This window comes from Sphingobacterium alimentarium (assembly GCF_004342685.1).
In the GTDB taxonomy this organism is placed as follows: Bacteria; Bacteroidota; Bacteroidia; order Sphingobacteriales; family Sphingobacteriaceae; genus Sphingobacterium; species Sphingobacterium alimentarium.
In genome coordinates, this window is record NZ_SMBZ01000015.1 from 1 (window position 1) to 57,671 (window position 57,671).

Here is a 57,671-nt window from a genome sequence, read left to right on the forward strand (position 1 = left end):
TATAGTATAAAAAAGCTCCATTTGAATTTTTCAAATGGAGCTTTTTTATTTTATTTCATCTCATGTTTTAAGAATCGAGCGGTTTCCGAATTTTTGACTTTTAACAGTTCTTCCGGAGGTCCTGCAAATAATAGTTGTCCACCGCCACGACCGCCCTCTGGTCCCATATCAATGATCCAATCGGCAGTTTTGACTACATCCAAATTGTGTTCGATAATCAATACTGTATTGCCTCGGTCGACCAGACGATTAATTACACCCAATAATACATTGACGTCCTCAAAATGCAAGCCTGTCGTTGGCTCGTCCAAAATGTAAAACGTATTTCCTGTGTCTTTTTTCGAAAGTTCTGTAGCTAATTTCACGCGTTGCGCTTCACCTCCCGATAGAGTCGTAGAAGATTGTCCTAGTGTTAAATAACCTAAACCAACATCTTGTAAAGTCTTTATTTTACGGTAAATCGAAGGAATATGTTCGAAGAAATCTACCGCTTCATTTATACTCATGTCCAACACATCCGAAATGGATTTACCTTTATAACGCACCTCTAGAGTTTCGCGGTTGTAGCGCTTTCCATTACAGGATTCACATGGTACTTGCACATCGGGCAAGAAGTTCATTTCAATGATTTTCATCCCAGCACCCTGACAGGTTTCGCATCTTCCGCCTTTCACATTAAAAGAGAATTGTCCGGGTTTATAACCACGGATTTTTGCTTCCGGGAGCTGTACATACAATGTACGGATGTCCGAAAATACGCCAGTATAGGTCGAAGGATTTGAGCGTGGTGTTCTACCGATGGGACTTTGATCAATTTCGATCACTTTGTCAATGTGCTTCAAACCTTCTATGCTTTTGTAAGGCATAGGAGCAGCTTTGGCGCGAAAAAAGTATTTATTAAGAATCGGATACAGCGTACCTGTGATCAAGCTGGATTTACCAGAACCTGAAACCCCTGTCACCAATATGAGCTTCCCGAGTGGGAAGTCTACCGACACATTTTGAAGGTTGTTGCCCGTAGCCCCTTGCAGAGACAACACATGACCGTTACCTTTTCTTCTTTCTTTTGGAATGGCAACTTCTTTTTTACCATTCATATAAGTAGCCGTCAGTGAATTGGCTTTGAGAATATCTTTCGGTGTGCCTTGTGCTACTACAGTACCACCGTGGATTCCTGCTGCAGGGCCCATATCTATGACATAGTCTGCATTGAGGATCATGTCTTTGTCATGTTCGACCACGAGAACAGAGTTTCCAATGTCGCGTAGATTCTTCAAGGAATTAATCAGGCGCTCATTGTCCCGTTGGTGCAGACCTATACTTGGTTCGTCTAAGATGTACAATACATTGACCAGCTGTGAACCGATCTGTGTCGCAAGTCGAATGCGTTGCGCTTCACCACCCGACAAGGTTTTGGATGAACGATTTAAAGTAAGGTAATTCAATCCCACATCAAGGAGAAAGCCAAGGCGTGTTCGGATCTCTTTTAAGATCTCAATGGCTATCGTTTTTTGCCTTTCATCCATTTTGTCCTCTACATTCGCTAGCCAGTCGGCTAATACCGAAATATCCATTGTTGCTAATTGCGCAATATTTTTGTCGGCAATTTTGAAGTGCAAAGATTCTTGCCGAAGTCTATCGCCTTGACATGTGGGACATACAACCTGCGTACGAAATTCTTCGAGTGCAGGAGCATCATCCGAATACTTGCCGTTTTGCTCTTCGAGCATCTTGAAAATTCCCGAAAAGGTCACCTTATATTCTCGAGCACCGTAGGAGCCATAGGATACGTTCAACGTTATAGCTTCTTCGCCACCGAATAAGAGTGTATCAATCTGTTCTTCGGTTAGTTTTTCCACAGGATTCGTCAGCGAAATTTCGAATCGTTTCGCCGCAGCTCGGATTATCGCGCTATTCCAGCTTTCCTTCAATGCGCCTAATGGTACAATCGCACCTTTTTGGATGCTCAGCTTTTTGTCGGGAATAACAATATTCTTGTCAATTTCGAATATATATCCCAACCCATCGCATTTTGGACATGCGCCATATGGTGAATTGAATGAAAAAGTATTGGGTTGTGGTTCATCATAGGAAATACCCGATTCGGCATCCATGAGATACTTGCTAAAAAACTGTTCCTTGGTGTTATCACGGTCTACAATTTTGATAATGCCTTTGGATGCTTTCATCGCTTGGAGTACCGATGTGTAGAGTCGCTTTTTGTCGTCTTGAGACGCTCTAAGTCTATCGATTACAATTTCGATGTCGTGGATTTTGTATCGATCGACCTGCATCTTGGGCACTAAATCCAAAACTTCGCCATCGACACGCACTTTGGAATAGCCTTGCTTGCGGATTTGTTCAAACAATTCGCGGTAATGTCCTTTACGACCTTTTACTACGGGAGCTAAAATATTAATGCCTTCGTCTTTGAAATCCGAAAGTATGCGGTCTACAATTTGTTCTTCGGACATGCGTTGCATGCGTTTTCCAGTGACATACGAGTAGGCGTCGCTGGCGCGAGCATATAGAAGGCGGAGAAAGTCGTAAATTTCAGTGATAGTGCCGACGGTCGAACGAGGGTTTTTATTTGTAGTTTTTTGTTCGATCGAAATTACAGGGCTCAACCCCGCAATTTTGTCCACATCTGGTCTTTCTAAGCCACCTAAAAACTGACGGCTGTACGCCGAAAATGTCTCCATGTAGCGACGTTGCCCTTCAGCATAGATGGTATCAAAAGCTAACGAAGATTTGCCTGAGCCACTCAGTCCTGTAATGACAACCAGTTCATTACGAGGAAAGGAAACATCAATGTTTTTTAGGTTATGAACACGAGCACCAAATACTTCTACTTCACTTTGATCCCCTAAATCTACTACTTTTGATTTTGACATATTGGCATTTAAAAATTTTAGAACTTGCAAAGTTACTGATTATTAAGCGGAATTGCTACAGATGGCTTGGTTGTTGTTACGGAATATTATATTAATATGATGAATATTTATTAATCCTACTTAAAAAAACAGACTTTGAAAAAGTTAGATTTGAACCGTCAAGAGAAGGAAATCGTTGAGCATGCGCTTGATTTTTGGCGTGAAAACCAGTTATTAGAAAATGAAAAAGCTACTGAGCTAAAATCAACTATTGATGAGCGAAGTTTTGAATGGAAAGTATTGGCTCGCTATGCATTTTGGGTGGCGTTGGTGTCCTTGATTTTTTCTGTGGTATCCTTGTTTGCGGACAATACTTTAGAAAAGTTTGTGCAGCAATTTTACGCGACTCCGAATGTGGTGTTTTGTTTGTTTTTCGCAGGCATAGCCGTATTGTTTTACTATTGGGGCTTTCGCAATAAAAAACTTTATCCGGAGAAGGCTTTTTCCAACGAGACCTTAATGTTGGCCGGATCTTTCGCTACTGCAGCCTGCATCGGATTCTTAGGTCAGATATTAGATCGGGATAATTATTTCTTTTCTCTGCTGTTTTTTCTTTCCATTGTCATATATGGACTGTTGTCGGTCAAATTGCAATCCAAGCTAATCTGGGTTTTTACGTTGGTGGCCCTGGCTATTTGGTTTGCTACAGAAACCGCTTATCGCAGTGATTGGGGCTGGAAATTTTGGGGCATGAATTATCCATTGCGATTTACAATTTTTGGGATAATATTGACCCTGTGTGCGGTTTTCGTACAGCCTAAGTTTAATTCGCTTAAACCTTTTAAGTCGACCAGTGTTGTCATCGGCTTACTGTATAGCATGATTGCATTATGGTGCTTGTCCATTTTTGGAAATTACAGTGACTTTGACGCTTGGACACAAATCCGGCAGTATGAGATATTGTATTGGGGTATTTTGGCTATACTATTATCGTTGGGTCTAGCTATCTATGGATTGAAGCGTAAGGATAATGTGCTGCGCGATATCGGCTTTGTGTTCTTTCTGCTCAATTTATATACCCGGTTTGTGGAATATTTATGGGATAATATTAATCGGACAATCTTTTTCCTGATACTGGCTGTATCATTTTGGGTGGTCGGCAGATGGTCCGAAAAAATATGGAAGAACAAGGCTAGAGTCTGAATGCCTCAGGTATTCTTTAATAATTAATAAAGCCATCCAATCGGTATAGATTGGATGGCTTTGTTTTGAGTCAACTTACTCAGCAGTTTTTAGTTGATCTTAATGCTGTAGGTAATATCAATACCACCTGCAGCTAACATATCGTGGACCGAACAGTATTTTTTTACAGCCAACTCAGCTGCTTTTTGAGCTTTAATCTCGTCAATATTACCTTTTAATGAGAAGCTAATGTGAATCTTGGTGAAAACATTAGGTATCTCGTCTCTTCTTTCTCCGGCCACTTCAACCTGTATGTCTTGAATGTCTTGACGCTGCTTTTGAAGTATTGTGGTCAGATCGAAAACGCTGCATGAGCCCAATGCCATAAGCACCAATTCCATAGGTCTTACCCCTTTACCTTCTCCGCCGATAGCTTCAGAGCCATCGATATTAACTTTTACGTCGGATAGTTCACTTGATGCCTCAAAGTGAACGGCGTTATTTATGCGTTGTAATGAAACTTTCATATCGTATATCTAAATATGTACTAAAATAAGAAAAGGTCGCATGTATACGCGACCTTTTCTTATTTTTTGATGCAAAAATGATTAAGGCATTTTTACACCTCTATAATTCGAAATGTCAACTTTTTCTAGTTTTGTGCCATATTTTGCGTTGATTGAATCAATCACTAAATTAGCCATGATTGCATTTCCCATAGGAGTCAAGTGGATACCATCCAATGAAAATGCATTACCTGAAATAAATGCCGACGAAACACCGATACCATTAAAGATCATCCCTGTCTTCAATCTTGTCAATAAGCTATTCGCATCTGCGACCGCTAAATTCTTTTGGTTCGCAATATCCTTTATCACATTATTCAAATCAGTAATGTGTGTTTTGATTGCAGAAGCTTCTTGAATATCTAATACATACTTATCTTCAATTGGATTTAAGGGGTGGAAACCGTAAGGTATCATTCCTGCATTAGGTTTGCCTAACAAGGTAGATGCTAATGAAGAGAACGGCAACACGAACATATCGTTATCCGTAGCAGCGCGCGGACCTGTTTTAGTAGCAATGTATAGATCATTAATCGTGGTCCCTGCAGCTGCAGATGCCGCATCTAATAATGCTCTACGGGTTACTGTCGTGAAAAAAGGAATAGCCGTTACATCAGGTATTGTTGCTACCACACCTTTTTGTCCTTTTGCAGTCAATTGAGTGATAAATTGTGTATAAACCGCGCGGAATGTATTCACTGCTGTCAATACTGTTGTTCCAGTTGGGCTATCATTTACTGCGCCATTTGTCGCATACCCCAATACATCATTGTTACCTAACCAAAATGAAAAGAATGTATGGTCTCTGTTACCTACGAATTCCTGGTAGCTTTTTCGGCCTACCTCTCCATCAGGCAATAAGCGTGAGAAATACATGTTTCCAGCACTTACTAATCCTACTCCAGAGTGATCTAAACGCATACCCGGAATACCGAAATTATTGATTTCTCCAGTGTATTTAGCCAAAACGCCTGCGGCGGTATAAGCTAGTTTATCTGTTACAGATTCCGTTACAGGTCTGCCATTTTCTAAAGCTTTCAGACGTATATAGCCCGAGCCATTTGATTGTGCTTCACTGAAAAATGGTGTTGCAAATTCTCCACCTCCATGTGTTTTCATTTTCTCAGCAATAAGATTTGGAAAAGCCACTTGCTGACCTTCCAGGTATAATCCACCATCCGCAAATCCAGCTGTCAATGAATTGCCGACAGCGATGTATTTAGAAAAATCCACATTTTGGGTGGCAGGTGCGAATTCTCGAGATATCTCTGGTTTACATGAAGCAGCAAATACTGCCATTGTAGCTATACCTAGATATAATTTTATATTTTTTTGAAAAGTTTTCATCGTAATTACCATTTATAGGTTAAAGAAATGCCTGGAGCATGAATATTTGTCTTATAAGTACCGCTCATGCGGGTCTCTACGTTTGTTGTAGTTCTTTCCATGATGCGTTGGAAGGTGTAAGCTCCCGATAAGTCAAATTTGTCAGATAGGGTGTAAGTGAAACCGACAGAGCCCATTATACGATTATTATCTGGTGTTTCGGCATATACATATTGACTGCGTACAGGTGTGTATACATAACCAATACCAGTACGTAAAGCTAATTTATCGTTGGCCGTGTAGTTTAATCCTACTTTACCTGATAAAGCATTTTCATATTTTTTAGTTTGCTCCGTGTCCGCAAGTACAGGAGTATTGTCTTCGTAATCAAAAACTAATTTTTTGTAAATACTATAGCCTATAAATGTCGCGTCACCCGCTAAGTCTAACTTTTCATTCAGCGGCAATGAAATTCCGATGTTAAATGACGAAGGAAGTGGTAATTCTGCAGAAAACTTGGTCGAAGGGAATGAAGCAGCTACGGCAGCAGGCACTGTGAATTCAGCGTCTCCATCTTCAAGCTTCGTGCGTACATGCGAACGGTAGCTTAATGAGATTGCAAACTCGTCTTCTAGATGATAGTGAGCACCTATATTGAACCCCATTCCTGTACCCATACCACTTAATTCCGCTCTTCCTGGATTACCATTTTGATCAAATACTGGAATCGAACGCGATAGGTCTACTGTACCGATGTTGTACACAAAACCACCACCAATACCAAAGTTTTCGGTCAGTTTGAAACTTAATGTAGGCTGAATATAGATGGCACGTAATGCTAAATGGTTCAGTTCGAATCTACCTGGCCATTCTGTACCCCAATCTACCGCACCCCCGAAAGGTGTATAGACACCAATACCAGCTTTCCACCAGCTGTTTTTTGGTCCGAAAGAAGCAAAAATAGAAAAGGGTGGAGAGATTTGAAATTTGGTGTTGTGCTGCACATTGCTGTTGATTTCTTGGAATGCAGATCTATACATTACCGCCGAAGCGCCTACAGATATCGCATTATTAGCTGATTTCACTAGGGCACCAGGGTTGTAAAATATACTGGTCTCATCGACAAATAATGCTGATCCTGCACCAGACATACCTAGCGCTCTAATGCCTTGGGTGTTCACTTGTGAACCTTGGGCAAATGTTAGTGTGGGACTTGCCAGCAAGAGGGCAAAAAGTAGTTTTCTCATATGACGTGAGGTTAGCTTTGATAAAAATAATATGCTAACATAGTATTTTTTTTATAAATAAAATAATATTTTGACTTTTTTTGATTAATGTAAATGATTAACTTAACAATCAAAATATATTATTATTATGAGTCAAGTAACATTTAAAGGAACACCTGTTAGTACAAATGGTTCACTTCCGATAGTAGGAGAACAGGCTCCGGATTTTTCGTTGACAGCAAGTGATTTGTCGCAAAAGTCTATAAAAGATTTTAAAGGAAAAAGAATAATCCTTAATATTTTCCCTAGTGTGGATACAGGTACATGTGCAGCTTCTGTACGTACATTCAATGAAATTGCTTCATCTTTGGACAATACCGTCGTATTATGTATTTCTAGAGATTTACCTTTTGCGCAAAGCAGATTCTGTTCAGCTAATGGAATTGAGAATGTGCATTCTTTGTCGGAATATAAAGATTCTTCATTTTCAGAAGCTTATGGAGTTCGATTTGCCGATGGTCCTTTGGAAGGATTATTAAGTCGTGCTGTGATCGTGATAGATGATGCGGGAAAAGTTGTCTATACGGAGCAAGTTAAAGAAGTTACCGAAGAGCCTAATTATGAGGCTGCTTTAGAGATGTTATAATACCAAAGGTGCTAAGCTATGGTGGATTTGTCACCATTCTTAGCACTTTTTTGTGTAATTAATTATAATATTGCAGCATGCAATTCTCAGACGCCCAACCTTCCGTTTTAGTTTATGATTCAGGCACATCTATCGGATTATTTTTGACACAGGAACTCATCGGCAAAGGTCTAAAAGTACATTTACTTTTAAGCGAACCATCTGCCAATTCATCCCTTTATGGATCTATTGTCAAGGATAAAAATCTATTCGAAATACATGAATTTTCTGGCGATTGTTTAAGCAACTATAACGCTATTATTTTTCCTCATCAACCTCAAAAAATTTTTATTCCCCCTCCAAAATTAGTATTGAATAAGTTGTTTTCATCGGAGTTGGATAAAAGCCCAATTCAAGGTGTGGATGATGGACGGGTATCTTTAATTGGCTATGCGCAGAATCAGGGAATCGAAGTGATTCAAACTCCCGGATATTATTGTACCGATATAGAAATGGAGCATATTATTGACGCAATAATAGCCTATTTAAAATCATCAAACCGCTATCTTCTCGTTAATTCTTTAGATGTGCCCTTGTGGATATCCTCACAGGATAATCTTCCGCTATCAAGCAATTTTGAAGATATGGAGTTTGAAAAACTCCAACAATATTACAGCTTGCAACTCCGCGACGTAATCAAAGTAGTCTTTGAGGTCGTCGGAGCAGAACTCGAATTCTGTGGACGTGGACCGCAAGAGCGAGGTATAATTGTTGATTACGAAAATGAATTGCTGGTCGAAAGCACCCATATTCGCTTAGGCAATACTGTTGTCAAAATTAATGACACTTTGCACGAACAGTTATCTGATAATTTTACCTCTCCTGTCAAAACATCAGATTCATATGAAATTAATGATTCGTTAATAGATTGGCTAAAAAGATTAACCCATAAGAAAGTGCTTAAGTAATTGATATTTAATTTATTGAATGGTGTGGTGGGGTAGTTGAGTTAATTGCGGTGAAAATATAAAGGCTTAAGTTACTTTGGAATAGTTTTTGATGTAGTTGTTCATCTATGAAATACAAAATAGTACGAGTAACTAGGGAGCAGGATTATGGCAGAAAAAGTAGCTGAAGTAATTAATAAGTCTGAAAACGAAATAAAGACGAATAAAGACAGATCTAAGATTTATTTCTTTATGGTAGCTATTATTGCCTTGCTAGCCACGAATGTCTATTTCTATGTGAAATATAAATCGTCCGGCGAGAAGCTATATACCCTAACCCTTCAGAAGGAAAAGCTGCAAATTGAGATTGATAGAATAGAAGCGGAACTTGACAATATAGACCGTCAGAATATTCAAGATTTACCTGCAGAAGTCGTGCAGCAGCAACAGAATGCGCGTCAAATAATTGCTGATTTGCGGTCCGCATTAGAAGAAAATAATGTTTCTGATAGCCAAATCCAAATAGCGAATACACAGGTTGAGACATTGAAAAACAACGTCTCTAAGTTGTTGAATGAAGTGAACGATCTCAAGATTCAGAACGAAATGCTGAAACGAGAGAATGTCGAACTCCAAGGAACAGTACGTGAAAAAATTACGACCGTAGAAAAATTGACTAATGATAATTCGGCACTAAATGAAAAAGTGATGATCGCAGCGTCGCTCAAAGTGTCCAATATCGTCATAAATGGTGTAGAACAGAAAAAGAATGGCAATTTGGAAATAGAAACCAGAGCCAAACGCGCCGATAAATTACAGATCAAGTTTACCATTGTAGATAATCCACTTGCCAAAAAAGGCAGAAAAGAAATATATGCACGTGTGATAGATCCACAAGGTAATCTTATCGCGGCAAGTAACGATGTATTCTATGTACATGGCGATAAATTACAGTATACATTCAAAGAGAATATAAATTTCACCAATAATGGTGAAGAGTATCAACTGTTATGGAGTGATAACCATAAGCTTAAGAAAGGCGCTTATACCGTATTATTATATGCTGATAATGCGATCATGGGACGGTCTAGCGTAGTACTGAAATAGAAAAGTTATTAAGATAAATAAGCACACTTTATACGTTTTATTAAGAGAGCCTTCTAATCACTAGAAGGCTCTCTTACTTTTTTGAGATTTATATGTGATACTAAGTCCTACAATATCATATGTTAAGCGAACCTATCTGTTGTAATTCTCCCAGGAGGAATAGATTAATCATAGGTGGAGTAAAATAAATTTCCCTAGGTCTTTTGTAAGAAAGTACGATTAATACCAATAGAGGAGAGGGATTTTATAATTCTGACCTTGTAGATAATGTACCGAATCGATAATATACCGGGTAAAAGAAAAGGGATATGAATTCATCATATCCCTTTTGGTACTATTTATAATATTTTGTTTCTACGTGGTATAATCTTTCTTTTTCGGAAACATAAGTGAGGCAATGACACTTATTGCTAATATACCAACGATAATAATTAGAGAATGAGAAGTGGTGAATCCCCATTCTTTAAGGTAGCTATGTAAAAGCATTTTCGCTCCGATAAATACCAATAGGAAGGCCAGTCCGACTTTCAAATAGTGGAATTTGTCGATAATATTTACCAATAAGAAGAACATCGATCTTAAGCCTAATACCGCGAAAATATTTGAGAAAAATACAATGTATGGATCTTTAGTCACCGAAAATATTGCTGGAATAGAATCTACAGCAAAGATTAAATCTGTAAACTCAATAACTAATAATACTAAGAATAATGGTGTTACATATTTTACGCCATTTTCTACAACGAAAAATTTACCGCTATCTAGTTTATGTGTTACTTTGAAATACTTCGAAGCGAACTTCACGACCGGATGATTTTGTGGATCTACTTCTTCCTCTTGGTTGCGGTTGATATACATCATTACACCGGTATACACCAAGAATGCACCGAAAACGTACAATATCCATCCGAACTTAGCGATCAACGCTGCACCGATAAAAATAAATATACAACGCATTAGGATAGCACCGATGATACCCCATACCAATACCTTATGGTAATACTTTTCTGGAATACCAAACGAAGTAAATAGCAATACCATGACGAAGATATTGTCAATAGATAAGGCATACTCAACGACATAACCCGTCAAATATTCCAATGTAAGGGCTTTATTATAGGCTTGTATACTGGCAGCCAAGTCGTTCTCTACTATTTTTACATCATGTAGATGCTTGCTGATGATCTCGCGAAGGTGGCCGAAATCATGTACATTATGAAGCTCATTACCCCAAAAATAAAGAATGGCCCCAAAGCCCAAGGCGAAGGACACCCAAATTACTGACATAATCGCAGCAACCTTTAAGCTGACAGGCTTATCACTTTTGCTAAACAACCCTAAATCGATAGCAAGCATGAGGATTATGAATATTATAAATCCTCCAAAAAACATTAGTTCGTGACTCATCTTATTTATTACGTTCTGTTGTAAATTTTACTAGTGCTAGAAGCCCATTTTTGTATTCGTTGTCCGGAAATTCAGCGAGGATGTCAAATGCCTCTTGCTGATATTGCAGCATCTTATTGGTAGCATACGCTAAGCCGCCGCTGCTTCGTACGAATTCTATTACTTCAGCTACCTTTTCAGGGTTTTCATTATGGTTTTTTACCAATTTGATCATATTCCTTTTTTGAGAACTTGTCGTTTCATTAAGGGCATATATCAAAGGCAAAGTCATTTTTTTCTCTTTGATGTCATTGCCTACCGGCTTACCGACATCATCCAAGCCAAAGTCAAATAAATCATCTTTAATCTGAAAGGCTAGACCTATTTTTTCGCCAAACAAACGCATTTTTTCCACGATTTCATCACTTGCACCCGCCGAACATGCGCCAGAAGCGCAACATGAAGCTATCAAGGAAGCCGTTTTTTTGCGAATGATCTCATAGTAGATATCTTCTTTAATATCCAGCTTTCGTGCTTTTTCAATCTGCAGTAATTCGCCTTCACTCATCTGCTCCACTGCATGAGATACTATCTTCAAAAGCTTGTGCTCATTGTTGTTTACAGATAGCAGCAATCCTTTTGCGAGCAAAAAATCGCCCACCAGGACTGCAACTTTGTTTTTCCATAGCGCATTCACCGAAAATAATCCTCTACGCTCATTGGCATTGTCTACTACATCATCATGCACCAGGGATGCAGTATGTAGCAATTCTACCAAAGAGGCGCCGCGATATGTCGATTCATTTATTGAACCACAAAGACCTGCTGAGAAAAAAACAAACATAGGGCGCATTTGTTTACCCTTTTGTTTGTATAGATATTGAGTTATTATATCCAGTAATGGAACTGAACTTTGCATGGATTGCTTAAACTTTCGTTCGAAAGCAGCGATTTCTGTGGCTATGGGTTTTTGTATTTCTTTTAAACTTCGCATGAAAAATGGACGTACCAATAAGCATCAATTATAAGGAATAAATATAGTAAAAATACATCAGATAGCGTCTACCGATCTTTCCAGTTCAGCATACCATTCTGCCCCATATTCACGTATTAGAGGGTCTTTTAGGAATTTATACACAGGAACCTTCAATTCTTTGCCAAAGGTACATGCGTCATGGCAGATATGCCAACGGTCGTAATGCAAGACGTCAAACTCAGGGTAGTGAGTCGTACGTATCGGGTAGAGGTGACATGATATCGGTTTTTTCCAATCTACTTCACCTAGTTCGTAAGCTTTCTCAATCGCACACTTCGTAATGCCATTCTCCCAGGTCACGTAGGCACATTCTTTATTGCCATCTACACAGGTCGTGGTCAGGTCGCCATCCGCATCAATGACACTTGTGCCGTAGTTTTCTACAGCTTCTATTCCTTTTTCTGTCATCAGATGTTTCACCTTTGGATATATTTCTTCCAATATAGCTTTTTCTGATTGTCTTAGCGGTGCACCTGCATCCCCTTCTACACAACAGATACCTTTACATTTTGTAAGATTACACACGAAATCATTAGTGATTAAATCTTCATGCACGAGCACATTGCCAACCTCGATCATTGCCTATTATTTTGAATAACTTACTTTTTTTCCTAAATCGTATTTCAGTCCTTCGGCTTTAGTTAATTCCATAGTTACTGAACCAATTATGATATCCACTTGAGCTTTCACGGGGATACGATTCCCATCATTGGTGACCCAAAGATATAACTTACTATCCTTTTTAAAAATTCGTCCAGGTTTAATTTCTGGATTTAACTTAATACATTCCAATGTGCCTAGGGAAGTTTTAATCTTTTCGGTACCCACATAGGTTACTTTTAGCTCGGCAACTTCGTCATTCAGGAAATAAGGAATCTTGAATGAATCGCCGGATTTGAGTGAGGCTAAATCTAGGTTGCGGGAGAAGTAATAAGCTGACACTAAATCAAATAGCTGCGAAGTAGGGCTCTTGAATGTGCCCTTAGCTCCCTTTACTGAATGATTTCTATGATCAAACGTCGCATATTCTTTGCGGGTATAATTATTCTCACGGATATCTTCTGTGTACAGATACGGTTGATAAGTCGTGCCGTCGATGTACGAATCGTATTTATTTTTTACGGTATAAAAAATCGAGAAACCGGACGAGGTCTGACCAAACGCACTTAAATGAAATACATTTTTATTGCTGAATTGTAGTTTAGACTTGTTGACAGACAGTACCCCGTTCGCCGCAGACAAAATACCATACTTCAGGCGGTAAGATAATTTTTCACCTTCTTTGAATGTCGGTTCTTTCAGATAGGGTAGGGTCTGTGCCATGTTGGGAACAATCCCAATGAATAACAGGACTAAAGCTATATAAAATTTTTTCATATAAATATGACGTGTTGCAAAGTGAATAGTTTAACTTTTGCGCTTAAATACAGGTACTGTGGAGCATGGCTCACCATACATAATGCTTTTGGCGAATTGCGAAAGTTTGGAGGTGAAGGTGACAAAGGCACTTTCAGGAATGTAAATATCACCACAGCCTTTGACTACGATGCGCTGATCTTGATAAGCCGAATAGTCAATTGCGTGTATAGCCAGGGTGAATTGTTCACGGACTACATCGTCTTGAATTCCAAAAGTAACCGACTTGGCAACCATAGAAAATTTATTTGCCAATAGCATATATGCCCATGTGGGTACTATGGCGTCAGCGGAACATGTAATTCCAATATGTTTGTCTTGATATGCGGACCAATCGTGTTCTTTGATAAAATCACGAAAGTCTTTCTCTCTCAAAATAAGTCCATGAAAAAGATTGTCCTTGATATCATATATAATAATGTCTTCCTGATTGATTGCATATTTGGCTAAATCAATGGTAATAAGACCGCTTTGCGCTACTTTGTTGACTATGTTTTCTTGAATTTCCATATCGTATTAAAACAAAAAAAGCCGAACAGCTAGTGTTCGGCTATAAAAATAATTATAATATCTTAATAAAATCTAATACGATTGTCATCTATATCAGCGATATCCATTAAGGCTTTGAATACAGCACCCCAGGTACGTTGTTGTTTTGCGGACAACATTTGCTTTTGTTGGGCTTTGCGCTCTGATTCTACCATTTCTTTAGGATTGACAAAGCTTGTAACTTGGACTGCATATACCCCTTGCGCACCTTCGATAGATTTAGAAGGTTTGTTCAATGGTAAACCAAACACCGAACCGATAACCGAGCTTTCAAATGCTACACCAGGGATTACTGGATTAGCAAGTACAATGTTCTCTACGTTGATTGCTTGTTTGCCTAGTTTTTGTGCTACCTGATCAATTGAAGAAGCACCGTTAAGTGCATTATTCATTTTCTCTTTCAACATACGCGCTTTTACCATATTCTTCACACCCAATTCGATGTCAGACTTGATAGCCTCTAATGGTTGTGGGCCTTTTGGATTGACGCCTGTTACCTTAGCTATGATAAAATAATCGTTGGTCTCAAAAGCTGATTCAGAAACATCACCAGCTTTCGCGTCGAATGCCCATCTTACTAATTCTCTCGGGATTTCAACGCCATTTAATGTGTTGTCCATTGGACGTAAGCTCGCTGCTTTTTCTGCATTCAAATTGTTCTTTTTAGCGACCTCTGCAAAGTTTTTGCTGTCGATCTCAGAAAGAATGTTGTTTGCTTTTGTATAAGCTGCATCAGTCGTTTCTTTACCTGCTGTGATAGCTTTGTCTACAATAGCAAGTTTAACAATTTTGGAGTTACCGATATGTTTTTCAATATTCAATACGTGTACACCAAATTGTGATTCTACCACCAGTACATCTCCTGGTTTACCATTGAAAGCAGCCTCTTCAAACGGACCTACCATTTGACCTCTTGTGAAGGTACCCAGGTCACCACCGTTAACTTTGCTTGCTTGATCTTGGCTGAATTCAATCGCTAATGTTTCGAATTTTTCGCCTTTGGCAATTAATCCTTTAATAGAATCTGCTTTTACTTTCGCTTTTTCAATTCCACCTTCAGCTGCTGCATTCAATAAGATGTGTCTCGCTTTAACAGAATCGGCACTGAATTTCGCATCCAATACTTTTGCTATTTCGTAATGTCCTTCAGATGCAAATGGTCCAACTGTAGTACCAGTAGGCACATTGAAAACTACTGAATCTAACGCAGGGCTTAGTTGACCTTTTTTGTAATAAGTCACTGGCGCTTTATTGTCTGAGTGAATAGCCACGAATGATGAATCATTTGTCGATGCTATAAGTTCAGTTTTTAAAGTTTGAATCGCCGCTAATGTCGCTGCTGAATCTTGTTTCGTTGGTTTTGCATTGACCAAGATATATTCAACAGAACGTGTTTCTTCTTCGTTTTTGAATAAGTTTTTGTTTTTATCGTAATATTCTTTGTAGTCTGCATCTGTAAGTTTGATGTCTGCATCGTTTACAGAAGAATAGTCTAACAAGACATATTTGAAGTTTGCTAATTTGTTTTTAGCAGTGTATTCATCTTGTGCTTCTAATGCTGTAACATATACGGACGATCCAACAAGATTAGAGTATTTTTCAGCTAATCTTTGCGAACGCAATTGCTCCAACATGCTTTCCCATTGTTGAGCAAGTTGTGGATTAGACTTAGCTTCAGTGATTACTTGTGCCAAGTATGCTCTATCAAATTGTCCGGTTTGAGGATTTGTAAAGGCTTGAATAATTTGTTGCGCAGGATTAGGTCCTGAGATCAAATCGTTTAATTCTTTTTTACCAATAGTAATACCTAATTTTTCAATTTCTGCATTCAAGAGTTCTTGCGATACCAATTGGTTCCATACTTGTTGCACTGCAAAATTCTTGATCTGAGGAGTTTCGGCTCCACCCATTTGTTGTTGGTAGTTATTAGATGTTTGATCCACTAACGCATTGAAGTACTGATAGTCAATAGATGTACCATTGATATTACCTACTTCATTTTGTTTCTTTAACCAGAAAGGAGTTCCTGATTGAATAATGTCTCCTAATAAGAATGCAACAATTGCTAAACCGATAACGAAGATTACTAATCCCGCACGATTACGCAAATTACCCATTAATCCCATATTCCGTAATTTGTATTTATGTGTTCTTTAGTTATTTAATTGAGTTTCTTTTAAAACAAGGCGCAAGATACAATTTTTATAAAAAAAAAGCATATAAATAATATGCTAATTCAAAACATCTTTTTAAGTTTTTTGTTATACCAAGCTTTATTGACCAAAAGATGGTATCTGACTCTCGCCAGACGGTATGATAAAGCCTGTCATATTCTCGCCTTGAATATTTCTAAAATCCGTGTCGGACTTGAATGAGGTGGCTTGCAGGCTTCCGCGCGCATCTTTGAAATCCATCGTGATAGGCACCGTATTGTAATAGATTTTTTGATTTTCATCGTAAAAAATCTCTTCGGATTTGATCACGGAGCCGTCCGCCATATTTATAACCACATTTTTCCGAAACTCCGTAATTCCTTCTTTCGCGCGTTGTAGACCATAGTCCGAACGTATACGTTGGGTTTCCTTGCCATCCGCATCGTAGAAGATAATCTGCAATCCTTTTTCGAATTCGTAATTGTTATTTCTTCCTGCGGTAGTGTCGTGGTAGATTTTCAATTCCGGCCCTGTGAGTTGCGCTTTGACGATGGCCGAGTCGCTATATATGATTTTTACATCTTTGTAGATATCCACGGCCTCTTCTTGTTGGATATTTTCAATCGCATTGATATCCTTCATCTCATTTTCGCAGGCCGTAAATAGCAAAATCCCTATTATGCTATAGGCTAATAGGGATGCTAAATTCTTAGTGATCAGTTTATTAATCATAACTTCTTCTTTGGAACCAAAGGTCATTGATATTGAAGCCTATATTAATATTGATATATCTTTCTCGCACAAGATTGTTCTGTAAAGTACCTTGTTGACCAATCTCTGCCGAAATATTAATGCGCGAAGATGTACGTCCGAAATTCGTTTCCGGAAGAGGTAAGCCTAGACCTACCGTTACCGCCATATCATTGATACGTGTATTATTCGTATAGATATGTCCTTGATTGTATCTAAATCCTAGTCTATAGTCAATGATGTCCAGATACTTGTTGGATGTAGCATCAGGTTTGAATTGTCCACCGACTGCTATGCCATAGTTTTTACCCAATGACGGTTCGCCTGCACGAGTTTGGAAACCCGACCAATCTGCATATTTGAAGTCAGCACCGACCATCCAGTCATATCCTTGAGAGATTGTCACGCCGACATTATGCTTCATCGGAAGATTGAGATGGCGTGTACCAGCAGCAATTTGAGGAAGAGAATCCAGTGCTACGTTTTCCAAATCAGGATCTAGCGAAGGTTGGCTTCTTGTGATCAGCTGCGAGGTTCTCTCTTTGACCGTATTATTCAATGCTCCCGAATATCCAATCGTCATATTGTGCTTTCTGCTTAGTGCGAAAGAATATTGAGCCCCGTAATCTACATTAACGCCTCTAATTAGTCGCGTCACTTGACTTTTTGCATTCAACGCGCTCATATCATAAGGGAAAGTAACCGTTTGATTGTCTTTTAGTTCACCAAAAAGAAAGCCTGCGTTAGCTCCGATACTAAATCCTTTGAAAGGAGAGAAGCCGTAGCCTACAAAAGCTTTATTAACACCGCCTTCACCGGTAATCGATTGGCGTGTGGTAATATTCCCCATAGTACGCATTTCGGAACTGTTGTATCCTAAATCCGAATAAGGCATTAATCCAAAAGCTATACCGTGATTGCGCGCTACCGAAAATCCAAATCCGAAATGTGAAAATGCAAAGTCAGCGGTATTGTCCTGAGCAGCACCTTTTGCCAATTGGGATATATTTCCATATAGACCTGCTTCGAGGATAGTGCGGTTTAACCCCGAATAACTAGCAGGGTTGGCAATATTTAGAATAGGCAATCCAGCTTGATACCTCACACCTGTGGATATTCCGCCCATTGATCGTGTCTGTGGTAATAAATCTTCACGTATCTGTCCTATTCCGAATTTGGAATAAGGCGAATGTGAAGTGGTCTCTTGAGCGGTAGCCATGGTAGCAGATAGTATTAACACTGCTCCAAACATTATTTTTATCGCTTTGTGGGCACTCAATATATTCGACTGTCTATACATACATTTTATAATATCCCCTAAGAAGGATTGTTCTTTTTATACTGTAGGTCAATAATAATATTAACTTTTATCAGATACAAAACTATTTATTTTTAAATGAATACCTTATTCTATTTTGTTAAAAAAGGTTAATCATTTGTCTCTTAATGTTTTAAGTGAACTGAAAATATATAATTGTTCCAATAATAATGATATAAATACTTTCGTACAACCATTTTACCTTTGCATAAGCAAAATAATAGGCCAAATAAATGGCTAATGGTGGTGCACAAAGTAAAAAATGATTGATCGTAATCTTCGTATTCAGGTAAAAGGATCCGATAATCAATAGCAACATGTAAAATAGCAACTGAAAGGACTTGCGTAAGTGGACAATACTCCTAAAATATTGATCTTTCAACACCAATAGGAATAACAGCAGCGCAACCAGAATCGGGATTACTACGAAGTAATCATGATAATCTACGTGCAGACCCGTCGGTAAGGGATTCGCAAAGGGTTTGAATATTTCCAAAAACTCATCCCATCGGTCTCTCCAATAATATATTACGCCCAATAAGAAATAGACCAAGCTAAAACCCAATACTGGCGTCACCCATTCTCTCCAGATGAACGGTCGAAAAATGATAAGGGCTATCCACAGCAAAAGTAGCATAACGATAAACGGAAAGTATATCAAACTACCCAACGCCACGATCATTCCCAGATCAAACATCAATATTTTGACATCAGCTTGTTTATAAATATTGAACAGCTTGTCGATCATCCATATCGTAATGAAATTGCATATCAATGTGGGCGATAGTACCAAGAAAGGTAAAAACACACTGACCAAACTCATAAACAGCAATGCTGTAAGAAAGGTCGGCTTCCCCAAAAAGTTGAAGTGATTGATGATTCTGTTCAAAAAGAAAGCTTGGAGCAGCGTCAGAATCAAGGTAATCAAGACATTGGAATGCGGTTGTAGATCCGTTCCGAAATTGATGTTAAAAAGATTATTAACAGCAGGCTCTAAGAAGAGCGGTGTAAGCTCTTCGGGCAAATGCAGAAAAGCTCCTGAACACAATAGAGTGCCAATCAAGCATACCCAAAAGATGTTTATAGGAGTGAATTTTCTGTGCTGATTAATAATCATAGTGCAATATTGTGCAGACTAAGTTTTAACGATCTTCTAATTTCTTTACTCTTTTGTCAATCGTAAATAAATAGATATACATCCCAATTACGATAGTCAATATAACACCTACTACTACCCATATTTTGCCAGAGCTTCTTAAGGCTGTTGCCATCTCGACAGTATTATCTTGAGCAAATGCAGTACAAACAGCGATTAGTAGGAATGCTAATGCAAGGCTGATTTTTTTCATCACCAAATAATTATTGAATTTTGTTTGATTTGTTTTCTAATAGACGTAGTCTGTAGCGTATGGTACACACCCAGGCTCCAGTAAGTATCCAACCCACTACAGCGGAGTAAAAGACCGGACGCATATAATTATCCATATCTAACTCTCCAAAAGTAGAGTTACCACCACTTCCAGGATGTAAAGAGTCGGTCAATTTTGGTAATATATAAAGCAATACCACCATAATAGGGAAAGCAAAAATATTGTATACCGCGGATATTTTTGCACGTTTTTGTTCTTCATCTAGCGCATTACGGAGTACCAAATAAGCGAGATACATTAACGTTGCTATAGCCGAGCCATTCAGTTTAGGGTCATTGGGCCATGGTTCTCCCCATGTAATATTGGCCCATTGCATGCCTGTCAATAATCCGAAAAAGCAGAATATAATACCCGTATTCACAGCTTCTACTGCCATAATATCGTGCTTGATATCGCCGCTATTTAGGTATTTGACACTATAGATTACCGAAATAAGGTATAAAATGAGCATCGAGAACCACATAGGTACATGAAAATAAACATTTCGAATGGACTCATTAAGAATATGAAGCTCGGGAACAGGACCGATAAAACCCGCGACTACAGACGCACTAACCAGACAGGCCGCTAGGATTTTCCACCAATTTTTTCTCATATTTTATGCAAAAATTTAATCCCTCCAAAGGTAAGGAAATAACAATAAAGAAATAGTAACAGTAATAACATTAATTGCGAGTAAAACAGCAATTTCGCCTATACTTATTCCTCTGTCTAAACCTTGCAGCGCATTGTTTGACAGCTTGATAAGGACGATTAACAAAGGTATGATTACAGGGAAAGCCAATATGGCCATGATCGTGCTATTATTACCTGTCTTGGAACTGATGCCGGACACCATAGTGAATACGGTCGCAAAGCTAATGCTTCCGAGTAGCACAGCAACGAAGTACAATAATAAATCGCCAACAGGGTTTTTGAAAATTACAGAATAGGTAAGGTAAGCAATCACTGACAAGAATACCATCAATATGGTATTGTAGATGATTTTGGAGAGTATAATAGCCTTTGGACCGGTAATGGAGTAGTAATACAATTGTCTGTATTGGCTCTCCTGTACAAATGAACGGCTGATTGCATTAATCGATGCAAAGAGAAGGATAATCCAAAATAGAGCATTCCACATTAATGTATCATCTACAGTTTTGAATGCTTGATAACAAACAAAAACTGTAGATATTACATATAGAAACATGCTATTGATAGCATGTTTGGACCGCCACTCTAAGATCAGATCTTTAAGGACTAAAGTCTTGACTTCTCTCAAAAGATTCATGTCCGACAAAGATACACATTTTTTGAGAGAAGCTAATTAGCTAAGCTGCTATCTAAGCTTTTGAAATATCTGATTTTGCTTGATCGAGAATGTCTTCCGCTTTATTGCCTACGCCTTGCGCTGCATCAGATGCTTTATCCGCCCAAGTAGACGCTTTGTCTGAAGTTCTGTCCAAGATATTTTTACCGGCATCTTTAGCTTTAGAAGTTAGTCTTTCTAATTCTTCTTTTGCTCTTTCTGCAAATTTGGAAGCCTTTTTAGATTCTTTTTTTGAAAGATCCTTAATTGATTTTGTTAAGTCTTTTATACCGCAATTCGCTCTATCTAAAGTTTTTTTGCCATCTTCTGTTGCTAACAAATAATAAGCAGCTGTACCTACCGCAAGACCTAATAATGCAAATGCTACTAATCCGTTTTTATTTTTCATAATATTGAAATTTTTATTGTATATATAAATGACTACTTAATTAGTGTTTTAATAAAACAAGTATCATTCCAAAAAGTTTTGAGAAAATCGGATTAACTTTTATTTAACTTTCTAGCACGCGCTTGGAGGTCTGTAAGCTATATAGATGATGATAAAGTCCTGAGCCTTTAGCTAATAATTCTTCATGATTTCCGAATTCCGCTACCGTTCCACCTTCAACTACAACGATATTATCCGCGTTTTTGATTGTCGAAAGGCGATGCGCAATGATAATGGAAGTTCTGTTCTTCATTAGTTCTTCCAATGCTTCCTGCACGAGACGTTCGGATTCCGAATCCAGAGCTGAAGTTGCTTCATCGAGGATAAGTATTGCAGGGTCTTTAAGCAAGGCACGTGCTATCGCAATGCGCTGGCGCTGACCGCCTGAAAGTTTTACACCTCGTTCACCTACGACGGTGTCATAGCCTTCCGGAAAGCCCGTAATAAATTCATGCGCATTCGCACGTCGTGCCGCTTCAATAATAGCATCAGGTTCAGCACCCAATCTACCGTAATTAATATTTTCTCGAATGGTTCCGCCGAATAGCAACACATCCTGCGGTACGATAGCCACTTGATTACGGATATCGGTCAATGGATATTTGGAAGATTCCACATCATCGTAGTAGATGTGACCACTCGTGGGTTTGTAAAATTGCAATATGAGCGACGCGATGGTTGATTTACCTGCGCCACTTGGCCCTACTATGGCAATTTTTTCACCGGAACGCGCCGTAAACGATATGTTTTTGAGAATATCTATATCAGGTCGGGTCGGGTATGCAAATCGTACGTCCGAAAAAGTAAGTTTTCCGGCTATAGGTTTTGTGATCTCTTTATTCGTTTCGTCAACTTTTATAGCTTCGGTGCTTTCGTTCAAAATCTCAATCACCCTTTCACTCGCGCCCAGTGCACGTTGTATACCGGCGTACAATTCGGGGAAGCTCCCCATAGATCCCGCCACAAACATGGAATACAAAATGTAAGTAGTTAGATCTCCTACAGTGATCTCGCCAGCGGCTACCAATGAAGCGCCATACCAGATGACAGCGATCACGGCGCCGAAGATACAGAATATGATAAAAGAGGCGAATAAACCGCGAAATGTAGCTCCTTTGATGGCTAATTTCACTACATTATCTAATTTTTTGCCATATCGCTGTGCTTCGTAGTATTCATTGACAAAAGCTTTGACATTGGTGATGCCCAACAAAGTTTCTTGCACGATACTGTTGGAATCAGCGAGTTGATCTTGCGTCTGCCGCGATAGATTACGTATAAATCTTCCGAAAAATATCGCTGTAACGACCAAGATGGGTAATATGCTCAGATTCATTAAAGCCAGCTTCGGTGACACCCAAACCAAAAGGAGTACACCAATAGATAGACTCAGAGTTTGTCTTATAATTTCGGCTAGCGTAGTAGTCAGGGTATCTTGGATCTGCGATAGATCGGCCGATAAGCGGCTGTTGAGTTCTCCGACTCTACGATTGGCAAAAAAATCAACAGGAAGCGTGATTAGTTTCAGGTATGAATCTCTTCGTAGATTGGCGAGTGCTTTTTCGGCTATTTCTACAAATAATCGAATGCGGAAGAAAGACATCACGGATTGGAATAATAAGATGCTCAACGACAGGATTCCGATGTAATACACACTTGGATTCAGCCAGGTATACGTCTGTTTGCCTTGTGCTGCATCGATCATCGCCCCCAATAATGCCGGAAATGTCAGCATTGTCAAGCTAGACAGCACCAAAAATATCATTCCTGTCGCAAACTTTATTTTATAGGGCTTTAGGTAAGTGAAAATCTCTAAAGCTTTTTTTACCAGTTCTTTGTTAATCTTGGGTTTGGGTAATTCTTCGCCATGCGCATCGCTACTATTCAGTCTTGGTCTAGCCATCTCTAATCTACTTTATGCATATTATTAGAGCACAAATGTACATATATTCACTATGTGAGGCATCAGACTTTCGTCACATTTTTGAGTTTTAATAGCCAATAAAGATATATTATCCCTATAAGTAGCGCAATCGTGAAGAGTATGAAGAGATATATGTAAGTACTGTCTTGATGATCTTCCTGCTCGAGGGTGTTTATTTTTTGTTGCAATGCCTCGTTGTGTGCCTGCAATTTGGAGATCGTCTTCATGTAGGCTGTGACTTGATTGTCATAGCTTGCCGCCAATTGTTCAAAACGTTCTCTTTCACTGTCCTTAAGCTCGAGCAGCCTCCGTGTTTCGACAAATATATTGTTGTCGGTGAGCACAATCTGTTTGAGAATATCAATAGACTTTTGCATATCATTTTTTGATTTGAAAAGTCCAAAAATCCCTGTCTTTTGCTGTAATGAGGCGTCATATTCGCCAAATTTCCTATTCCGCTCATTGAGTAATTGATTGACGCGTTGGCGTTGGTCTTCAAAAGAAGAAGTTGTGTCTAGCGGAGATTGAGCAAGTAGAGTAGGAGAATTGACTAAATATATTACCGAAATAAAAAAAATGAGAAAGAAGTTTTTCATGTATGTGATTCTTATCTTTGAGAATAGACCTTAGAAGAGTATTAAAGTTTAAAATAAGTCTGTTGTAGCAAATGTCTATTTCATTACGTTATTATTTTAATACTAAACTACCAAATTATGAATTTAACAAAAACTTTTTTATTCCTAGGAGTAGTTATATCCTGCTTATTCGGTTGTGATAAGGTGGATAACACCTCTTACTACAAGTACAAATTGCCCATTCTGGAGAAAATGGCAAATATCAGATTACAGGCTGTAACTCCCATTGCTCCTCAACCAGTCAACGCCACGGGCAAAATATACATTTATAAAGATTATTTGTTTATTAATGAGCCAACAAAGGGGGTTCATATTTTCAATAATGCAAACCCTTCCAATCCTATTCCGATCTCCTTTCTTCCGATCTCGGGGAATGTCGATATGGCCGTGAAAGATAATGTTCTGTATGCGGATAATCATGTTGATTTATTAGTTTATGATTTAACCAATCCTGCATCACCCAGTTTCTTGAAACGTGTCGAAGATGTATTCAAACAAAATTATGTAAATTGGAATGGTACATCAAAATTGCATGTCATCGTGGGCTATAAGGATACAACTGTGGCTGCAACATCTAGGTGGCCTATTAATTATGACGGAAACTTCTCTAACGGAGGACCTAACACTTCAGCGGGAGGGAATTATGGTCAAGGAGGATCAATGGCCCGTTTTACACTGGCTAACGACCATTTGTATACTGTTGATTGGTCTTCCCTAAATTTGTTTGATGTGTCGGATACGAAGAACCCGACTTTTCGCAAAAATATTCTTTTGGGCGGGGGGATCGAAACTATTTTTCCGCATAAAAACAACTTATTCATCGGTACCAACACAGGGATGATTATTTATAGTATCGAGGACGCTGCAGCTCCTGTCAAACTATCTACATATTCGCACGTTCGGGCTTGTGACCCTGTGGTCGTTAATGACTATTATGCCTTTGTGACCTTGCGGACCGGCAATCTATGTCCTGGAGAAGTGAACGTTCTGGAAGTCGTTGATATAAAGGATTTAACTAAGCCAACTCGTGTAAAGGCTTTTACTATGGAGAATCCGCATGGACTTGGGTTTGCTGACGATATGCTTTATATATGTGAAGGTAAATTTGGATTGAAAAGTTTTGACGCTTCGGATGTTTTGAAAATTGGAGATAGACAAATAGAACATTTCAAATCGTTAAATAGTACAGATGTCATACCTGGGCCAAAATCATTGATTGTAGTAGGAGAGGGAGGGGTTTGTCAATATGATTATTCCGACAAAAAGAAAATCAAATTATTAAGTTGTATTGCCGTAACTCCGATTGACTAATACTATGAAAAAATTTTTTAGCGTTTTACTGGCTGTAGGTATGCATGTAGCAGCCTATAGTCAACAGGTAAAGATGTTGACGCATATTGAAGGCGGCATACTTTCTTATGCAAGTCTATCAGAAAAGATAGGTTACTCTTTCAAGGGAGCAGGAACTTGGCCGCTAAATCCCACCGTATCCATGGGGGTAGGCCTAGGGTATGAAAAATATTTCTTAAAGGAACAAGATGTGACCTCCCTGCAAGGAATACCGCTCTTTGCACAAGGAAAATATATTTTGACACCTGACAGAGGCAAATCCCTATATTCGGCCTTGGATGCAGGTTATAGTTTTAATTTGGATAAGACGGAAGATCACGAAAAAATCAAAGGTGGTATTCTACTTGCTCCGCAGCTAGGATATCTATGGAAATTAAGCAATCAGCGTGATTATTTTTCTATTGCGCTAGGTTATAAATATCAGCAGTACAAGAAAGATATTTCACCTATGAATGGCGGAGGGTATGGTAGTTTTACAGACATCACATACAATCTGCATCGCTTATCCCTTATGGTAGGAATTAGCTTTTAAAAAATTATCCTGTAAACTCGATCATGATGGTTTCGTCTGGATATAGACCCAAAAGGGTACTTGCGTGCCCTTTGTTGATCGCAATTTCGAGGTAATTGGATATACCAAAGAGACATAACTTCTCGCCTTCGGGCACCTCATTGTAATGCCAGCTCATCTTATTGATGTTTTCATTACGTTTGAAGTGTAAGATGAAATTTCTGCCTTTTTGAACTTGATTGAAAAGGTCTTTGCTAATGTTGCTTATGACATTGCCAAAAGAGTCAATATAGGATACATGCCCCTTGATGATATTGCCTTCGATGATAGGAAGCAAAGTTACCTTTTGGAGCGGGCTATCTATGGCTGTTCCTAATTCGGCTATGTTCTTCCCGGACGCTATATGACAGGCGGCTTTGACCAATATGTCAGCGAGCGGAAAGTGAAGAAAACGTAAGTCTTGCATGAGCTCGATTTCGTATAATTCTTCGGCTTTATCTTCGCCTAGGAGTATACTGAAGATGCCATTGTCCGCGCCGACAAAGTAATGCCCATTATACTTCATTGCGACGTAGCGACTGCCCTCTTGAAATACGGTGTCTATCCCTATAAGATGGACCGTGTTTTTGGGGAAATAATGATACGCATTTTGCAATACAAAAGCGGCATTTTGAATGTTGAATGAGGATATTTCGTGCGTGATATCAATCAACTTCACATCGGGTAGCAATGATATAATACTCCCTTTAAGTGCCGCCTGATAAAAATCGCGATACCCCAGATCAGTTGTTAATGTAATTACACTCATTTCTAATTGTTAGTGCGTTATAAATACGCTCCTTTATCTCCTTGCTACTTTTCAAATAAACTACAAAGGTATAAAAAGTACCTATGTAAAACCCGTAAATATGCTCAAAATAGTGAATATTTTTTAGAATTGGTGAGAGTCAGAATATTAGTTTGTATTTTTGTTAGAGAAGATAAAAGTCATAGGATGAAAGCATAGGAATATCAATTGTCCTTACTGTGAAAACAATACACTAAAAAGCGAAAAATTTGAGCGAATTAATAATCAATTTAGAAGGCGTCAATTTAGTTTCGTTTTGGGGAGCCCAAAATGAAAATTTTGAGTTCATAAAAGATAGATTTCCCAAAATACGATTAATTGCACGCGGTACAGAGCTAAAAGTGTTAGGCGAAGAAGCGGAGCAAAAAATATTTGAGTCCATTTTCTCAAATATTTTGGATCATGTGACCAAGTACCACAATTTAGAAATGATGCAATTGGAGGAGTTGCTGGGTGTACCATCCACCGTGACTTCAGCTACAGACAAAGATAAAGCCGACAACAATCCTGCAGTCCTAAAAGGGGAGCCTATAGTCTATGGACCGAATGGTATAATTGTGCGCGCACGCACTCCGAATCAGCGTAAAATGGTGGATAGCATCAATAAGAATGATATTTTATTTGCTATTGGTCCTGCTGGTACCGGAAAAACTTATACTGCTGTAGCGTTGGCTGTTCGCGCATTACGCAACAAAGAGATAAAAAGAATTATCTTGACCCGACCGGCCGTAGAGGCGGGTGAAAATCTAGGTTTCCTACCAGGAGATTTGAAGGAGAAAGTAGATCCATATTTAAGACCTTTGTACGATGCGTTGGATGATATGATTCCTGCCGAAAAATTGAAGGGTTATTTGGAAAATAGAACAATAGAAGTTGCGCCATTAGCTTTCATGCGGGGTCGAACACTGGACAACTGTTTTGTCATATTGGATGAAGCTCAAAACGCTACCGATATGCAACTCAAGATGTTTTTGACACGTATGGGACCTACAGCCAAATTTATTGTAACCGGGGATTTGACGCAGATAGACTTACCCAAAAAGAACCAATCGGGATTGGCCACGGCTATTAAAATTCTAGATGGAATCAAAGGCATCGACATTGTGTATTTGACGGGAAGTGATGTCGTACGACACAAGTTGGTGAAACGTATTCTAGAGGCTTATGGAGATCTGAATAATTAATAATACTTAAACATATAAAATATAGCTGGCATCCTGAGGTGCCTATTTTGAACATACAATGAGTGCGATAAAAGAAACTAATTTCAACTTTGACAAACAGACTGCTTTTTACAGAGGCAAGGTAAGGGATGTGTATACGATAGATAATACGTATTTGGTGATGGTTGCATCAGATCGTATTTCAGCTTTCGATGTGGTATTACCGGAGCCAATTCCTTACAAAGGACAGGTTTTGAATCAAATCGCTGCAAAATTTTTGAAAGCTACCGAGGATATCATTCCAAATTGGGTGATTACGGTTCCTGATCCATCGGTTTCGATTGGTCATATGTGCGAACCTTTTAAAGTTGAAATGGTAATTCGTGGATATTTATCCGGACATGCCTGGAGAACTTATCGCGATGGTGGCCGTGAACTTTGTGGTGTAACGATGCCAGAGGGAATGAAGGAAAATGATAAGTTTCCGGAGCCTATTATTACCCCTACTACCAAAGCTGCTGTGGGGCATGATGAAGATATTTCTAAAGAAGAAATAATTTCTAAAGGTGTTGTAAATCAGGAAGATTACGAAGAATTAGAGCAATATGCACGCACTTTGTTTGAAAGAGGTACGGAAATTGCTAAAGATAGAGGACTGATTCTAGTCGATACGAAATATGAGTTTGGAAAGAAGGATGGAAAGATCTATTTAATGGATGAAATCCATACCCCAGATTCATCGCGATACTTCTATTTAGAAGGATATGAAGAAAGACAAGCCAAGGGAGAGCCACAAAAGCAGCTATCTAAAGAATTTGTACGTCAATGGTTGATTGAGAATAATTTTCAAGGGAAAGACGGACAACAAGTGCCGGAGATGACCAAAGAAATCATTGACTCTATTTCAGAAAGATACATTGAATTGTATGAGCATATTACTGGTGAGAAATTCCAATATCCTGCTGAAGGTGAAGTTTTAGCGCGCGTAGAGGATAATGTCAAGCAAGCATTACTGGGACTTTAAAAAACAAACATCTAGATTATGAGATACACGATTGATAAGCATGAGCGATATGTAGTTATCGAGCCGCTTAGGGAAGTAATAGATGGCGTAGCCGCTAATTATTTGAAGGGAGAATTTATGTTGCGCAATACCGCAGGGCAGCGCAATATCGTGTTGGACCTTAACATGGTGAAAGAAATTACCGAAGAGGGGGTTCGTATGGGGCTATTAGCACACCGATTATGTTCAGCTCTTGGTGGCGATTTTATTCTTGTCAATGTGCATCCTCAAGTTTTTCAGACTTTACAAATTCTGCATTTGGATCAGCATTTTACCATATTAAAGAATTTGATTGATGCTGAAGATATGATCTTTGGGAATGAGCTACAGCGCGATTTAATTGGAGGATAATATTTTATGAAATTTGAGGTTTTGATTCTGGGCAATAGTTCGGCTACCCCTATATTTGAACGCCATCCTACAGCCCAAATAATAAATTTCAATGAGCAAATATTCCTAGTCGACTGTGGCGAAGGCACACAAATGCAGTTGAGTCGTTTTGGAATCAAAAGCAACAAAATATCACATATATTTATCAGTCATTTGCATGGGGATCACTATTTAGGCCTTGTGGGATTATTGTCATCAATGAATCTGCATGGAAGATATAGTGATCTTCATTTGTACGGTCCAGCACCGCTTATCGAAATTATTAATCTCCAACTGAAATATTCGGAGACTACACTTCAGTACAACTTAATATTTCATCCGACAAACTCCGAGGCGGAGGAATTGATATTTGAAAATAATAGCATCCGTGTTACCGCCTTTCCACTAAAACATCGGGTTCCTACGACGGGATTTCGTTTTGACGAGATTCAGCGTCCACGGGCACTTATTCGAGAGCGAATAGAGCACCTCAATATGCCGACAGTTTTCTTTTCCCGATTGAAGCGGGGGATGGATTGTGTGGATTTGGATGGCACGGTCTACAGAGCCGAAGAGTTGACCAAACCTGCTCCGGTACCCCGCAGTTACGCCTACTGCTCGGATACGCGCGCATTTGATGCGTATGTGTCTAGTATTCAGGGTGTAGACTTGTTGTATCACGAAAGTACTTTCATGCACGATATGATTGGGCGTGCTATAGACACTTTGCACAGCACCTCGCTAGAAGCTGCACAAGTAGCTAAACAAGTGGGTGCGAAACGATTACTACTCGGTCATTACTCCGCAAGATACCGTGAATTAATCCCATTACTTGAAGAAGCCCAATTAGAATTTGTCAACGTAGAGTTGAGTTTGGAAGGAAAATGGTATAAAGTTTAGCGTTTTTGTGGAATTTTGTACATCTTTACGCCTAAATTTTAACAGGCTCTTATTATGTCTTTTAACTTAGAAAATCTTTTGCGGGATAATATTAAAAAATTAGTCCCCTATTCTTCTGCTCGTGATGAGTTCAAAGGAGAAGCGTCGGTATTGTTGGATGCGAATGAAAATTCATTTGGATCTCCACTACCACATCATTATAACCGCTATCCTGATCCATTGCAGCATCAAGTTAAAGACAAACTTTCTTCCATTAAAGGTGTTCCTGCCGACAATATTTTCTTAGGTAACGGTAGTGACGAAGCTATTGATATATTGTATAGAGCGTTTTGTAAGCCGGGTGTAGACAATGTGATTTTGGTACCGCCGACATATGGTATGTACGAAGTATCCGCAAATATCAATGACGTGGAAATTCGTAAAGTAACCTTAACTACGGATTATCAATTGAATGTGGAAGGCATTGCAGCGGCTATCGATGCACACACGAAGTTGATTTTTATTTGTTCACCAAATAATCCAACAGGAAATAGTATTCGTCGTCAAGATATCGAAACTGTTTTGACAAATTTTGAAGGTATTGTGGTGATTGACGAAGCCTATATCAATTTCTCGAAACAACGTTCGTTCACACAAGAATTGAATGAATTTCCAAATTTGGTGATTTTGCAAACGCTATCTAAAGCATGGGGCTTAGCTGCTCTACGTCTTGGAATGGCTTTCGCAAGTAAAGATATTATTAGCATCTTTAACAAAATCAAACCGCCTTATAATATCAATCAAGCCACCCAAGATCTGGTGTTAGAAGCACTAGGGAATGTAGAACAAGTGAATAATTGGATTAAGGAAACTGTTGAAGAGCGTGATAAGTTGGTGAAAGCTTTGTCAAGTATTGCACAAATCCACCATATTACACCTTCTGATGCGAACTTTATCTTAGCAAAACTTATTGAACCACGCGAAATGTATAATTTCTTGGTCAACCAAGGCATTATTGTGCGGGATCGATCAAAAGTAGAGCTTTGCGAAGGATGCTTGCGCATTACTGTAGGTACAGCACAAGAGAATATCAAATTAATAGAGGCTATTAAGCAATTTTATATATAATAAACATGGCAGATTTGATTAAAAGAGTGCTATTTATTGACCGTGACGGAACTTTAATCATAGAGCCTGAAGATCAACAGATAGATTCTTTTGCAAAATTGAAATTTTATCCAGGGGCCTTGCAGTATCTTCCGCGTATTGCAAAGGAATTGGATTTTGAGTTGGTGTTAGTTACTAACCAGGATGGATTGGGTACAGATTCGCACCCTGAAGCAAATTTTTGGCCAGTTCATAATTTTATAATTGAAACATTAGAAGGCGAAGGTGTAACTTTTGCCAAAGAACATATAGACCGCACTTTTCCGCATGAAAATGCAGATACTCGTAAGCCGGGTATTGGCATGTTGGGTGAATATTTTGATACCACGAAGTATAACCTGAAAGAATCATTTGTGATTGGAGATCGCGTGAATGATGTAAAGTTGGCGCAAAATTTGGGCGCTAAAGCTATTTGGCTGCGCAACAATGATGAATTAGGCAAAGCTGAAGGTGTAGAGTTTGCGGAGGATGCAGTAGCGTTGGAAACATCGGATTGGAAAGCTATATATGAGTTTTTGAAATTAGGCACGCGCACAGGCGAACATTATCGCAAGACGAATGAGACGGATATATACATCAAGTTGAATTTGGATGGTTCGGGTAAAGCGGATATCGAAACGGGATTACCTTTCTTTGACCATATGTTGGATCAGATAGCACGTCATGGTGCGATAGATTTGACAGTCAAAGCTAAGGGAGACCTGCACATCGATGAGCACCATACGATTGAAGATACAGGTATCGCTTTGGGCGAAATCTTTTTGAAAGTCTTAGGTGATAAGCGTGGTATCGAACGTTATTCCTATACTTTGCCGATGGACGATTGTTTGGCGCAAGTAGCGTTGGATTTTGGTGGTCGCAATTGGATCGTGTGGGATGCTGAATTCAAACGGGAGAAAATAGGAGATATGCCGACAGAAATGTTTTTCCATTTCTTCAAATCATTCTCCGATGCTTCGAAATCAAATTTGAATATCAAAGCTGAAGGAGATAACGAGCATCACAAGATCGAAGCTATTTTTAAAGCTTTTGCCAAGTCGATTAAAAAAGCGGTACGTCGCGATGCAGATAATATGCAATTGCCAAGCACAAAGGGTGTATTGTAGAAAGGGAATTGAGGTAGGCCAATAATCGTGTAAGAATCTCTTGCACGAAACATACTACTCACTACTAAACAAATATGATTGGAATAGTAAATTACGGAGCGGGGAATATTTTTTCATTGACAGCAGCTTTGGATAGAATCCAAGTGGCGCATGGCATGATAAATACCCAAGAGGACTTCGAGCGATATAGCCACATAATTATCCCCGGTGTAGGGCATGCAGGTACAGCGATGGCCAAATTGCGCGATACAGGTCTAGTAAACACCATTCTAGGTTTAGAAAAACCTGTTTTGGGTATCTGTGTAGGCATGCAGTTGATGACTTCCTTTTCGGAAGAAGGGCATGCAGCTATGTTGGGGTTATTTCCGTCGAAGACGTTACATTTTGATAAACGAATAGCGTCCAAAGTTCCACATATGGGCTGGAATAGTGTTCGTATCGAAAATAATAGTCCACTTTTTACGGATATTCCCGATAATAGTTACTTTTACTTTGTTCATTCCTACTTTATCGAACGGGAGGAGGCTACTGTGGCGGCAACCTGTTCATATGATGTAGATTTTGCGGCAGCATTCCAAAAGGCTAATTTTTACGGTGTACAATTTCACCCCGAAAAATCAGGTCGAGCAGGAGAACAATTGTTACTAAATTTTTCAAGATTTTAATTTAAAACAGAATATTTACTATGTATATCATTCCAGCGATTGATGTTTTAGACAAGAAAGTAGTACGTCTTAGAGAAGGTAATTATCAAGATGTGACGACTTACGATATTTCTTTGGACGAGCAGATCAAAAAATACTATGCGAATGGTACTGAACTTGTTCATATCATTGATCTAAACGGTGCTAAAGGCGATTTTTCTAATCAAGAATACCTTTTTGATATTATCCGTAAGACGGATATGAAAGTGCAATACGGTGGCGGTGTACGCAGTATTGATAAAGTAAAAGAATTGGTGGATGCGGGTATTTACCGTGTCATTGTAGGTACTCAAGCCATCACTAATCCTACTTTTTTGGAAGAACTAGCTACTTTAAATCAAGGTCCTGTGAAGTATGCAGATCATATTGTGATAGCGATCGATGTATTGGATGAGGTCATCAAATATTCGGGTTGGCTTGAAAGTTCACCGATCAAATTGATCGAATACATCGATAAATGTTTGGCTTTGGGATTCTTCCGTTTCTTGTGTACTGATATTTCCAAAGATGGAAAATTGGGTGGCGCAGGAGTAGAGTTGTACAAAAAACTATTGGATCACTCACCTATTATAAAACTGATTGGTTCTGGTGGTATTTCGTCGATGAAAGATATCGAAGAGCTAAACGCGCTAGGCCGTATCGAATCGGTAGTCGTGGGTAAGGCAATTTATGAGAATAAAATTTCAATCGAAGAGATCAAAGATTGGAATCTGAAAGCATTAATAAAATTCTAAGATGCTAGCAAAACGTATCATTCCCTGCTTGGATGTCAAGGATGGTCGCACCGTTAAGGGTATTAACTTCGTGGACCTCCGGGATGCAGGTGATCCGGTCGAATTGGCGTGGCAATATTCCCAACAAGGCGCTGATGAATTGGTGTTTTTGGATATTACGGCGACACACGAAAAGCGTAAGACTACGATTGATTTGGTGCAAGCTGTGGCGCGTCAAGTCAATATTCCATTTACTATCGGTGGAGGCATCAATGAGATTCGTGACGCTGAAATCCTATTAAATAGCGGTGCGGACAAAATTTCTATCAATTCTGCTGCGGTGAGAAATCCCCAATTGATCGATGATCTGGCGAAAGCTTTCGGGACGCAATTTGTGGTCGTTGCGGTGGATACACGTTTTGTAGAAAGCAATAATTATGTGCATCTCCGCGGTGGCCGTGATAAAACGGATATCGAAACTGAAAACTGGATCAAAGAAGCTGAAAGTCGCGGTGCAGGCGAAATCTTATTGACTTCGATGGACCATGATGGTACAAAGAATGGATTTGATAATGGGCTATTGAAGAAAATCAATGATACGATCAATATCCCTTTGATTGCTTCTGGTGGTGCAGGAAATCAAAAACATTTTGTGGATACTTTCCAGCAAGCCAATGTAGATGCTGCTTTGGCGGCTTCGGTATTTCATTATGGTGAAATATTGATCCCAGATTTAAAAGACACATTGCGTCAAAACGGTATCGTCGTTAGATAATATTCGACATTTCGAATGAAGTAAAAGGGAATGAGAAATTTCTATGTTTAGATTTCTCCCTTTTGGTCGAAATGATGTGATTAACAACGTCGGTGTGAGGAAAGAAGCAATCTTCGTGTCATTCTGACGACAGGAAGAATCTAAAAAATTAGCTATTGTCCTAAAATGACGATGAGAATATAAACTCCCTTTGTGAAAAGGGAAAACAAAACAATAAAACTATGATAGATTTTGAAAAAGGAAATGGACTTGTTCCAGTCATTGTCCAAGATTTTCAAACATTAGAGGTGTTGATGTTAGGCTATATGAATGAAGAGGCTTGGCAAAAAACACAAACAGAAAAAAAAGTAACATTTTTCTCCCGAACGAAGAATAGATTGTGGACAAAAGGTGAGGAGAGCGGTAACTTTTTACATGTGAAAAGCTATCATATCGATTGTGACCAAGATACTATTCTGATCAAAGCGGAGCCTGTGGGTCCTACTTGTCATACGGGATCACGTAGCTGTTTCAATACCGAATTTAACCAAAATTTTTTATTGGAATTGGAGCGGATCGTCAATAATCGTTTTGAATTCCCTACAGAAGAATCATATATTAATCGTCTGCGCAAGAGGGGACTAAATAAGATCGCACAAAAAGTAGGTGAAGAAGGCGTAGAAACAGTTATCGCAGCACTAGCAGAAACGGAAACAGATTTGATTAATGAAGCTTCTGATTTAATTTTTCACTTGATAGTTTTACTACGGGCGAAAGGATTGTCTTTAGAAACTATTGCCAAAAATTTAGAAAGTAGACATCAGTAATTAATTGATAAATAATAAAGAGCAAGCCCCATAAATCAATTTTCATGGGGCTTGCTTTTTATTGCGTGTATTCAGATGAACTCATTTTCTTTTTGCGCCGCGACATAAAGAATGTCATGAAAACAGCAAATAATACGGACTTGATTGCTGCTTCTATAAGATAGGGCCTGGTCATTATTTTATCGATAGTTATCTCTTTATAAAATATGAAATCAATTATAGTGCTGAATATTGCGAAAGAAATGGTGTAAATTAATATAGATATAATTGTTTTTTTCATATTGTAATATAACTATATTTCTGCAAAATCGTCATTTACAATTTTGGGATGACACTGTTTTTATAAAAGTGCCGTATCTTCGTAGGGCACTTTTTTTATAGCTATGATGGATATTACTTTAGAAAATACATTGATTGGACACCAGAATCCTATTTATACGTTGGCAGTAGATGAACAGAACAATTTATTGTATTCAGCTGGAAATGACAAAGGGATTGTGGAATGGGATCTGCAAACCCTAGCTTTCAAGCGTGTATTATGTAATGTTCCATCCTCGGTGTATAAACTGTGTTTTATTCCAGAAAAAAGCCTTTTGATCGCGAGTTTGCGCAGTGGCGGTATTTTGGTTATTCGTACCAATGTACCGGAGCTTGCGGCAAAATTAAGCATTGGCAAAGGAGCTGCTTTTGTCGTTCAGCCAATCCTTTCGAAGAATGAATTGCTGGCTATTGACGAGCAAGGTAAAGCGTATGTGTGGAATCTTGAAAATTATGAATTATTGTATTCTTTTCAGGTATCCACTACGACAGTTCGGAGTGTTGCGCTGGATGAGGAAGGCCATGTATTAGCTGTTGGGGACAAGAATGGTGCAGTTCACTTGCTGGATGTTCGGGATTATCATACGTTGACTTCAGCCAACGTTCACACCCAATCGGTGACTGCTTTAGCTTTTGTGGATAAGTTGTTGATTTCTGGAGGTCGTGATGCCAAGATGTATAAATTGAATGGTACTGATTTATCCGTGTTAGCTGAAATCACGCCACATATGTTTACTGTGTATGGTATTATTCCGATAGGGAAAGATTTATTTGCCACAGTAAGTCGAGACAAAACCATCAAAGGATGGAATGTGGATCTCAAGTTGCAAAAGAACGTATCGCGCGACAGGGGTATTGATTCCCATTATCTGTCTATCAATGCAGGGGTATATAGCGCTACGCAACAACTCCTTTTGACAGCGGGCGATGACAAGCAAATCAAGGTTTGGAAAATTAGCTTGTAACCCTACGATTGTATTAATCTGCAAGAAAGAGATCTTTTCCTTTTTGAATGAGGAGATAGATGATTGTAGCTGTTGCAACAGTTAAAATGACTAAAAGCGTATAATGCATGTATACAGTGTACGGCCGGTCAAGTACATGACTGAGGTTGTAATAATAAGCGCCAAGGACTCCGATCGTATAGCCTATTAGTACCGCAGGAAGTCGACACAATATAGACTTATACATTATATAGCCAAAACTTAAAATCAGGTATAAAATGGAAGCATAGAATGTTATAGCATGCGTGGGTTCTATTCCTAGAAGTATGTTTATCAGCGGAATTCCATTATATCCAAGAATATAAATAAACCATCCACTGTATATGCCAAGTGAGGTGCGGGTGAGTATATGTATAAAAGCAGGATTGTGACTCTCCCGTATTTTAAACATATAATTCAATTTATTCAACGTGTAATATGTGGCCAGCGAACATATGAATGCAAGTGTCAGGTGTTCATTCAACTTGAGTACCATGCTCAGCCCCAAAAATAATTGATTGATAAGCATCCAATTGCCCGACCGATCCAGTTGTTCGGCTAGGAGGCTATTTTCCTCTTCCTCCCGCTGCAGAATAATACAATACATAATGGCGGTAAGCACCAATAGCAGAGAGATAACTTTCCAGATGTTAAATGTGAAGACATGAGGAGTCAGATAAGACCAATGTTTGTCAAAAATCTCATACATTGTGCTCCCATATATTTTGTTATTATCTATCAGAATAATCCATAGAAAATTAATTGTAATAAATAATAAGTTTTGAAACGCAATTCGGTGCACGCTTCTCATAAATAGGAAATGTTTATAGGTTTATTAGATATACTAATTTAATAAATTTAATATTTCCTCCAGATATTTCTTATCTATTTCACTAAAATTATCTAACAATTCGCTATCCACATCCAATACTCCTGCTATCTTATTGTTAATGTACAGCGGCAATACAATTTCGGACTTGGATTGAGAGCTACAAGCGATATGTCCCGGAAATTCGTCCACATTCGGTACTATTAATGTTTCTTCTTTAGCCCATGCTGTCCCGCATACACCTCTTTTGTAAGCTATTCTTGTACAAGCCACGGGGCCTTGGAATGGACCCAGCACTAATTCGTTATCTTTGACCAGATAAAAACCCACCCAAAAGAAGTTGAATTGCTCTTTTAGTGCGGCACTAATATTAGCCAGATTCGCAATTAGATCTTCTTCTCCTGTAAGTAATGCTTTAATTTGAGGGACGAGGCTTTTGTATTGCTCTTCTCTGTCTCCCGCGATGATTTTTAAGTCCTCTGCCATAGTGTATTTGTAAGAATCCAAAGATACATGATGAACAGTTACCTACTATAAAAATTCTACAATTTTATTGAAATAATATTCTCAAATTGAATCCAAAATAGGTGTAAGAAGTTGCAAATGTCTGCGATGTATATGGACGGATGGCATTGCTATTATAAAATAGACGAATGTTAAATAAACGATTAATGGTATAATCCAAAGAAGGGTTGAAAGTTAGGCTTTTATTACCGCCTGTGATCTCTTCATAACTTACTCCGGTGCGGTACATCCCGATGCGGCGATCGTTCAATGCAAAATCCATCCGGAAATTCATGTCATTTTTCCAATTGCGATCAGCGAAAATCTGGAAAGGCAAACGGGCATTGAGTTTACGATAGCCTATTCCGGCGATATAGGACTTTTCTTCGAGGGTGGACAATTGGCTGTTTTCTAAGCTTAAACTGACATCCCGACTTTTTCTGAATTCGGAAGACAGGCTGAAATTGTTGGCAAATCTAAAATCAAGACCTATCAATGGCAAGAATCGATCAGTTAGGGTGATTTGGGTATATTGATGTTGGGGTATAAAATTGTTGTTTATATCTCTTACGAATGGAAAATTTTCTTCTCTCTGGAAAAGTGGATTCGAATGATAGTTAACAATATTATAGACCCACGCCGCGTACGATGGTCTAATAGGAATTTGCTGTTGACATAGGGATTGAGACTGGATAATTGGTAAAATATCGGATCGATAATGTAAAGGGCCATATGCGCGCGGTTATATACGTAGGTCAAGTCGTTGAATAAAGCGTGCTCGGGGAAAAGTTGCGGTGTAGGCGCGATCTGCCAACCCTGAGCATTGTTGATGGTAATAAAGCTAAAATTATTTTCAAAATCATCGAGATAAGCTACACCTGCTTCATCATTTTCTGCATTCAGTGTTTTGGTGTATCCGTATCGAGCATGTGCGAGTTTACCATAGAAACTTATTGTAGACTCTTCATTGGTTTTGAGGAATGGCAACTTGTCCAGCAAGCGTGTGAGCCATGGCGTGGATGTGGAATAATTTATGTCCGCACCCAGCATGGTATTGGAAATAGATTCTGCGCCGACATACACTTTTTCCGAAAATGGTCGCTCATTCATTTTCATGAATGTCGCTCCAATCATTAAATTCTTATTAGGGATATAATCCAATCTTCCACCTATAAAAGTCTTTTGTTGAGCACCAAAAATTGCATTATCGTCAATTTGCACACGGAGCGTATTGTTATATAAAAGATACGCCGGGTTTATAATTCTAAGGGTGCCGGATTCATATTCTATGCTGTAATCTGTATTTTCTTGCAGCAATAAAGCGCCGGCATAAACCTTTACCCTATTGGGCTGTAGATTAAAAACTCCTAACTGATGTTCTGTAGTATGATTGGATTGTACAGTCCCCCGAATGAAATAGCGGTCTTTGTGGCTATAGTTATATTTGGCTTCGGCTTGAGTAAGGGTATATAATTCGGGAAAAGTATAATTCTCTGCTAGCTCTGGCTCGCTGAACTGATTTTGCAAGTCTATACCCAAGGGCTCGGTGTGTGGAAATATTAACTTTCCTGCTGTATTATCAATGGTGATGCCGTCTATAAAATCGAAAAAACCATCCGGACCCATGGAGTTGTTTTGTGCCAATCGATCTAATCCCGTAAGTTCAAGCCAAGATCTGTTTGCTGTGTTTGTTCCTTCGAGGATTAGCGGATTCTCTGTGGCATTTTTAGTGTCTGTTCTTACGATCTGTATACTCATATCCTGCTCGCGGAGGTGATTGCTACCTAATGCATAAATATTTTTCATCATTAACTTCCACGTAGGTAGCCTGGTGTTGAGCGTTTCATTTTTGAGGAGTTTTGTATATAGAAATTTAGGATTTGAGGCATCAAAAGGAAGATCCGTCGACAATTCGCCGACCTGATAATCTTTGCCGTTGGCCGTATAACGATAGGCAACTGCTAAGACTTGATCCTCAATGAGGGGAAAGTTTAAGGATATGTAGCCTAATTTTCGGTGTACACGAAAGTCTTGACCTTCTATTAGCTTCTGTGCTGCGCTTAATTTGACATAATTGTCGGTGCCATCACTGGTACTGAAAAAAGAATTGACAAATCCGCTATTCGGATCGCGACCATTTTCTGCGAGAAGGTCCAACAGATTATTGGATGCTGAAGGTAAAGAGGTATTTGGCAGTACGGCGCCGGGTTGACTCACAATGGACGAATTGTAAGGAGTATGTTCTGCCAAATCCAACAGAGCTAGAATATCCCGTGCACCTTCGCTGCGGTTATTTCTATTGGTTACCCATATTTCAATTGTAGTAATTTGTATGGGAGATTTTATAAAAAGTGCATTTTCTAAACTTTTGTTATAATGATCCCGAAAATATTGCGCGAGAAAATAATGTTGATTTGCTTCATAATCGCTCAGCGAAATATTGATTTGCTGTTGGGATTTCCCCTTGGTAATGATGATTTCCTGTTTGTCGGCACGCTTTTGTGATAGTACGCCCGTAAAGTTTAGTTTTCCAACGTGGAGTTGCGTTTTGATTCCAAATAAGCCTTCTGTGCCTCCCAGCAATTGGGAACGTGTGGTGAAATTTACATTGCCAATTTCCAACCTTTGTAAGATGTCATCGGGTTTGCCGAGGTAGTCAAATTTGATTTGATTCTCGAAATCAAATTCTCCTTCGGAGCTGAAGTTAGCGGTCACCTGTCCACATTCACCTATTTTTCCAACCAAATTGAGGTTGAAATTTTGCTCAAAATCTAAGCCCCATAGCTTACGATGCCGCTCCCTGAGGTGCGGATTTTCGCTGCTGCTACGTTGAGCCATTACGGCTATATCTACATTTCCTTTGGGTACGAGATCAATTGCATTTCCTCCAAATATGCGCTCAAAAGTGGGACTACGAATGATGGATAGGTTGTAAAAGTTGATTCGATAAGGGCGCAGGAGTAGTAGTCGTATTGTTATTGGTCTGCCAATTATTTTTCTTAGTCACATGGGATGTATAAGTGCTGAACTGCTCGCGATTTAAGTATTAAGTGCTAAAAATACCGTTCGATCTCTGTGGATAAATTTGAAATAATTTGCTTTGCGGGTGATAGCTATATGCTGTAGCAAAACGCGTCGAATCGTACGCAAGGGGAAAAGAGTACTTATTTTTTAAAATGCGATGCTGAAACCATGAATATCGTAAAGTATCACCTAAAGAAATAAATGATTGGGCCTTGCTCACACAGCATGGCAAGATAAAAATCACAAATAGGCTCAAGAACCGTAGATTCTTCAAGGTTAACGCCACAAGGTACCGTCGAATATAATTGGTTAATACACTTATAAGTATACGATTTCTTTTAGGAAATACAAAGTGCTGGATTCACTATTTGCACAGGAAGCGCAAAAGATGTCGGAGAGACTGTTCATTAAAAAAGGGATGCCTATTTGGCATCCCCGTGTGTTTTATAATTTTTTCAAGGCCAGCTTGATCATTTGTTCGACTGTCAGTGACTCGTCCGTCTGTACGATGGAAGAGAGTACTTTCTCGACTTGGTTTTTGGCAAAGCCTAACATCACCAATGCCGATAGTGCTTCGTCAGGAACCGATTGTCTAGCTATCGGTAATGGCAATAAAGCATCATCACCTTGCTTTTTCAGTTTATCCTGAAGTTCTAAAATCACCCGCTGTGCTGTTTTGGGACCAATGCCTTTGATTTTTTGAATCAAAGCGACCTGACCATTTACAATCGCGGATTGTATCTCCTCGGGTGTACTTGAGGAGAGCATCATTCGGCCTGTATTCGGCCCGATGCCCGATACTGAAATCAAGTGGTTGAATAAATGACGTTCGCCTTCAGTCGCAAAACCATATAGCGCATGCGCATCTTCTCTGACCTGAAAGGAGACATACAATTTGCAGTTTTCCTGATCTTTGATCAGCGAGTAAGTTGTCAACGAAATATGGATGTGATATCCAATCCCGCCCACCTCAAGAATGACATGAGTAGGGGCTTTGAATACTAATTTGCCGTTGAAGTAATCGTACATTTTTTATCGTTTATCGTGAGATTGTGCATCTACTACCGCAATCGTGACCATATTTACTATTTCACGTACAGAGCTATCCAATTGTAATACGTGTACCGGTTTATTCATCCCCAAAAGAATAGGTCCAACCGCTTCCGCATTACCCACTTCTTGCAACATTTTGTAAGCAATATTCCCAGATTCCAAATTTGGAAAAATCAACGTATTGGCAGCTTCACCATTTAGCGTGCTAAAAGGGAAATTGGATTTCAATAAGTCGCTATTCAATGCAAAGTTGGCTTGCAATTCACCATCCACAATCATGTCTGGATGATTTTTGTGTAAAATGCGCACTGCTTCACGTGTTTTAATGGACGTAGGACCATCATTTGCACCAAAGTTGGAGTACGATAATAAAGCGACGCGAGGTTTTACATTAAAGCCACGCACTGTTTTTTCTATTAATACAGTGATATCCGCTAGCTCTTCTGCTGTAGGGTCCACATTTACCGTTGTATCTCCAAAGAATAACGGACCTTTTTCAGTCAACATCATATACATACCTGCTATACGGCTTCCCGGTTTAGCACCAATCACTTGCAATGCAGGCTTGATTGTAGACGCATAATTGCGGGTCAATCCTGAGATTAGCGTATCGGCATCCCCAAATTCTACCATGCTGGCAGCGTAGTAGTTTCTGTTGGTAATGAGTTGTTTAGCGTCGAATTTTGACAAACCACGGCGTTGACGTTTCTTATATAGATTCTCTACATACTCGTTGAATCGTGCTGTTTCTGATTCTTCGCGCGGATCAATGATAGTTACATCATTTAATTCGAACGCATATTCATCAATTAGATTGCTGATTTTGTTTTTATTACCCAATAAAATTGGAATAGCAATTCCTTCTTCTTTGACGATTTGCGCTGCACGCAATGTTTTATAGTTGTCCGCTTCAGCAAATACCACCCGTTTTGGGTTGTTTTTTGCAACGGCAGAAAGATGGCGCATAATGCCATCATCTTTACCTAATCTTTTGCGCAACTCCTCTTTGTAAAGATCCCAATTCTCAATTGTTTTGCGTGCTACACCAGATTCAATAGCAGCTTTAGCTACGGCGATTGAAACTTCTGTAATCAAGCGAGGGTCTGTCGGTTTAGGAATAACATAGTCTGTTCCAAAGCGAAGATTGCTTGTGTTGTATGCTTGGTTAACTTCCTCCGGTACTGGTTCTTTAGCTAGTCGTGCGATAGCGTGAACAGCCGCGATTTTCATGGCTTCGTTAATAGCTGTCGCGCGCACATCGAGAGCACCGCGGAATATGTAAGGGAATCCTAATACGTTATTTACTTGATTCGGGAAATCCGAGCGTCCTGTTCCCATAATAATATCATCACGAGTAGCGATAGCCAAGTCGTAAGCAATTTCTGGGTTAGGGTTTGCCATAGCCAATACGATAGGTTTTGCAGCCATCGTTTTTAACATATCGGCTGTAAGCACATCTGCTGCAGATAGTCCAATGAATACGTCTGCACCATTCACCGCATCTTCCAATGTATGTATATCACGGTTTGTAGCCCACTCCGCTTTTGTTGGATCCAGGTTTTCGCGGTCTGCACGAATCACCCCTTTACTATCCAACATGACGATATTTTCTTTTTTTGCACCTACAGCAACATACATCGCTGTACAAGAGATTGCGGCAGCACCAGCACCATTCACCACAATTTTGACATCCGCAATGTTTTTTTCTTGCAGTTCACAGGCATTGATCAAAGCGGCTCCGGAAATAATTGCCGTACCGTGTTGATCATCATGCATCACAGGAATATTCATCTCCGCTTTTAGGCGTCTTTCGATTTCGAAACACTCCGGCGCTTTGATATCTTCTAGGTTAATACCTCCAAAAGTAGGCTCCATAGCTTTGACGATTCTCACAAATTCGTCTACATCTTTGGTATCTAGTTCTATGTCAAATACATCTATGTCGGCAAAAATCTTGAATAATAAGCCTTTTCCTTCCATTACCGGCTTACCCGCTTGGGCGCCAATATCACCCAAACCTAATACTGCAGTTCCATTACTGATTACGGCTACTAGATTGCCTTTTGTCGTATATTTATACGCATCTTCAGGGTTGTTGGCAATAGCCAAACAAGGCTCTGCCACACCTGGAGAGTACGCTAATGATAAGTCTCTTTGCGAGTTATAAGGTTTTGTAGGAACAACTGCAATTTTCCCAGGACGTCCCATTGCATGATAATTTAGGGCATCCTTTTTTCTATTAATATTGCTCATATTTGTCTTTTCTGAATCTACTTAGTCTACAAAAGTATTATTATATTGTAATAAGGACGAAAAATTTGCTATTATTTTAATGAATTTAATAAGGTAAACATACGCTGACGCATCTGTGAAGCACCTCCATTATAGTTGTATACCAAAAGTGTGAAGGTGTATTTTTTTCCATCCTTGGCCGTATGATATCCTGTATACCCTAACGTTCCATTGATTGTGCCGCTTTTCATGCTCATGTCGTTGTAAATCGGTAAGCTGTTATTGAATTCGGTGAACCATGGTCTTTGAATAGCATAATGCATAATCCGGTTCATAGCTTTGCTGGTGATGTTGTTTTGTGGTGATAGGCCTGAACCATCTACAATATCTAACTCACTACTTTTTATATTTAATCGCTCTTCCCAATATTTTTTTACATACTGTGCACCTTCGCTTGTGCTTGTTTTTCCACCACTTCGATAGGCAATACTTCTCAACAAAGCTTCTCCGTACAAGTTTATACTTCGTCTATTGAACCAATACACAATTTCGTGTAGGGGTGGCGAAGTATGCGTGTCCAGATCCACACCTTGATTGGGCACTGTTAATCCTTCTTCGATGAGGCGCTGACCCGTCGTAATACCTTCAGCAATGTTAATACTGTCCGTAGCTAGCGTTTTGGCTAGATTAAACGCCAAATCATAGGCTGGATCGGGTAGAGATATTTCAATCGTTTTATTCAAGTCCTGGCCGTAGGTGCCACGTACAACAATCTTTTCGCTATATGGAGCAGAATATCCATACACGTTATCTCCTGAACCTTTTCGACCTACTTTTACCTGATTAATGATCTTTAGGTAGGATAAATCAGATGTTGTGTTAGCAATCGGTGCAGACGAATTTATTGTACCGGGTTGAAAATTGAGTCCGGCGCTATTTTCACGCCAGTTTAAAGAGGAGATACCCGCTCCATAATAGTTACCCATATCGGTCCATATCCAGCCGCCTGGAACATCTATCCCGCCATACATGCTGTCGTCCGCGATAATTCGTCCCTGAACAGATTTAATGCCGGCATGAAGAATAGCGTTTTTCCATTTCGCTAATAGGACTTCTTCTTTGGTATCTGTATAGCGCGAACTCCCTAAGGTTGGATCTCCTTCTCCATGAATGATAATATCACCATGCAAAATACCCGTAGAATCGATCTGACCGGCATAGAATAATTTGGTCTTGTATGTGAAGTCTTTACCCAATATGTCCAATGCCGTAATCGAAGTTATCACTTTGAGAGTAGAAGCGGTAGGTAAGCCTACATTTGCATTTTTCTCCAATACAACTTCTCCAGTTTCACTGTTTATTACATGCATAGTGGCTAAGCCATTGCTTAATGAATTGTGATTTGCAAAAGTGGAATAACTTTGATCCAACTTCTGCTTTATATTTTGAGCAACTAAGTCACTTGTTGCGGCAAGTGTTAGGCTTCCAGCTAATAGTATTGAAAGTATTTTCATATTAAATAATGTATATGCACAAATATACACTTTCCAAAAATAGCTTGGGATGTACAGTTTTTGTAAAAAAGCTACTCATAAACAGGGTTGAAATACAAATTTGGATTTATAAATGTTTAACTTGCACTATTAATTACAAATAGAGTATGTCACACTTAGAGAGATTAACACAGATAAGAGCGGCTATGCGTAGCCAAGGAATTGATGCATATATCATTCCTTCTTCTGATCCACATATTAGTGAATATCTTCCAGAGCGCTATAAATGTATCGAATGGGTTTCTGGATTCACAGGTTCCGCAGGCACCTTGGTGATTACCCAAGACTTTGCAGGCCTTTGGACTGATGGTCGTTATTTCGTACAAGCGAACGAGCAGCTAGCAGGGACAGGCTTTGAGTTGGTAAAATTAAAAATTCAAGGTGCAGCAGAATATGCGGACTGGCTAGGCGAAACATTGTCGGAAGGTGCGCGAGTGGCTTTTGACGGTAATCTAGCTTCATTATTAGTGGCGCAGACGGTGAAGTGTGCCCTTTTGCCGTTAAATATTCAGGTGGATGGTCATGTAGATTTACTTTCGGCGATTTGGAATGACAGACCTCCGCTTCCACAAGTGGATGCTTTCTTATTGGATGAATCTACAACAGGTCAATCTACGGAATCCAAATTGGCTGCCGTACGTGCTATTTTAGCTAAAAGCCGTGCAGAGAGTCATTTTATTTCATCATTGGATGATGTAGCTTGGTTATTGAATATTCGCGGCCAAGATGTGCCTTGCAATCCTGTTGTGTTGTCTTTTGTGTATGTTTCGACAGAGCAAGCTATTCTTTTTATCAAAGAAGGTAAGTTATCCGCAGAAGCTGTATCCCAATTGAATGCAAAAGGTGTTGAAATTGCGGACTACGAAGACGCGTTCAATTATGTAAAAAATATCAACACTAAATCTATATTACTAGATCCTAAGCGTACTTGTTTTGCAGTATATGACAGTATCCCTAAATCTGTCCAAATTATTGAAAAAATTAATCCTTCGACTTCGCTGAAAGCGATCAAAAATGAAGTGGAAATCGCGCATATCCGTCATACTATGGTGCAGGATGGTGTGGCCATGACCAAATTTTTCAAATGGTTGGAAGAAGCACTCGGTCAAGAGGAATTGTCGGAGATGTCCATAGCGGACAAGCTTGCAGGCTTCAGAGCCGAGCAACCGGGTTTTGTGGATGTGAGTTTTAACACCATCGCTGGATACTTGGATCATGGTGCACTACCACATTATCATGCTACCCCGCAAAGCAATTATACCTTGAAACAGGAAGGTTTGCTTCTTGTGGATTCAGGCGGTCAATACAAAACTGGTACGACAGATATTACCCGTGTAGTGTCTCTCGGAAATATTACTCAGGAAGAAAAGGATGATTACACGATGGTGTTAAAAGGGACTATCGAGGGTAGTCAGGCCATATTTCCAATGGGCTCTAAGGGATATCAAATAGATGCTATCACTCGAAGACCGATGTGGGCCACATTACGTAATTACGGTCATGGCACAGGTCATGGAATCGGCTTTTTCTTGAATGTGCACGAAGGGCCACATGTTTTCAACCCTACGAATGTGGATGTTGCCATCGAAGAGGGTATGATTACGTCTATCGAACCGGGCTTATACCGTGAAGGCAAACATGGGATACGCATAGAGAATTTAGTATTGGCTACCAAATACGACAACAGTATTTTTGGAGATTTCATGCATTTTGAGACGCTGACTATATGTTATATCGATACGGATTTGGTAAATAAGGAACTGTTGGATCAAGTTCATATTGATTGGCTGAATAATTATAATCAATGGGTGTTTGATCAGTTGTCCCCGAAATTAAGTACGGCAGAGGCAAGTTGGTTAGCAAACAAAACCAAAGCTATTTAAATAAAGAAAAGCTATCCTTAAGGGTAGCTTTTTCTATGTTTAATCCATAAATAATGATATATTTAAGCTGCTATATCTACAGTAGTAAATCATGAATACACGAAGAAATTTTATTAAACATATTGGCTTAACGTCATTGGGAATAGGTCTTTCTCCAAGTCTGTTTGCAGCAAAGTTGTCATTCAGCAAAATCAATAAACCCATTGTATTATCGACATGGGATTTTGGTCTGAGGGCGAATGAAGAAGCATGGAAGGTGTTGTCTGCTGGTGGCCGCGCTTTGGATGCGGTGGAGCAAGGTGTTCGCCTTACGGAAGCTGACCCATCCGAGCGAAGTGTGGGCTATGGTGGTCGTCCCGATCGCGATGGCAAAGTCACCTTGGATGCTTGTATTATGGACGAATTTGCGGGAATTGGATCCGTGGCAGCTTTACAAAATATCAAACATCCGATTTCAGTAGCACGCGCCGTCATGGAGAAAACCCCACATGTCATGCTGGTGGGCGAAGGGGCCTTGCAATTTGCAAAGGAGCAAGGTTTTCCAGAAGAAAACTTGCTGACCGAAGATTCGGAAAAAGAATGGCGCGAATGGTTGAAGACGGCCAAATACGAACCCGTAGTGAATATCGAAAACCATGATACCATAGGTATGATCGCTTTGGATGCTAACGGCAATCTTTCGGGAGCGTGTACGACAAGCGGGATGGCATTTAAGATGCATGGTCGGGTTGGAGATTCACCAATTATTGGTTCGGGATTGTATGTAGACAACGAAATAGGGGCTGCAACAGCTACTGGACATGGCGAAGAGGTCATCCGCACGGTAGGCAGTCATCTTGTGGTGGAGCTGATGCGACAAGGCAATAGTCCGCAGCAGGCCTGTGAGCAAGCTGTAAAAAGAATCGTTAAGTTCACAAAAAATAGAGGTAAAACGCTGGATAATATTCAAGTCGGCTTTATCGCGTTGAATAAAAAAGGGGAGTACGGTGCATATTGTATTCACGGTGGGTTCAATTATGCAAAATACGACTCCAAAGGAAATGAATTGATCACTGGTAAATCATATTTAAAGGCTAATGGCTAATTTAGAGATAGCTTGTTTCAATACCCAATCCGCGCGGATAGCGCAAGAATTTGGTGCGGATCGAGTAGAATTATGCGCAGGAATGGAGGTTGGGGGGACGACCCCTAGTGTTGCCGATATTCTAGCGGTACGTAGTGATTTGCAAATTCTATTAAATGTTATGATACGGCCTCGCGGAGGAAACTTTGTCTATAGTGGGGAAGAGTTCGAACAGATGAAATCCGATATTATTCACTTCAAAACCTTAGGTATCGACGGTTTTGTATTTGGAATTTTGAATCCAGATGATACAGTGAATCTGGATCAGAATAAAATTCTTGTGGATTTGGCCTCGCCGCTACCTTGTACATTCCATCGCGCCTTCGATGATGTGACTGATTACAATTCCGCATTAGAGGATGTTGTCAATTGCAGATTCTCTACCATACTGACATCAGGATGTGAAAGTAATGTAGATGCGGGGATGAAAAACCTGCGTGAACTGGTGAAATTGGCTGGAGAAAGAATTACGATTATGCCAGGTGGAGGGCTACGGTCTACGAATATTGGCACGATATTGAAAGAGACAGGTGCTCGTTATTACCATTCATCGGCGATTACCGATGGTAGTGATACTGCGGTAGGCGAGGAAGTACAACGATTGAAATCAGCGTTAATATAAGAAGCAAAACTTTACGGCTTTGCTTCTTTTTAAGAGAAATTAATTTTCGGAATCTGTTCGACTACAATGCTTGCTGCCGCAAGGGTTAGCACATTGTCCAAGGCCGATACTTCTATTTGTGTTTGGTCTGATAATCTTGGGATACAATAGAGGTGAATAGAGGACTGTACTTCTTCCAGAATAATATCACCGAATACAATTCCTTTTCCCGCTAAAATAATCTTCTCTGGATTTAATATATGAATGAGCGTGGCAATTCCTTTGCCCAGCATATGACCAATTTTCTTGATTGCTTCTATCGTCAGTGCATCCCCAACATTATAAGCATGCACGAGTTGTTCAAAGGTAATTTCGTTGATTCCTGTCAAAATAGAGTTTACACGGGCAGCTATCTTGTCTTCGATATAGGTTATAGCGGTCTGAAGCGATGCCTCTACTTCCAAACATCCTTTTTTTCCGCATAAGCATTGCGTGTCGTTGTCTGCCAAAGGTATGTGGCTGAATTCGCCCGCAAAACCTTTAAATCCTTTAAAAATACTGTTGTTAATAAGGATGCCAAGTCCTACTCCCCAGGTGAGGTTGATGACCAGTGTAGGATTCGCGCCTTTGGCATTTCCGAAGTACTTTTCTACTAAGGCGATCGCCGTAGAATCATTTTCGATAAAGGTCGGGATGTCCAACTTTTCTTCTATATAAGAGGAAATATTATACAGGGGGGAATCAGCAGCGTATGAGGTGTTGATCCTCTTCTGCGCATCGACAAAGCCCGGCGAAATAATACCAATGCCCATATAGGATTGATCTTCCTTGCTGTTTTTTATGTCCTGTAGTTTCTCGACTAACGTGCTTCGAAGTTCTTCAGGTTGACTGATTGAAATATGTATTTGTATCGTATCAATGACTTTTTCTTTGTCTATATTAAATACGTCTATTTGTGTTTTCTTGCGTTCGATTGCCACGGCAATAATATGGCCCATTTTGTCTTTATCGGCAGTGTAAAGATAGGCTTTGCGGCCTCCGGTTGAATCTGACAGACCAAGGTTGAGCACAAGACCTTTTTTTACCAAATCCTTAACTCCCTTGGTTGTGATGGGCACGCTCTTTCCGACCGCATTGCTCAGTTCGCCTATAGCAGTTGTTCCCAAAAAAAACAGGCTTTTCAAGATACGGGTATTTAGATTCATAGTTTAGCTTCTTTACTACAGTAAATGTATAAATTATAATAGTAAATAATACATATTATGGATGTACAATATTGGTGCTTTCGCAAAATTTAACACCTTGCTTTTTATGGAGTTAAATACCAATCGAGTACGTTCAATAAGTGTGTTTTCTTCTATTTATACTATTATATTTTCTTGATCCATATTCTGTTAAGCCAGAGTGGTTGCTCATTAGACGATCTGAAGCTTACCTTTAGTTTGGATGCGGAGTTAATGTCGATTTGACCCATGTGTATGTCGGTGAATTCCTCCGTGTAATTGTTTTCATTGGGTTCTACGACCATCAGACCATTGGGTTTTAGCAAGCCGTTAATTGATTGGTTGCCGATCTTAATGCTAATACGCAAATCTTTATTTGTCGGATTATGTGCCGAAACCGCTACCGTATACAATCCCTTTTCGGGGAATTCCATCTGCCAAGATAATTCTTGTCCTTTAGAAATGATATGACTTGGGCGTTTTCCATCATAGCGAAGGATCTCGTATTCGCTAGGATTCAATAGATTGTTGCTGCTTAAGGAAAATCCGCCAAAGGTAGACTCTGCAACAACTTCCGAATCATATTCCATTATTTTATCAAACTCAAGTTTGACTAACGAGACAAAGTTATCCGTGGCAGTATGCGGTAAGTCGACATGAATAATCGAACCTTTTTGCTCAAACGACAATTTCACTAATTTTTTCTCTTGCAAAGCATATATAGCTTTGGGTTTTGAACGAACACCAGTAATTCTTAATTTTTTGTCCAAAGGCCAATTGAAAACGTGAGCATAAACATTGTTGTTGTGTGAAGTGAGGTATCCCCAATCAAAGTTTCTGGCGCGCAAAGGAGTTCCTTTTGCTCCATACACGGCTTCTCCATACTTGTTTAACCATTGTCCAATATCGTTTAATCGTGAAATGCTTTCGTAGGGAATCTGACCATTGGCGCGCGGCCCGATATTCAAGGTCAGTCCACCATTAAGACTGACATTCGAAATAAGGGATTCAAATATTTGGCTAGTAGATTTCCATTCTTTTTCATAGCCACTATAGCCCCAAGAATGTGCAATTGTGCCAGGTGTCTCCCAAGGATGGGCAATGTATTCATTCGCGAAGACATTGTCACCTAAGGTCTGGAAATCTACAAATTCTGCATCTGTCGGTAACCCCAGTCTGGAGTTGATGAGACAATTGGGTTGCAATTCGCGGATGAGCTGTACGGCTTGCTCGAGCTGTTCTCTTTTGAAAATCGTCTGTTCATAAGGTATCCACATATCAAACCACATAATGGCGATATCACCATAATTGGTCAGCAGCTCCCGCAATTGGGGAATAGCTTTCTCTTGCCAATATGTGTTGAATTGTTGCGGTGTGACACTTTTTGTCAGTTCAATGTTGTGATCCCACGCGTAAGGGTGTTCCCAATCGATCCAATGCGAATAGTAAAAACCGAGCTTCATGCCATGTTTGCGACATGCTTCGGCGAGCTCCTTAATGACATCCCGATTCGAACCAGAAAGTTTCGGTAAAGAATAATTCCCAACTTTAGTATCCCATATGGCTACCCCGTCGTGATGCTTGGAAGTCATAATGAGGTATTTCATCCCTGCCTTTTTCGCTTGAATAACCCATTCTTCTGGGTGTATTTGTTGCCAATCAAATCGTTGCGCCAATTCCCCATATTCTTCTTTGGAAATACGGTTGCGGTAGCGGATCCATTCTGCATAATTGTTGAGGTATCTTAAATTTTCGCCTTTCCAAATTCCTTCAGCCGCAGAATATAGCCCCCAGTGTATAAACATACCAAATCGAGCCTCCTCAAACCAATCCGTGCGGGAAGCTGTCTGAGCATAGGACAATTGGAGGGTTAATATAAGGATTGATAAAAAGGATGTAAACAATGGTCTCATACGATGTTTATTTAAGAATGACATGTTTGATTGTCTTACGATTCCAGGTGTAAGTAATGTGTATTCGTCTGTCGTCGTCTTGTATAATAGTTGGGTAGGAATATTCGTCACCTTCATTTCCATTCTCCAGAACTAGTTGATCCTTCCAATTTATCCCATCTTTGGAAGTCGCAATGTGTAATTTTGTTCGCCCTTCCCACCAATCTTTTCCCGCAATGTCTGGATTATATACAATTATGAAAAGCCCATTCTGTAGTCGAATGGCATCTGTTGCAGAGTTTGGGTTTTGTAAATTGGTTTTTTGCCAAGGTAGCCATGATTTTCCCTTATCTTTAGAAAAGGCAGTCATTACTATGTTTTCCTTACTACGGCAAAGGACTTGAAGATCTCCATTTGGGTGTTGCAATATACTCGGTTGTATGACTTCAATAGTATCTTGATGGTTAATAGGATAGTTTATCCAGGTTTTCCCGCGATCATTACTAATCTCTACATGAGCTTTCCAAATTTCGTCTAGGGATTCAGTACTAGATGGAGAAATGATTACACCATCCTCCAATGTCAATGGTTTGTTTTTGATCGGTCCCAGTGCATTGCCTTCTAATTCGAAGGGATTGGACCAAGTCAAACCACTATCGGTTGATAATTTCTTGTAGCCTTTCCATTCTCTAGGGTTTTTGCCCACTTTATAGAATAGAATCAATGTGTCGGACTGTGGATATTGATATAATACTGGATTCCAAGTGGGAAATAATTTGTTACCTACATTTCCGTCAGCGACTTTTACTGGTGTACCCCATCTTTCGTTTTGGTATACGGCTGTCCAAATGGCAACATCTGGATTTGATTCATGCGTGCCAGCAAACCAAGTAGCCAAGAATTTGTCATCACCAATTTGGTGAATACTAGATGCATGACATTGGTTGAAAGGGACATCCGCGTTATCGAAGATGTCCACTTTTGCAATCATCATAGGCTTATAAGATGAGCAACTCGTAAATAGAGTTATCAATATCGTTAGTTTGCATGCATGTAATAATAGCTTATTATTGAACATAAATACTCTCCTTCAATGGTAAATTTTTAGATGAATTACCAATCATTATTCTGTATTCTCCTTTTTCAACATTCCAATTCATATCCTCATTTAGGAATGCCAAGTCTTCCATGCTTAGATTGAGAGAGATGACTTTTTCTTCACCAGACTTTAAGTATACTTTTTCAAATCCTTTAAGTTCTATTATTGGTCTTCCCACAGTGGATAACATATCTTTAATATAGAGTTGTACGACTTCTCCACCATCTCTTGTGCCTATATTCTTGACTTTTACTTTGACGTTAAGTGTGTCGGTACTCTTTAAATTCTTTTTGCTCAACTGTAAATCAGATATTTCAAACTGGGTATAACTTAGTCCATAGCCAAATGGATAGAGTGGTTCTCCACTTAAATTGTGGTAATCATCTCCTCTACCTGTAGGATGATGGTTATAAGTCAGCGGCAATTGTCCTTCGTGAATAGGATAAGTGATTGGCAATTTCCCGGAAGGATTATATTCACCAAAGAGCGTTTTTGCAATAGCATTTCCACCTTCTTCTCCAGGGTACCATACGTTTAATATCCCATCTACTTTATCTTTCCAATTTGTCATTGTGATGGCGGAACCACCGACAAGTATAACGGATAGCGGTTTATTTAGTGATGATAGTTCATTAATCATGTTTTCTTGTTCGGTGCCTAATCCCAGGAGTGCACGATCTTGAAATTCTCCTTCATGAATCCCCCCTACAAAGACGATATAATCCGCGGTTTTGGCTGCGGTAATGGCTTTTTGAAATTCGACTGCATAATCAGTTATACCATAATTCCAAATAAGTTTAATTTGAGCGTTTCCTCTAGTTTCTCTAAATTCTACTTTGATTTGATAAGATTTATCCTTTTCAATTTGATAAGGTTTCGTAATCGTAGAGTAGCTGAGTTTTTCCCATTTGTCAATGATGAGTTCATTGTTAATAAATAATCTAAAACCATCGTTACCTTGTAAGCCAATATCAATGGTCCCCGTTTTAGGAGCTTTTATTTCTCCAGTCCAGCGTATACTATAATTGTCAAAATGCAACTTTGAATCATCAGGAGATCCTAAGGTCCAACTGTTATTTATATGTGGTGTAACTTGGGTTTCTACGGGTTGACCAATCAAATTGACATTGTCAAAATACTCTACTTTCAATCCTTGATTTGAATTGTTGTTGAGATATGAAGAAGGTATTATGTCAAAATGTTTGTGATGCCACGAGACTCCCTTGACATAAGTAATATTGACGTCAGGATAACGTTTCTTCAAGTTATTTAATCCATCTATAATACTCACTTTTTTGTTGCCGGGACCTGAATAGCCACCCAATCTTTCTTCTTCGGCATCAGATCCGATTATTACGATGTTTTTGTAAGTCTTGCTATTTATTGGAAGTGTATTGTTTTTGTTCTGTAACAGTACGAATGATTCAGCAGCAGATTTTTCTGCAAGATGTTTGTGATTTAAGTTTACAAGTTGTTTTATTTCTTGTTCATTGATGTATGGTTTTTCGAAAAGCCCAAGCTCAAATTTAGCCCTCAATACGCGAGACACAGCATCATCAATTCGCTCCTGCGATATACGGCCATCATAAAATGGAGGACTGAATAATTTGTAGTGATCATATTCTGTTTGGAATATCACATCCAGTCCGGCATTCATAGCTTGTGCTGCTGCATCAGGATAATCTTTTGCAGTACGATGCAGTACGGTGGGACCACCGACAGCGCTCGCGTCCGAGATAATAAAGCCATTGAATTTCCATTCATTTTTTAGCTTTTCTGTAAGTAGCCAATGATTTGCCGTAGCCGGTCTTCCATCTAAAAAATTATAGGCTGTCATTACGGATCTACTTTTGGCAACTGAGAAAGCTTTTTTGAAGGGATAAAGATGAGTTTCTTCCAAATATCTTTTGCTCCAATGAATAGGGTAGGAGTCTCTACCTCCTTCACCTACATTCGCCAAAAAATGCTTAGGTGTAGTTACGATATTTTGTTTCTCAAATTCCGACATAAAGGCTATGCCCATTTGTGATGTCAGATATGTGTCTTCACCATACGTTTCTTCTGTACGTCCCCAACGGACATCATTAGCAACATTGATGACTGGCGTAAGAATATGGCGAATCCCCCTTAATTTTGTCTCCGTGGCAATTGCGTTAGCTACTTCATGCATTGTTTGTAGATTAAATGTTGAGGCTAAAGCAATAGCTTGAGGGAAAGAAGTAGCTCCTTCGCGCATTAACCCGTGTAAAGCTTCGTCAAAAGGGATTATAGGTATTCCTAATCTCGTTTCTTCAATAAAGAACTTTTGAATACTATTAATTTTTCGTGTTAATTTTTCAGCATCTTCGTTAGCATTATATTGCAATAATTGACCAGCTGCACCACCCCCTTTAGTCCCCGCGCTTACTTGTAATCCAAATATTCCATGCTTATATTGACCTTCTTGAATATTGTCCAGATCTCCAGGGATCATAAAACATTGCCAGAATTTTTCCTCAGGTGTCATTCTTGACAGTAAATCTTTAACCCGCACTTCAACGGGTTGCGATGGGTCTTTATATTTAGGCTTTTGGGCAAATGAACAATTAAATATAAACAGTGTACTTGCTATTAAAAATGTTTTTCTCATGGATCAGGATAGGAATAATTATTTTACAGTTAATTGGAAAACAGCAGCATAATCAGGTGAAGCATTTAAGTCTTTTATAAATATTTTACCGTCTTTCTGGGTCCATTTTATTTTTTCATTACTTCCTAATAATTTAATCGTTTTGATTGAGATGCCGTCGGGTATAGAAAAGTTATATCCAGATTTTGGCTTTAGGTATGAATTTTTGGATTCGGTCGTATGAAAAACATGTATAAGTTTACTATCTTTTGATTTGGTATAGTAATAATCTTCTTCGTGATAAGGTGCTATTGCTCTACTAGCAAACACAGCTGATTCATTTTTATCCATCCAAGAAGATATATCTTTAAGCCTATCGTAAGCTACTTGGTCAAAATCCCCATTAGGCCCAGGCGCAATGTTTAAAAGATAATTGCCACCTCTTGATATAATTTTGATTAATGTTTCTATTATTTTTTTTGATGATTTGTAATTGTCGTTGGGTACATAGCTAAAAGAATTTCCCATAGTAATACAACTTTCCCAAGGAATGTCCAATGTATGATCGGGTACGGATTGTTCGGGAGTTACGTAATTCTCCCATTTACCAGGAACAGTGCGGTCTACAACAATGATTCCAGGTTGATTACTGCGTGCCATTGTACCGATGCGATCCATGTCAATATCTTGTTCTACTTTAATCGTACGTTGCCATTCTACGCTTGGATCTATGGTGCTGAAGGGACGTACCCATCCACCATCTAACCACAGAATGTCTACCTTGCCATATTCAGAGGTCAATTCGTTTATCTGATTGAATGTATAATCTTTATATTTTTGCCAACGGTCCGGATATTTGGTAGGATCATAGTTTACATTTCGATCTTTAGGTGGAAAATATGACCACCAATAGTATTCTGTATTCCAGTCTGGTTTGGAGAAATATGCGCCTATTTTGAAATTATCGCTGCGAAATGCATTGAAAATTTCCTTTGTTATATTTGCCTTAGGATGTATTGAAAATGGGGTGTTGGGTGAGGTAATTTTGTAATCCGATTCTTTTGTGTCAAACATGGCAAAACCATCATGATGTTTTGTTGTAAAC

At 39.3% G+C, this 57,671-nt stretch carries 52 protein-coding genes (1 of these 52 running past the window's edge); 20 read left to right on the forward strand and 32 right to left on the reverse strand.

The window, feature by feature from the left end:
* Window positions 1–50: 50 nt before the first annotated feature.
* Entirely contained in the window at window positions 51–2,894 is a 2,844-nt protein-coding gene (uvrA, locus tag EDC17_RS07100; protein WP_132777401.1) for an excinuclease ABC subunit UvrA, read from the reverse strand.
* A 135-nt stretch (window positions 2,895–3,029) separates the two neighbouring features.
* Here uvrA and EDC17_RS07105 point away from each other — a divergent pair, with 135 nt between their 5' ends.
* On the forward strand, window positions 3,030–4,076 hold the full coding sequence (locus EDC17_RS07105; protein WP_132777402.1) for a DUF2157 domain-containing protein: 1,047 nt from the start codon (window positions 3,030–3,032) through the stop codon (window positions 4,074–4,076).
* Window positions 4,077–4,165: 89 nt separating this feature from the next.
* Here EDC17_RS07105 and EDC17_RS07110 read toward each other — a convergent pair whose 3' ends face one another.
* From EDC17_RS07110 to EDC17_RS07120, 3 genes are all read right to left on the reverse strand, one after another.
* Window positions 4,166–4,582: an OsmC family protein gene (locus tag EDC17_RS07110; protein WP_132777403.1), complete on the reverse strand. Its 417-nt coding sequence runs from the start codon at window positions 4,580–4,582 to the stop codon at window positions 4,166–4,168.
* Between the two features lie 81 nt (window positions 4,583–4,663).
* Window positions 4,664–5,968, reverse strand: coding sequence for an SGNH/GDSL hydrolase family protein (locus EDC17_RS07115; RefSeq protein WP_132777404.1), 1,305 nt, complete (start codon window positions 5,966–5,968; stop codon window positions 4,664–4,666).
* Between the two features lie 5 nt (window positions 5,969–5,973).
* Window positions 5,974–7,194, reverse strand: coding sequence for an OmpP1/FadL family transporter (locus tag EDC17_RS07120; protein ID WP_132777405.1), 1,221 nt, complete (start codon window positions 7,192–7,194; stop codon window positions 5,974–5,976).
* A gap of 127 nt (window positions 7,195–7,321) precedes the next feature.
* Here EDC17_RS07120 and tpx point away from each other — a divergent pair, with 127 nt between their 5' ends.
* The 3 genes from tpx (at window position 7,322) to EDC17_RS07135 (ending at window position 9,852) form a co-directional block, all read left to right on the forward strand.
* Window positions 7,322–7,819: a thiol peroxidase gene (gene tpx / locus EDC17_RS07125; protein ID WP_132777406.1), complete on the forward strand. Its 498-nt coding sequence runs from the start codon at window positions 7,322–7,324 to the stop codon at window positions 7,817–7,819.
* 77 nt (window positions 7,820–7,896) lie between these two features.
* Window positions 7,897–8,766, forward strand: coding sequence for a hypothetical protein (locus EDC17_RS07130; RefSeq protein WP_132777407.1), 870 nt, complete (start codon window positions 7,897–7,899; stop codon window positions 8,764–8,766).
* Window positions 8,767–8,913: 147 nt separating this feature from the next.
* Entirely contained in the window at window positions 8,914–9,852 is a 939-nt protein-coding gene (locus EDC17_RS07135; protein WP_132777408.1) for a hypothetical protein, read from the forward strand.
* A 354-nt stretch (window positions 9,853–10,206) separates the two neighbouring features.
* On the opposite strand, the gene EDC17_RS07140 is transcribed toward EDC17_RS07135, so the two are convergent.
* The 15 genes from EDC17_RS07140 to EDC17_RS07210 form a co-directional block, all read right to left on the reverse strand.
* Window positions 10,207–11,259: a TerC family protein gene (locus tag EDC17_RS07140; RefSeq protein ID WP_132777409.1), complete on the reverse strand. Its 1,053-nt coding sequence runs from the start codon at window positions 11,257–11,259 to the stop codon at window positions 10,207–10,209.
* A 1-nt stretch (window position 11,260) separates the two neighbouring features.
* Window positions 11,261–12,232, reverse strand: a complete 972-nt coding sequence (locus EDC17_RS07145; RefSeq protein WP_132777410.1) for a polyprenyl synthetase family protein — start codon at window positions 12,230–12,232, stop codon at window positions 11,261–11,263.
* 57 nt (window positions 12,233–12,289) lie between these two features.
* Window positions 12,290–12,853, reverse strand: a complete 564-nt coding sequence (locus tag EDC17_RS07150) for a DUF3109 family protein (RefSeq protein ID WP_132777411.1) — start codon at window positions 12,851–12,853, stop codon at window positions 12,290–12,292.
* 6 nt (window positions 12,854–12,859) lie between these two features.
* A complete protein-coding gene (locus tag EDC17_RS07155) occupies window positions 12,860–13,651 on the reverse strand; it encodes a DUF3108 domain-containing protein (RefSeq protein ID WP_132777412.1) in 792 nt (263 codons plus the stop codon).
* A 30-nt stretch (window positions 13,652–13,681) separates the two neighbouring features.
* Window positions 13,682–14,200 carry a DUF2480 family protein gene (locus EDC17_RS07160; RefSeq protein ID WP_132777413.1) on the reverse strand — a complete coding sequence of 173 codons (519 nt, stop codon included), beginning with the start codon at window positions 14,198–14,200 and terminating at the stop codon, window positions 13,682–13,684.
* 62 nt (window positions 14,201–14,262) lie between these two features.
* Window positions 14,263–16,365: a peptidylprolyl isomerase gene (locus EDC17_RS07165; protein ID WP_132777414.1), complete on the reverse strand. Its 2,103-nt coding sequence runs from the start codon at window positions 16,363–16,365 to the stop codon at window positions 14,263–14,265.
* A gap of 147 nt (window positions 16,366–16,512) precedes the next feature.
* Window positions 16,513–17,124: an LPS export ABC transporter periplasmic protein LptC gene (lptC, locus tag EDC17_RS07170; RefSeq protein WP_132777415.1), complete on the reverse strand. Its 612-nt coding sequence runs from the start codon at window positions 17,122–17,124 to the stop codon at window positions 16,513–16,515.
* Window positions 17,117–18,394 (reverse strand): porin family protein, encoded by a 1,278-nt coding sequence (locus tag EDC17_RS07175; protein WP_132777456.1) that lies wholly within the window; start codon window positions 18,392–18,394, stop codon window positions 17,117–17,119. Before EDC17_RS07175 ends, lptC begins: the two co-directional genes overlap by 8 nt.
* A 199-nt stretch (window positions 18,395–18,593) precedes the next feature.
* A complete protein-coding gene (locus EDC17_RS07180; protein ID WP_132777416.1) occupies window positions 18,594–19,577 on the reverse strand; it encodes a DUF6427 family protein in 984 nt (327 codons plus the stop codon).
* A 25-nt stretch (window positions 19,578–19,602) separates the two neighbouring features.
* Window positions 19,603–19,809: a CcmD family protein gene (locus EDC17_RS07185; protein ID WP_132777417.1), complete on the reverse strand. Its 207-nt coding sequence runs from the start codon at window positions 19,807–19,809 to the stop codon at window positions 19,603–19,605.
* 10 nt (window positions 19,810–19,819) lie between these two features.
* On the reverse strand, window positions 19,820–20,485 hold the full coding sequence (ccsA, locus tag EDC17_RS07190; RefSeq protein ID WP_132777418.1) for a cytochrome c biogenesis protein: 666 nt from the start codon (window positions 20,483–20,485) through the stop codon (window positions 19,820–19,822).
* A 15-nt stretch (window positions 20,486–20,500) separates the two neighbouring features.
* Window positions 20,501–21,163: a heme exporter protein CcmB gene (locus tag EDC17_RS07195; RefSeq protein ID WP_132777419.1), complete on the reverse strand. Its 663-nt coding sequence runs from the start codon at window positions 21,161–21,163 to the stop codon at window positions 20,501–20,503.
* A 52-nt stretch (window positions 21,164–21,215) separates the two neighbouring features.
* Window positions 21,216–21,590: a YtxH domain-containing protein gene (locus EDC17_RS07200; protein WP_132777420.1), complete on the reverse strand. Its 375-nt coding sequence runs from the start codon at window positions 21,588–21,590 to the stop codon at window positions 21,216–21,218.
* Window positions 21,591–21,693: 103 nt separating this feature from the next.
* On the reverse strand, window positions 21,694–23,532 hold the full coding sequence (locus EDC17_RS07205) for an ABC transporter ATP-binding protein (RefSeq protein ID WP_132777421.1): 1,839 nt from the start codon (window positions 23,530–23,532) through the stop codon (window positions 21,694–21,696).
* Window positions 23,533–23,594: 62 nt separating this feature from the next.
* Window positions 23,595–24,149 carry a hypothetical protein gene (locus EDC17_RS07210; RefSeq protein ID WP_132777422.1) on the reverse strand — a complete coding sequence of 185 codons (555 nt, stop codon included), beginning with the start codon at window positions 24,147–24,149 and terminating at the stop codon, window positions 23,595–23,597.
* 117 nt (window positions 24,150–24,266) lie between these two features.
* On the opposite strand from EDC17_RS07210, the gene EDC17_RS07215 reads away from it, so the two are divergent.
* Both EDC17_RS07215 and EDC17_RS07220 read left to right on the forward strand, forming a co-directional pair.
* Entirely contained in the window at window positions 24,267–25,499 is a 1,233-nt protein-coding gene (locus EDC17_RS07215; RefSeq protein WP_207895712.1) for an LVIVD repeat-containing protein, read from the forward strand.
* A gap of 4 nt (window positions 25,500–25,503) precedes the next feature.
* Entirely contained in the window at window positions 25,504–26,070 is a 567-nt protein-coding gene (locus EDC17_RS07220; RefSeq protein ID WP_132777423.1) for a hypothetical protein, read from the forward strand.
* Between the two features lie 4 nt (window positions 26,071–26,074).
* Here EDC17_RS07220 and EDC17_RS07225 read toward each other — a convergent pair whose 3' ends face one another.
* Complete coding sequence (locus EDC17_RS07225) at window positions 26,075–26,857, reverse strand: SAM hydrolase/SAM-dependent halogenase family protein (RefSeq protein ID WP_132777424.1); 783 nt, start codon at window positions 26,855–26,857, stop codon at window positions 26,075–26,077.
* Window positions 26,858–27,105: 248 nt separating this feature from the next.
* Here EDC17_RS07225 and EDC17_RS07230 point away from each other — a divergent pair, with 248 nt between their 5' ends.
* From EDC17_RS07230 to EDC17_RS07280, 11 genes are all read left to right on the forward strand, one after another.
* Complete coding sequence (locus EDC17_RS07230; protein WP_132777425.1) at window positions 27,106–28,080, forward strand: PhoH family protein; 975 nt, start codon at window positions 27,106–27,108, stop codon at window positions 28,078–28,080.
* A 58-nt stretch (window positions 28,081–28,138) separates the two neighbouring features.
* Entirely contained in the window at window positions 28,139–29,083 is a 945-nt protein-coding gene (locus tag EDC17_RS07235; RefSeq protein ID WP_132777426.1) for a phosphoribosylaminoimidazolesuccinocarboxamide synthase, read from the forward strand.
* A gap of 18 nt (window positions 29,084–29,101) precedes the next feature.
* Entirely contained in the window at window positions 29,102–29,473 is a 372-nt protein-coding gene (locus EDC17_RS07240) for an STAS domain-containing protein (RefSeq protein WP_132777427.1), read from the forward strand.
* A gap of 6 nt (window positions 29,474–29,479) precedes the next feature.
* Window positions 29,480–30,391: a ribonuclease Z gene (locus EDC17_RS07245; RefSeq protein WP_132777428.1), complete on the forward strand. Its 912-nt coding sequence runs from the start codon at window positions 29,480–29,482 to the stop codon at window positions 30,389–30,391.
* A gap of 54 nt (window positions 30,392–30,445) precedes the next feature.
* The gene (gene hisC, locus EDC17_RS07250; protein ID WP_132777429.1) at window positions 30,446–31,498 is read left to right on the forward strand and encodes a histidinol-phosphate transaminase; all 1,053 of its coding nucleotides are present in this window, start codon (window positions 30,446–30,448) and stop codon (window positions 31,496–31,498) included.
* A 5-nt stretch (window positions 31,499–31,503) separates the two neighbouring features.
* Window positions 31,504–32,643 carry a bifunctional histidinol-phosphatase/imidazoleglycerol-phosphate dehydratase HisB gene (gene hisB / locus EDC17_RS07255; RefSeq protein ID WP_132777430.1) on the forward strand — a complete coding sequence of 380 codons (1,140 nt, stop codon included), beginning with the start codon at window positions 31,504–31,506 and terminating at the stop codon, window positions 32,641–32,643.
* A 74-nt stretch (window positions 32,644–32,717) separates the two neighbouring features.
* Window positions 32,718–33,308, forward strand: a complete 591-nt coding sequence (gene hisH, locus EDC17_RS07260; RefSeq protein WP_132777431.1) for an imidazole glycerol phosphate synthase subunit HisH — start codon at window positions 32,718–32,720, stop codon at window positions 33,306–33,308.
* A gap of 20 nt (window positions 33,309–33,328) precedes the next feature.
* Complete coding sequence (locus tag EDC17_RS07265; RefSeq protein WP_132777432.1) at window positions 33,329–34,081, forward strand: 1-(5-phosphoribosyl)-5-[(5-phosphoribosylamino)methylideneamino]imidazole-4-carboxamide isomerase; 753 nt, start codon at window positions 33,329–33,331, stop codon at window positions 34,079–34,081.
* 1 nt (window position 34,082) lies between these two features.
* Entirely contained in the window at window positions 34,083–34,835 is a 753-nt protein-coding gene (gene hisF, locus EDC17_RS07270; RefSeq protein ID WP_132777433.1) for an imidazole glycerol phosphate synthase subunit HisF, read from the forward strand.
* 179 nt (window positions 34,836–35,014) lie between these two features.
* The gene (gene hisIE / locus EDC17_RS07275) at window positions 35,015–35,641 is read left to right on the forward strand and encodes a bifunctional phosphoribosyl-AMP cyclohydrolase/phosphoribosyl-ATP diphosphatase HisIE (protein ID WP_262708179.1); all 627 of its coding nucleotides are present in this window, start codon (window positions 35,015–35,017) and stop codon (window positions 35,639–35,641) included.
* 383 nt (window positions 35,642–36,024) lie between these two features.
* Window positions 36,025–36,924 (forward strand): WD40 repeat domain-containing protein, encoded by a 900-nt coding sequence (locus EDC17_RS07280; protein WP_132777435.1) that lies wholly within the window; start codon window positions 36,025–36,027, stop codon window positions 36,922–36,924.
* A gap of 13 nt (window positions 36,925–36,937) precedes the next feature.
* On the opposite strand, the gene EDC17_RS07285 is transcribed toward EDC17_RS07280, so the two are convergent.
* From EDC17_RS07285 to dacB, 7 genes are all read right to left on the reverse strand, one after another.
* Window positions 36,938–37,651 carry a hypothetical protein gene (locus EDC17_RS07285; protein ID WP_132777436.1) on the reverse strand — a complete coding sequence of 238 codons (714 nt, stop codon included), beginning with the start codon at window positions 37,649–37,651 and terminating at the stop codon, window positions 36,938–36,940.
* A 135-nt stretch (window positions 37,652–37,786) separates the two neighbouring features.
* On the reverse strand, window positions 37,787–38,257 hold the full coding sequence (locus EDC17_RS07290) for a GAF domain-containing protein (protein ID WP_132777437.1): 471 nt from the start codon (window positions 38,255–38,257) through the stop codon (window positions 37,787–37,789).
* A 64-nt stretch (window positions 38,258–38,321) separates the two neighbouring features.
* A complete protein-coding gene (locus tag EDC17_RS07295; protein WP_132777438.1) occupies window positions 38,322–38,777 on the reverse strand; it encodes a hypothetical protein in 456 nt (151 codons plus the stop codon).
* A gap of 65 nt (window positions 38,778–38,842) precedes the next feature.
* Window positions 38,843–41,269, reverse strand: a complete 2,427-nt coding sequence (sov, locus tag EDC17_RS07300) for a T9SS outer membrane translocon Sov/SprA (protein ID WP_132777439.1) — start codon at window positions 41,267–41,269, stop codon at window positions 38,843–38,845.
* A 474-nt stretch (window positions 41,270–41,743) separates the two neighbouring features.
* Window positions 41,744–42,328 carry a Holliday junction branch migration protein RuvA gene (gene ruvA, locus EDC17_RS07305; RefSeq protein WP_132777440.1) on the reverse strand — a complete coding sequence of 195 codons (585 nt, stop codon included), beginning with the start codon at window positions 42,326–42,328 and terminating at the stop codon, window positions 41,744–41,746.
* A gap of 3 nt (window positions 42,329–42,331) precedes the next feature.
* Window positions 42,332–44,605 (reverse strand): NADP-dependent malic enzyme, encoded by a 2,274-nt coding sequence (locus EDC17_RS07310; protein WP_132777441.1) that lies wholly within the window; start codon window positions 44,603–44,605, stop codon window positions 42,332–42,334.
* A gap of 71 nt (window positions 44,606–44,676) precedes the next feature.
* Window positions 44,677–46,098: a D-alanyl-D-alanine carboxypeptidase/D-alanyl-D-alanine endopeptidase gene (gene dacB, locus EDC17_RS07315; protein ID WP_132777442.1), complete on the reverse strand. Its 1,422-nt coding sequence runs from the start codon at window positions 46,096–46,098 to the stop codon at window positions 44,677–44,679.
* Between the two features lie 146 nt (window positions 46,099–46,244).
* Between dacB and EDC17_RS07320 the strand changes: the two genes are divergently transcribed.
* The 3 genes from EDC17_RS07320 to EDC17_RS07330 all read left to right on the forward strand — a co-directional run bounded on the left by EDC17_RS07320 (window position 46,245) and on the right by EDC17_RS07330 (window position 49,765).
* Window positions 46,245–48,020, forward strand: coding sequence for an aminopeptidase P family protein (locus EDC17_RS07320; RefSeq protein ID WP_132777443.1), 1,776 nt, complete (start codon window positions 46,245–46,247; stop codon window positions 48,018–48,020).
* 91 nt (window positions 48,021–48,111) lie between these two features.
* Window positions 48,112–49,104 carry an isoaspartyl peptidase/L-asparaginase family protein gene (locus tag EDC17_RS07325; protein ID WP_207895714.1) on the forward strand — a complete coding sequence of 331 codons (993 nt, stop codon included), beginning with the start codon at window positions 48,112–48,114 and terminating at the stop codon, window positions 49,102–49,104.
* A complete protein-coding gene (locus EDC17_RS07330; protein WP_132777445.1) occupies window positions 49,097–49,765 on the forward strand; it encodes a copper homeostasis protein CutC in 669 nt (222 codons plus the stop codon). The genes EDC17_RS07325 and EDC17_RS07330 overlap by 8 nt, the downstream gene beginning before the upstream one ends.
* Window positions 49,766–49,794: 29 nt before the next feature.
* Here the strand turns inward: EDC17_RS07330 and EDC17_RS07335 are convergent, their stop codons facing one another.
* The 5 genes from EDC17_RS07335 to EDC17_RS07355 all read right to left on the reverse strand — a co-directional run.
* The gene (locus EDC17_RS07335; protein ID WP_132777446.1) at window positions 49,795–50,949 is read right to left on the reverse strand and encodes an ROK family protein; all 1,155 of its coding nucleotides are present in this window, start codon (window positions 50,947–50,949) and stop codon (window positions 49,795–49,797) included.
* Between the two features lie 164 nt (window positions 50,950–51,113).
* A complete protein-coding gene (locus EDC17_RS07340; RefSeq protein WP_243646071.1) occupies window positions 51,114–52,904 on the reverse strand; it encodes an alpha-L-fucosidase in 1,791 nt (596 codons plus the stop codon).
* The gene (locus EDC17_RS07345; RefSeq protein ID WP_243646072.1) at window positions 52,888–53,853 is read right to left on the reverse strand and encodes a sialidase family protein; all 966 of its coding nucleotides are present in this window, start codon (window positions 53,851–53,853) and stop codon (window positions 52,888–52,890) included. The genes EDC17_RS07340 and EDC17_RS07345 overlap by 17 nt, the downstream gene beginning before the upstream one ends.
* A gap of 73 nt (window positions 53,854–53,926) precedes the next feature.
* Complete coding sequence (locus EDC17_RS07350; protein ID WP_132777448.1) at window positions 53,927–56,587, reverse strand: glycoside hydrolase family 3 N-terminal domain-containing protein; 2,661 nt, start codon at window positions 56,585–56,587, stop codon at window positions 53,927–53,929.
* A gap of 18 nt (window positions 56,588–56,605) precedes the next feature.
* Window positions 56,606–57,671, reverse strand: partial view of an alpha-L-fucosidase gene (locus EDC17_RS07355; protein WP_132777449.1) — the 3' portion only. The gene runs 374 nt beyond the window's last position; only the last 1,066 of its 1,440 coding nucleotides appear in the window; its start codon lies beyond the right edge, outside the window; the stop codon is at window positions 56,606–56,608.

Bases quoted from the DNA above. Each gene is read 5' to 3' on its own strand.
- dacB (WP_132777442.1), bottom strand. From the start codon at position 46,098: ATGAAAATACTTTCAATACTATTAGCTGGAAGCCTAACACTTGCCGCA.
- EDC17_RS07160 (WP_132777413.1), bottom strand. From the start codon at position 14,200: ATGGAAATTCAAGAAAACATAGTCAACAAAGTAGCGCAAAGCGGTCTT.
- EDC17_RS07235 (WP_132777426.1), top strand. From the start codon at position 28,139: ATGAGTGCGATAAAAGAAACTAATTTCAACTTTGACAAACAGACTGCT.
- EDC17_RS07215 (WP_207895712.1), top strand. From the start codon at position 24,267: ATGAATTTAACAAAAACTTTTTTATTCCTAGGAGTAGTTATATCCTGC.
- hisC (WP_132777429.1), top strand. From the start codon at position 30,446: ATGTCTTTTAACTTAGAAAATCTTTTGCGGGATAATATTAAAAAATTA.
- EDC17_RS07335 (WP_132777446.1), bottom strand. From the start codon at position 50,949: ATGAATCTAAATACCCGTATCTTGAAAAGCCTGTTTTTTTTGGGAACA.
- ruvA (WP_132777440.1), bottom strand. From the start codon at position 42,328: ATGTACGATTACTTCAACGGCAAATTAGTATTCAAAGCCCCTACTCAT.
- EDC17_RS07320 (WP_132777443.1), top strand. From the start codon at position 46,245: ATGTCACACTTAGAGAGATTAACACAGATAAGAGCGGCTATGCGTAGC.
- EDC17_RS07185 (WP_132777417.1), bottom strand. From the start codon at position 19,809: ATGAAAAAAATCAGCCTTGCATTAGCATTCCTACTAATCGCTGTTTGT.
- EDC17_RS07325 (WP_207895714.1), top strand. From the start codon at position 48,112: ATGAATACACGAAGAAATTTTATTAAACATATTGGCTTAACGTCATTG.
- EDC17_RS07130 (WP_132777407.1), top strand. From the start codon at position 7,897: ATGCAATTCTCAGACGCCCAACCTTCCGTTTTAGTTTATGATTCAGGC.
- EDC17_RS07135 (WP_132777408.1), top strand. From the start codon at position 8,914: ATGGCAGAAAAAGTAGCTGAAGTAATTAATAAGTCTGAAAACGAAATA.
- EDC17_RS07165 (WP_132777414.1), bottom strand. From the start codon at position 16,365: ATGGGATTAATGGGTAATTTGCGTAATCGTGCGGGATTAGTAATCTTC.
- EDC17_RS07140 (WP_132777409.1), bottom strand. From the start codon at position 11,259: ATGAGTCACGAACTAATGTTTTTTGGAGGATTTATAATATTCATAATC.
- hisF (WP_132777433.1), top strand. From the start codon at position 34,083: ATGCTAGCAAAACGTATCATTCCCTGCTTGGATGTCAAGGATGGTCGC.
- EDC17_RS07120 (WP_132777405.1), bottom strand. From the start codon at position 7,194: ATGAGAAAACTACTTTTTGCCCTCTTGCTGGCAAGTCCCACACTAACA.
- hisB (WP_132777430.1), top strand. From the start codon at position 31,504: ATGGCAGATTTGATTAAAAGAGTGCTATTTATTGACCGTGACGGAACT.
- EDC17_RS07115 (WP_132777404.1), bottom strand. From the start codon at position 5,968: ATGAAAACTTTTCAAAAAAATATAAAATTATATCTAGGTATAGCTACA.
- EDC17_RS07245 (WP_132777428.1), top strand. From the start codon at position 29,480: ATGAAATTTGAGGTTTTGATTCTGGGCAATAGTTCGGCTACCCCTATA.
- EDC17_RS07350 (WP_132777448.1), bottom strand. From the start codon at position 56,587: ATGAGAAAAACATTTTTAATAGCAAGTACACTGTTTATATTTAATTGT.
- EDC17_RS07180 (WP_132777416.1), bottom strand. From the start codon at position 19,577: ATGATTATTAATCAGCACAGAAAATTCACTCCTATAAACATCTTTTGG.
- EDC17_RS07195 (WP_132777419.1), bottom strand. From the start codon at position 21,163: ATGAATCTTTTGAGAGAAGTCAAGACTTTAGTCCTTAAAGATCTGATC.
- EDC17_RS07330 (WP_132777445.1), top strand. From the start codon at position 49,097: ATGGCTAATTTAGAGATAGCTTGTTTCAATACCCAATCCGCGCGGATA.
- EDC17_RS07290 (WP_132777437.1), bottom strand. From the start codon at position 38,257: ATGGCAGAGGACTTAAAAATCATCGCGGGAGACAGAGAAGAGCAATAC.
- uvrA (WP_132777401.1), bottom strand. From the start codon at position 2,894: ATGTCAAAATCAAAAGTAGTAGATTTAGGGGATCAAAGTGAAGTAGAA.
- EDC17_RS07340 (WP_243646071.1), bottom strand. From the start codon at position 52,904: ATGTCATTCTTAAATAAACATCGTATGAGACCATTGTTTACATCCTTT.
- EDC17_RS07240 (WP_132777427.1), top strand. From the start codon at position 29,102: ATGAGATACACGATTGATAAGCATGAGCGATATGTAGTTATCGAGCCG.
- EDC17_RS07175 (WP_132777456.1), bottom strand. From the start codon at position 18,394: ATGTTTGGAGCAGTGTTAATACTATCTGCTACCATGGCTACCGCTCAA.
- EDC17_RS07280 (WP_132777435.1), top strand. From the start codon at position 36,025: ATGATGGATATTACTTTAGAAAATACATTGATTGGACACCAGAATCCT.
- lptC (WP_132777415.1), bottom strand. From the start codon at position 17,124: ATGATTAATAAACTGATCACTAAGAATTTAGCATCCCTATTAGCCTAT.
- EDC17_RS07220 (WP_132777423.1), top strand. From the start codon at position 25,504: ATGAAAAAATTTTTTAGCGTTTTACTGGCTGTAGGTATGCATGTAGCA.
- EDC17_RS07150 (WP_132777411.1), bottom strand. From the start codon at position 12,853: ATGATCGAGGTTGGCAATGTGCTCGTGCATGAAGATTTAATCACTAAT.
- EDC17_RS07110 (WP_132777403.1), bottom strand. From the start codon at position 4,582: ATGAAAGTTTCATTACAACGCATAAATAACGCCGTTCACTTTGAGGCA.
- EDC17_RS07225 (WP_132777424.1), bottom strand. From the start codon at position 26,857: ATGAGTGTAATTACATTAACAACTGATCTGGGGTATCGCGATTTTTAT.
- EDC17_RS07155 (WP_132777412.1), bottom strand. From the start codon at position 13,651: ATGAAAAAATTTTATATAGCTTTAGTCCTGTTATTCATTGGGATTGTT.
- EDC17_RS07265 (WP_132777432.1), top strand. From the start codon at position 33,329: ATGTATATCATTCCAGCGATTGATGTTTTAGACAAGAAAGTAGTACGT.
- hisH (WP_132777431.1), top strand. From the start codon at position 32,718: ATGATTGGAATAGTAAATTACGGAGCGGGGAATATTTTTTCATTGACA.
- EDC17_RS07200 (WP_132777420.1), bottom strand. From the start codon at position 21,590: ATGAAAAATAAAAACGGATTAGTAGCATTTGCATTATTAGGTCTTGCG.
- EDC17_RS07310 (WP_132777441.1), bottom strand. From the start codon at position 44,605: ATGAGCAATATTAATAGAAAAAAGGATGCCCTAAATTATCATGCAATG.
- tpx (WP_132777406.1), top strand. From the start codon at position 7,322: ATGAGTCAAGTAACATTTAAAGGAACACCTGTTAGTACAAATGGTTCA.
- ccsA (WP_132777418.1), bottom strand. From the start codon at position 20,485: ATGAGAAAAAATTGGTGGAAAATCCTAGCGGCCTGTCTGGTTAGTGCG.
- EDC17_RS07145 (WP_132777410.1), bottom strand. From the start codon at position 12,232: ATGCGAAGTTTAAAAGAAATACAAAAACCCATAGCCACAGAAATCGCT.
- EDC17_RS07345 (WP_243646072.1), bottom strand. From the start codon at position 53,853: ATGATGATTGCAAAAGTGGACATCTTCGATAACGCGGATGTCCCTTTC.
- EDC17_RS07210 (WP_132777422.1), bottom strand. From the start codon at position 24,149: ATGAAAAACTTCTTTCTCATTTTTTTTATTTCGGTAATATATTTAGTC.
- EDC17_RS07285 (WP_132777436.1), bottom strand. From the start codon at position 37,651: ATGTATGAGATTTTTGACAAACATTGGTCTTATCTGACTCCTCATGTC.
- EDC17_RS07205 (WP_132777421.1), bottom strand. From the start codon at position 23,532: ATGGCTAGACCAAGACTGAATAGTAGCGATGCGCATGGCGAAGAATTA.